This is a genomic window from Photobacterium galatheae, from assembly GCF_000695255.1.
Lineage (GTDB): Bacteria > Pseudomonadota > Gammaproteobacteria > Enterobacterales > Vibrionaceae > Photobacterium > Photobacterium galatheae.
The window spans coordinates 57,672-115,342 of sequence record NZ_JMIB01000038.1; the positions used below are offsets into that span (position 1 = coordinate 57,672).

At 47.2% G+C, this 57,671-nt stretch carries 38 protein-coding genes and 1 pseudogene (2 of these 39 cut by a window edge); 14 read left to right on the plus strand and 25 right to left on the minus strand.

Annotation, left to right across the window (positions count from 1 at the left end; all coding sequences use genetic code 11):
* Window positions 1-458: the 5' end (the start) of an alkene reductase gene (locus EA58_RS18110; RefSeq protein ID WP_036756147.1), read on the minus strand. The gene continues 616 nt to the left of window position 1, outside the view; the window shows 458 of its 1,074 coding nt (coding positions 1-458); the start codon lies at window positions 456-458; the stop codon falls past the left edge of the window.
* Window positions 459-842: 384 nt separating this feature from the next.
* Between EA58_RS18110 and EA58_RS18115 the strand changes: the two genes are divergently transcribed.
* The 5 genes and pseudogenes from EA58_RS18115 (at window position 843) to EA58_RS18130 (ending at window position 7,831) form a co-directional block, all read left to right on the plus strand.
* On the plus strand, window positions 843-1,361 hold the full coding sequence (locus EA58_RS18115) for an Hcp family type VI secretion system effector (RefSeq protein WP_036756151.1): 519 nt from the start codon (window positions 843-845) through the stop codon (window positions 1,359-1,361).
* Between the two features lie 78 nt (window positions 1,362-1,439).
* Window positions 1,440-3,539, plus strand: a pseudogene (locus EA58_RS22165) (type VI secretion system Vgr family protein); the annotation flags it as partial.
* Window positions 3,540-4,034: 495 nt separating this feature from the next.
* Window positions 4,035-6,302, plus strand: a complete 2,268-nt coding sequence (locus EA58_RS22170; RefSeq protein WP_327078561.1) for an HET-C-related protein — start codon at window positions 4,035-4,037, stop codon at window positions 6,300-6,302.
* Window positions 6,299-7,039, plus strand: a complete 741-nt coding sequence (locus EA58_RS18125) for a DUF7738 domain-containing protein (RefSeq protein WP_036756153.1) — start codon at window positions 6,299-6,301, stop codon at window positions 7,037-7,039. Before EA58_RS22170 ends, EA58_RS18125 begins: the two co-directional genes overlap by 4 nt.
* Before the next feature lie 30 nt (window positions 7,040-7,069).
* Window positions 7,070-7,831 (plus strand): hypothetical protein, encoded by a 762-nt coding sequence (locus EA58_RS18130; RefSeq protein WP_152548104.1) that lies wholly within the window; start codon window positions 7,070-7,072, stop codon window positions 7,829-7,831.
* On the opposite strand, the gene EA58_RS22175 is transcribed toward EA58_RS18130, so the two are convergent.
* Together EA58_RS22175 and EA58_RS18135 are read right to left on the minus strand one after the other, a co-directional pair.
* Entirely contained in the window at window positions 7,752-8,147 is a 396-nt protein-coding gene (locus tag EA58_RS22175; protein WP_327078560.1) for a hypothetical protein, read from the minus strand. The two genes, EA58_RS18130 and EA58_RS22175, sit on opposite strands and share 80 nt — an antisense overlap.
* A 155-nt stretch (window positions 8,148-8,302) precedes the next feature.
* A complete protein-coding gene (locus tag EA58_RS18135; RefSeq protein ID WP_036756158.1) occupies window positions 8,303-9,367 on the minus strand; it encodes a formylglycine-generating enzyme family protein in 1,065 nt (354 codons plus the stop codon).
* A 218-nt stretch (window positions 9,368-9,585) separates the two neighbouring features.
* Between EA58_RS18135 and EA58_RS18140 the strand changes: the two genes are divergently transcribed.
* Together EA58_RS18140 and EA58_RS18145 are read left to right on the plus strand one after the other, a co-directional pair.
* Window positions 9,586-10,464 (plus strand): LysR family transcriptional regulator, encoded by an 879-nt coding sequence (locus tag EA58_RS18140; protein ID WP_036756357.1) that lies wholly within the window; start codon window positions 9,586-9,588, stop codon window positions 10,462-10,464.
* 126 nt (window positions 10,465-10,590) lie between these two features.
* Window positions 10,591-11,019, plus strand: coding sequence for a hypothetical protein (locus EA58_RS18145; protein ID WP_036756162.1), 429 nt, complete (start codon window positions 10,591-10,593; stop codon window positions 11,017-11,019).
* Between the two features lie 847 nt (window positions 11,020-11,866).
* Here EA58_RS18145 and EA58_RS18155 read toward each other — a convergent pair.
* The 6 genes from EA58_RS18155 to EA58_RS22070 all read right to left on the minus strand — a co-directional run bounded on the left by EA58_RS18155 (window position 11,867) and on the right by EA58_RS22070 (window position 19,544).
* Window positions 11,867-15,112, minus strand: coding sequence for an ATP-binding protein (locus EA58_RS18155; RefSeq protein WP_152548105.1), 3,246 nt, complete (start codon window positions 15,110-15,112; stop codon window positions 11,867-11,869).
* 254 nt (window positions 15,113-15,366) lie between these two features.
* Window positions 15,367-15,660 carry a hypothetical protein gene (locus tag EA58_RS21135; protein WP_051642201.1) on the minus strand — a complete coding sequence of 98 codons (294 nt, stop codon included), beginning with the start codon at window positions 15,658-15,660 and terminating at the stop codon, window positions 15,367-15,369.
* Window positions 15,661-15,668: 8 nt separating this feature from the next.
* Window positions 15,669-16,106: a hypothetical protein gene (locus EA58_RS18160; protein ID WP_036756166.1), complete on the minus strand. Its 438-nt coding sequence runs from the start codon at window positions 16,104-16,106 to the stop codon at window positions 15,669-15,671.
* 726 nt (window positions 16,107-16,832) lie between these two features.
* A complete protein-coding gene (locus EA58_RS18165; RefSeq protein ID WP_200872203.1) occupies window positions 16,833-18,371 on the minus strand; it encodes a methyl-accepting chemotaxis protein in 1,539 nt (512 codons plus the stop codon).
* A 461-nt stretch (window positions 18,372-18,832) separates the two neighbouring features.
* Entirely contained in the window at window positions 18,833-19,375 is a 543-nt protein-coding gene (locus tag EA58_RS18170; RefSeq protein ID WP_036756168.1) for a disulfide bond formation protein B, read from the minus strand.
* Between the two features lie 13 nt (window positions 19,376-19,388).
* On the minus strand, window positions 19,389-19,544 hold the full coding sequence (locus EA58_RS22070; RefSeq protein WP_036756364.1) for a DUF5993 family protein: 156 nt from the start codon (window positions 19,542-19,544) through the stop codon (window positions 19,389-19,391).
* 372 nt (window positions 19,545-19,916) lie between these two features.
* Between EA58_RS22070 and EA58_RS18180 the strand changes: the two genes are divergently transcribed.
* The gene (locus EA58_RS18180) at window positions 19,917-20,867 is read left to right on the plus strand and encodes a LysR family transcriptional regulator (RefSeq protein ID WP_051642203.1); all 951 of its coding nucleotides are present in this window, start codon (window positions 19,917-19,919) and stop codon (window positions 20,865-20,867) included.
* On the opposite strand, the gene EA58_RS18185 is transcribed toward EA58_RS18180, so the two are convergent.
* The 9 genes from EA58_RS18185 to EA58_RS18225 form a co-directional block, all read right to left on the minus strand.
* Entirely contained in the window at window positions 20,849-22,387 is a 1,539-nt protein-coding gene (locus tag EA58_RS18185) for an MFS transporter (protein WP_036756171.1), read from the minus strand. The genes EA58_RS18180 and EA58_RS18185 overlap by 19 nt on opposite strands.
* A gap of 30 nt (window positions 22,388-22,417) precedes the next feature.
* Window positions 22,418-23,425 carry an HlyD family secretion protein gene (locus tag EA58_RS18190; RefSeq protein WP_036756370.1) on the minus strand — a complete coding sequence of 336 codons (1,008 nt, stop codon included), beginning with the start codon at window positions 23,423-23,425 and terminating at the stop codon, window positions 22,418-22,420.
* Between the two features lie 281 nt (window positions 23,426-23,706).
* Complete coding sequence (locus tag EA58_RS18195) at window positions 23,707-24,147, minus strand: hypothetical protein (RefSeq protein ID WP_036756174.1); 441 nt, start codon at window positions 24,145-24,147, stop codon at window positions 23,707-23,709.
* A 39-nt stretch (window positions 24,148-24,186) separates the two neighbouring features.
* On the minus strand, window positions 24,187-24,765 hold the full coding sequence (locus EA58_RS18200; protein ID WP_036756176.1) for a TerD family protein: 579 nt from the start codon (window positions 24,763-24,765) through the stop codon (window positions 24,187-24,189).
* Between the two features lie 25 nt (window positions 24,766-24,790).
* Window positions 24,791-25,366, minus strand: coding sequence for a TerD family protein (locus EA58_RS18205; protein WP_036756179.1), 576 nt, complete (start codon window positions 25,364-25,366; stop codon window positions 24,791-24,793).
* A gap of 22 nt (window positions 25,367-25,388) precedes the next feature.
* Window positions 25,389-26,558, minus strand: coding sequence for a toxic anion resistance protein (locus EA58_RS18210; RefSeq protein ID WP_081819742.1), 1,170 nt, complete (start codon window positions 26,556-26,558; stop codon window positions 25,389-25,391).
* Complete coding sequence (locus tag EA58_RS18215) at window positions 26,548-27,624, minus strand: toxic anion resistance protein (protein ID WP_036756182.1); 1,077 nt, start codon at window positions 27,622-27,624, stop codon at window positions 26,548-26,550. Before EA58_RS18215 ends, EA58_RS18210 begins: the two co-directional genes overlap by 11 nt.
* A 222-nt stretch (window positions 27,625-27,846) precedes the next feature.
* Window positions 27,847-28,194: a hypothetical protein gene (locus tag EA58_RS18220; protein ID WP_152548106.1), complete on the minus strand. Its 348-nt coding sequence runs from the start codon at window positions 28,192-28,194 to the stop codon at window positions 27,847-27,849.
* Between the two features lie 225 nt (window positions 28,195-28,419).
* The gene (locus tag EA58_RS18225; protein WP_152548107.1) at window positions 28,420-32,568 is read right to left on the minus strand and encodes a hypothetical protein; all 4,149 of its coding nucleotides are present in this window, start codon (window positions 32,566-32,568) and stop codon (window positions 28,420-28,422) included.
* A gap of 487 nt (window positions 32,569-33,055) precedes the next feature.
* Here EA58_RS18225 and EA58_RS18230 point away from each other — a divergent pair, with 487 nt between their 5' ends.
* Entirely contained in the window at window positions 33,056-34,705 is a 1,650-nt protein-coding gene (locus EA58_RS18230; RefSeq protein WP_161781078.1) for a methyl-accepting chemotaxis protein, read from the plus strand.
* A gap of 423 nt (window positions 34,706-35,128) precedes the next feature.
* Complete coding sequence (locus EA58_RS18235) at window positions 35,129-36,592, plus strand: BCCT family transporter (protein WP_051642205.1); 1,464 nt, start codon at window positions 35,129-35,131, stop codon at window positions 36,590-36,592.
* Between the two features lie 56 nt (window positions 36,593-36,648).
* Here EA58_RS18235 and EA58_RS18240 read toward each other — a convergent pair whose 3' ends face one another.
* Window positions 36,649-37,782: a right-handed parallel beta-helix repeat-containing protein gene (locus EA58_RS18240; protein WP_152548108.1), complete on the minus strand. Its 1,134-nt coding sequence runs from the start codon at window positions 37,780-37,782 to the stop codon at window positions 36,649-36,651.
* A 324-nt stretch (window positions 37,783-38,106) separates the two neighbouring features.
* Here EA58_RS18240 and EA58_RS18245 point away from each other — a divergent pair, with 324 nt between their 5' ends.
* The gene (locus EA58_RS18245) at window positions 38,107-39,726 is read left to right on the plus strand and encodes a methyl-accepting chemotaxis protein (RefSeq protein ID WP_036756191.1); all 1,620 of its coding nucleotides are present in this window, start codon (window positions 38,107-38,109) and stop codon (window positions 39,724-39,726) included.
* Between the two features lie 152 nt (window positions 39,727-39,878).
* Here EA58_RS18245 and EA58_RS18250 read toward each other — a convergent pair whose 3' ends face one another.
* Both EA58_RS18250 and EA58_RS18255 read right to left on the minus strand, forming a co-directional pair.
* Complete coding sequence (locus tag EA58_RS18250; protein ID WP_036756194.1) at window positions 39,879-40,547, minus strand: alanyl-tRNA editing protein; 669 nt, start codon at window positions 40,545-40,547, stop codon at window positions 39,879-39,881.
* 137 nt (window positions 40,548-40,684) lie between these two features.
* Entirely contained in the window at window positions 40,685-41,146 is a 462-nt protein-coding gene (locus EA58_RS18255) for a DoxX family protein (RefSeq protein ID WP_036756196.1), read from the minus strand.
* Window positions 41,147-41,800: 654 nt separating this feature from the next.
* On the opposite strand from EA58_RS18255, the gene EA58_RS18265 reads away from it, so the two are divergent.
* The 3 genes from EA58_RS18265 (at window position 41,801) to EA58_RS18275 (ending at window position 43,644) form a co-directional block, all read left to right on the plus strand.
* Entirely contained in the window at window positions 41,801-42,262 is a 462-nt protein-coding gene (locus tag EA58_RS18265) for a hypothetical protein (protein ID WP_036756202.1), read from the plus strand.
* 129 nt (window positions 42,263-42,391) lie between these two features.
* The gene (locus tag EA58_RS18270) at window positions 42,392-42,820 is read left to right on the plus strand and encodes a DUF6174 domain-containing protein (protein ID WP_152548109.1); all 429 of its coding nucleotides are present in this window, start codon (window positions 42,392-42,394) and stop codon (window positions 42,818-42,820) included.
* Between the two features lie 131 nt (window positions 42,821-42,951).
* Complete coding sequence (locus tag EA58_RS18275; protein ID WP_036756207.1) at window positions 42,952-43,644, plus strand: hypothetical protein; 693 nt, start codon at window positions 42,952-42,954, stop codon at window positions 43,642-43,644.
* A gap of 580 nt (window positions 43,645-44,224) precedes the next feature.
* On the opposite strand, the gene EA58_RS18280 is transcribed toward EA58_RS18275, so the two are convergent.
* The 4 genes from EA58_RS18280 to EA58_RS18295 form a co-directional block, all read right to left on the minus strand.
* On the minus strand, window positions 44,225-44,809 hold the full coding sequence (locus EA58_RS18280) for a hypothetical protein (RefSeq protein ID WP_036756209.1): 585 nt from the start codon (window positions 44,807-44,809) through the stop codon (window positions 44,225-44,227).
* Complete coding sequence (locus tag EA58_RS18285) at window positions 44,806-53,127, minus strand: two-partner secretion domain-containing protein (protein WP_051642208.1); 8,322 nt, start codon at window positions 53,125-53,127, stop codon at window positions 44,806-44,808. The genes EA58_RS18280 and EA58_RS18285 overlap by 4 nt, the downstream gene beginning before the upstream one ends.
* Window positions 53,128-53,146: 19 nt before the next feature.
* Window positions 53,147-54,805, minus strand: a complete 1,659-nt coding sequence (locus EA58_RS18290; RefSeq protein ID WP_036756211.1) for a ShlB/FhaC/HecB family hemolysin secretion/activation protein — start codon at window positions 54,803-54,805, stop codon at window positions 53,147-53,149.
* A 548-nt stretch (window positions 54,806-55,353) separates the two neighbouring features.
* Window positions 55,354-57,671 carry the 3' portion of an efflux RND transporter permease subunit gene (locus tag EA58_RS18295; protein ID WP_036756213.1) on the minus strand. It continues 811 nt past the right edge of the window, so 2,318 of the gene's 3,129 nt are visible here — the last part of the coding sequence; its start codon lies off the right edge, out of view; the stop codon is at window positions 55,354-55,356.

The following is a 57,671-nucleotide window of genomic DNA, read 5'->3' on the forward strand; positions in this document are numbered from 1 at the left end:
ACGGTCTGACGAATTTCTTCTGTCGTCAGGGCGCGGGGAACCGGAATATCCTGCATACCCGAGACCGTAAACATTTTAGTCTGCGGCGAAATCGCCGATGGTGCGACACCCGGACCATGATGCAGCGTATTGTCCGGATGTGACATCCGGCCCGCATGCATCAGTTGAAAAAACACATGACCGCCCTTTTCATGAATCGCAGAAGTGACCTGTTTCCAGCCCGCCACCTGCGCATCGGTATAAATCCCGGGGGTGGCGAGGTAGCCCTGCCCGTCATCAGAAGGCTGCACACCTTCGGTCACAATCAGGCCGATACTGGCACGCTGGGCATAATACTCAGCGGTCAGCGCTCCGGGCGTTCCATCAAGGTTGGCCCGGGAACGGGTCATCGGTGCCATCACAAGGCGGTTCGACAAGGTCATTCGGCCTACACGGACCGGTGCAAATAACTGGCTCATAGCTCACTCCCGCAGCGGATGCTGCTCACTCATTTCGGACACCATCATCATTGACCAATTCACATGTGGAATAAATGGCATTAAATGGAAATCATTGCCCCATTATTGGATTAATTGGAGCCGGATGACTGAATGATCTGACGCCTCAAAAAGCACCAAATCTCTCATTCAGGGATAATTCAGAGATGAACTCGGTTTTCTAAAAAATGAGAAAATTTTCTAAGAAATTGGATGCTTAGTCGGTTTACAGAGAATGTAATTATTATAATTGATTGATTTTAAATGAATTAAAAGTTGGCATGGCTGTTGCATTATCGTTGTCATCACAACGTTTAGCGATATGCTCAAACTCATCAAAATCATTGAACTTGAAAGGAAAGCAATATGCCAACTCCAGCTTATATGTCGATTCACGGTGAAACTCAGGGCCACATCACGAAAGATGCTTACACAGCAGATTCTGTTGGGAACACCTGGCAGGAAGCACACGTTGACGAGTTCCTGGTTCAGGAATTGGATCACGTTCTGACGGTGCCACGTGACCCACAAAGCGGTCAACCGACAGGTCAGCGTGTTCACCGTCCGATTATCGTGACCAAACAGCAAGACCGTACTTCACCACTGCTGTTCAACGCACTGGTCAGCGGCGAGAAGCTGCCAGAAGCTTACATTAACTTCTACCGCACTTCGACTCAGGGTAAACAAGAGCATTACTACACCATCAAACTGATCGATGCACTGCTGGTTGACGTGCAAACTCGCATGGCGCACTGCCAGGATGCCGCAACCTCTGACCGTGTCGTTGAAGAAGTGCTGAAATTGACTTATCGCGCAATCGAAGTCACCCACGAAGTGTGTGGTACGGCAGGTAACGACGACTGGCGTACACCACGCGAAGCGTAATCATGCGGATTAGAAGAAGGGGCCATTTGGGCCCCTTTGTTTTAGGTCAGCTGGCCCTAGTTGCATCAGGTAAAAGTCATGAGTCATCCGGTCCAATTTTCGTTTTCAATCGAAAAATCAGAACACGAATTTCGTGTTGAAAGTTTTGAAATCAAAGAGCGTCTGTTTCAGCCTTTTGAAATGAAGGTCTCATTGCTTTCACGTGATGCAGATAATTCGCTCGATGATCTGGTTCGTCAAGCAGGTGTCCTGAAGCTCTTTGGTCAGGGGCGCGATGTTTCCCGACTCTTCCACGGGGTGATCCGTGAAGTGCGTTTTCTCGGCACCGGGCGTCAGTTCAGTCGGTATGAGCTGATTCTGGTACCGGATTTATGGTTCTTGGAACAGCGTTCCGATTGCCGGATCTTTCAGGATCTGACCATCAACGAGATCATTGAATCTGTGCTGGAAGAAGCCGGTGTGACGTCATACCGGATGCTGGCTGAAGTGGGTGAAAAGCAGGAATACATTCTGCAATACCGTGAGACGGACCTGGATTTTATCCATCGCCTGATGTCACAACACGGCTTGTGGTACTTCTTTGACCATACGGAAACCGGTCATGAACTGGTGATTCTTGACAAAAATGAACTGGTCAGTGAGTTACCCAGTACGCCTGAGAACGCCACCCTGGTTCCAAATGCTGAACTGCATACCATTTTGTTTCACGGCGATGCGGGGGGTGTGCCGGATCGTGAACATATCTTTGAAGCCGATTTTGCCGCGCGTACTCACTCGGGCGCGGTGTCGCAAACCGACTATCACTACCTCACACCCAACACCTGCCTGATGGCCAGTGCCGCTGATTTTGAAGCTGAAAATACCTATATTGATTTAGCGATATACCACCATCCAGGCCGTTATCAACAGCAACCGCAGGGTAAATTGCAGTCGGACTATCGTTTATCTGCGCTCAAAATTACCGGGACTGAACTGAAAGCGACGAGCTGTGTGATGCGCCTGATTCCCGGCTACAGCTTCGTGATGGAAGGTCATCCGCGTCAGTCATTGAACCGGGACTTCATCCTGCTGGCAGTGGAACATAAAGGCCACGATCCTCAGGCTCATGCCGAAGAAAACAACGGCGAACCAACGACCTATCACAATCAGATCATTGCATTCCCTGTCGAATTAACCTATCGCGCAGCAGCGCTGCCTGCCCCCAGAGTTGAAGGGCCGCAAACGGCCGTGGTGGTTGGGCCGGCGAACGAAGAGATTTACACCGATAATTTGGGCCGGGTCAAAGTACAGTTCCACTGGGATCGACTGGGTGGCATGGATGAACATTCGACCTGCTGGGTGCGTGTCAGTCAGACACTGGCCGGGCCAAGCTGGGGAGCTGTGATCCTGCCGCGTATCGGCCATGAAGTGGTGGTGACCTTTCTGGAAGGCGACCCGGACCGACCGCTCGTGACAGGAGCTGTATATCATGCGCTGCATCAGCCGCCTTACCCACTGCCCGAGCATAAAACGAAAACCGTTCTTCGGACGCAGACTCATCAGGGCACCGGATTTAACGAAATCTCGTTTGAAGATGAAGCCAATCAAGAGGAAATGTACTTCCACGCGCAAAAGAATATGCGTACCACTGTGCTCAACGATCGGTTTACTGCCATCGGGCAAGATGAAGAAAGGATTGTTGGTCATCAACAGACCAATGAAATTCTGGGGAACCAAAGGGAAGTGATTGGCGGGAATAAAACTTCGTTGGCTCAGCAGACGTTTGTCGAAGATGTAGCAAAAGATGTTGTCACCACTTACAACGCGAATGAATCTGTCAATATTGCTCAGGATCAGACAAGAAAAGTCCTTGGTCATCAGACTAGCAAAGTCGGTAAAGACGATCGGTTAGAGATTAGTGAAAATCAAATGACCACGGTTCATGCATCCCGCAACCTCAATATTGGGGGGAATCATGGGTTCAATGTGGATAGTCAATTTGCACTCAGTGTCGGGAAAAATGTAACAGTTACTTCCGATGGTCAGACAACCATTATCAGTGCGGATGAAATTCAACTGCTCACAGGAGCATCGGGTATTGTTTTAAAAAGTGACGGGAAAATTCTGCTCTCTGGCCTCAATATGACTCTGGACGGGGCGGATAAACTGAATATTCAGGGTGGAAATGTAAAGATAAATCCGGGCCAGGAAACACCACTGCACACGGATATTCCAGTCGCAGCAGCTGTACTTGCTCAGTTTAATGATGAAACCCATCTTCTGGAGTCAACTTATGCGATTGAGCATCTTCAAGGGCTCACAACAGTTTTTGATCGTGAAAAATTTGCTATGTGGCTCAGTGGCGTGTTTGGGTACAATATTCCACCTGAAGCTTATCTTGGCTTATTTGAAGACCTGCAAAATGGAGCATTCGAGAATCCGCCAATTGAAGTGACTTTAGGCAACATTGCTTTTTATGACAATCGTCAGCAAACGATTTTTGTCGGAAAGGGACTGATTCAGGATGCGATAGAGAGTCAGGATCAACAAAGTAAAGGAAAGCTGCTGGCCATTCTCGTTCATGAATTCGGGCATCACATCGATTATTCTCTGAGAAATGTTTACAGCACAGTGGGCGGTGATGCGATGCTTGATGAGGGAGCAGCATTCGCAGCGATTCTTGGCAACCTGAATATGCGGAAGCAATCATCAACCCTCATTGCGCAATACACGGGCTCACTGGGATCACAATCAATTTCGTTGGAATATCCAGCACTTCATGCGGCGCTCAAAGAGCAGAGAAATTATATTGAAAACGATCAGAAGAGCCAGAATGGCGATCGTGAATATTTCTCGGCCGGTGGCACAGCAGAGCAAGCACTGAAAGGTAAATATGGCCACCAGTCTGTCGAGTTGGTTTTACTGGAATATTTTACTGAACACGAAATTAAGGCGATTTACTATGGAAACTGGCTGCGTGATTACTCACAGGTCGTCGATCCCAAGGTATTAGACCTGAATCTTAACTTACTCATACAACCGGCAGTAGAAACAGATCTGGGTCTGGATAAACTTCGCAATGAACTGTCATCGTATTTAAAATCAATAGCAGAGACGACAGAATCACTGAAAAAAAGTGCAATTCAAGGACTCAATACCGCTCGGGTATATACGCAGCGATTCAGTGACGATCTTTCTGATTTTGCAGATGATGTATCCGGCAGATTGTTTGGATACTCAGAAACATTGAAACAGCAAAATGAAATCCTTGAGAAAAAGCGGTCAGATTTAGAAAAAACAAAGGATAATTTGTCTGCTGATGGTGTGAAAAGCCGTATGAACATTGAGCATGCGATTGAAAGCAATCGACAACACCAGGAATTAATGGAGTCTCTGCAGGCTAAAGTTAAGGCTGGCAATACTCAGCAAAAATCTGCGAGCCAAAGTACTCAGGCAGGGCTGGACAAATCTTCACAGGAAATCTCTCAGCTCGAAACAGAAAAGTTTTTTGCAGAGCAAGAAAAGCATATTCCTGAGGCTCAGCAGAAGATTCAGGCATTGGAAGATCATATCGATTCCGCATTCAATGCGACGAAGGAAATTGCAGCCAAAGAGGTCGATGATCCATCAGGCCTTACCGGTGGTGGTAAAACGATCGGAAGTAAAGGCATCTCTCATGAGGCACTGACCCAAATTGTTGAAATTTTGGCAAGAAAAGAGTTTCCAATGCTCTTTGCTCAAGAGGATAATTCTCCTTATCGATTAACCCCGGAGAAACTGGGTGCTTATTTGCCTAAAGAACACTTGGATAACCCACGAGGCGTTACAGCGCCGGAAAATCCTGAGTATGCGAATATTTTCAGAGGGGATTATCAAGCGATCGAAGGCGAGATTGATTCTGAGAAGTGGTATAAAAACTACTTTAAACAGTCAATTGAATATGCCAAAAGTCAACTTAGACTTGCTGTTTCATTGGGAAAAACAGCGGAAGGTTTGATTCATTTTGGTCAGGCGCTTCATGTGATGGAAGATATCTTCGCGCATTCTAACTTCGTTGAACTGGCGCTCAACCGGATTTTGAAAGAACTTCCCGGTTTATCCGAAGATGAGCGGCGGCATGTGAATGATTGGGTTCAGGCTGTACCAGTCCAGAGCGCCGATCAGACGACTCAGAACATTCGTCCTCTGACAACCGGTGTGTTTGGTGCCTCCGATACTTTAGTAAGTTTGCTGTCGGTGATTGAAAAGACTAAGGATCACAGTCCGGAAGTGAAAGAGGCACATTTTCAAACTCAATTAAGTATTGCATTAATTTTAATGCAAGATTATGCGCCAAATACCGTTGAAATGATTTATGATGCCTTCGGCTTGGATTATTCCAGCGAGGATGAAAGAAAAACGGCTGAACAAGCCCTTGAAAATGCCAAAAAGCTCGATGAGTTATCTTATGATTTCAGAGGAACTTATCATGCGGTGATGGAGGCAATGTTTGGCTTTATTAATCGATTGACTGCTTTGCTGGCTCGTCAGGCGATGGAAGCAATGAAGAATGCACAGGATGATAGTCCCACGACTGACCCCACTCACACACAATTGGCAAAAGATCCGGACGATCATCCATTGCATACGATTGCCGCTGAAGCAGCACGTGAAATGGTGCGGACTTTTGGGGAGACCATGAGTGAAGTTTGGGATGGTGAAGAAAATAGTAATATGCTCCTGTCATTAGTCGATGATTTCTTTGTTCACCCTGAGCATATTTCGCCGAAGAGCCCGGGGCATATACAAAATGTATATCATGTGATTGCCGAATGGGCTGCATCAAGCCCCGTTCAGCTGAATCAGGCGAGAAGCTATCAGGGCCATCTAAAGCATGAATATCTTAAATTGAAACAGCTTGCTGAATTAAATGATTATCAACTGAAATTTACGACGGATCTGATGAAAAAGGTGAACCTATGATATCAACATATCCTTGTTCTTTTTTTGCAAAAATATTGGCGGCTGTGGCTGTTTTTTTCTCAGCAACATCTTATTGCCAAACAGGGATCACGAACACCAGCGATCAACCCGTTCGCTTGGTGATTACTCCAGAATCCATCACCTTTGATGGTAAGCCATTGCGTTTTGAAGAGCCCCTGAAAGATTGGATTCAGGTACTGGGGGATAATTATATCCAAGGCGAGAGCGATTCGGTTGCTGCATTTAAATCTAAGAGGTTTATCTACCCTAAGTTGGGGATTGATCTTGAAGTGCAAAGAAATACAAAATCGCCTAGTTCTGACTGGGTAAATGGACAAGTAGGTACGCTGAATGATCCCATGAATCGATATATTGTTGATGTGAGGATCAGACTCAATCCAAAGAACCAAATTGATCCTCCTCGCATTAGCGAGGAGAAATTTAAAAACCATCCATATAATACGATGTTTGCAGATTATGCAATCAATTTTTATGGTGCAATTGTTGATCGAAATATTCAGAAAGAACAAGTGCTTAAGTATGGTTCAGGAACTCAAATGGATCAGCACTTTAATTTAGTTGGAGCCAGTGCTTCTGAGACGCATGATGCATCTATCGCGTTTCATCATTTCTGGGGACAAAAGCCTGAATTAGCCGTTATGTTAACTGTTTATCCATCTTTGACGTTAAAACATGAAAATGAAGTGAAGTACTTTGGTCAGGTTGTTTCCCGGTAGTTTATTTTGCGGTATGGGGGGAAGGTGATCATGAGCATGATATCTGACACAGGCTTTCATGTTCATCTAAAAGTATTATCTCCCACATTATTGGCTGTAATGTCTATGTTGCTCTCTGCAATCTCTGTTTGCAGAGCAGAGAGCGCGAACACCTGCGACCAACCTGTTCGAATGGTGATTACTTCAGAATCCATCAGCTTTGATGGTAAGCCACTTCGTTTTGAAGCACCCCTGAAAGATTGGATCCTCGTTCTTGGAGACAACTATATTCAAGGCGAGCGTGATTCAGTTGGTGCATTTGATGCTTGGCGTTTTATCTATCCTGAATTAGGGATCGATCTGGAAGTACAGGGAAATAATAAAGCACCCAAATTTGACTGGGTGAATGGACAAGTTGGAACTGTTCAGGATCCAATGAACCGATATCTTGTTGATGTGAGAATCAGACTCAATCCAAAGAACCAAATTGATCCTCCTCGCATTAGCGAGGAGAAATATAAAAACCATCCATATAATACGATGTTTGCAGATTATGCAATCAATTTTTATGGTGCAATTGTTGATCGAAATATTCAGAAAGAACAAGTGCTTAAGTATGGTTCAGGAACCCAAATGGATCAACACTTTAATTTAGTTGGAGCCAGTGCTTCTGAGACACATGATGCATCGATCGCGTTTCACCATTTCTGGGGACAAAAGCCTGAATTAGCCGTTATGTTAACTGTTTATCCAACTTTGACGTTAAAACATGAAAATGAAGTGAAGTACTTTGGCCAGATTGTTTCCCGGTAGTGATTAGGTTTGTTCGGGTACAAAGAAGGAAACGTGATATCACAGTAATCACTGTAACGAGGCCAAAGTATCGGTACAGATCAAAACTACCGCCTTCAACAAACACCAGATTTTCGATGGCACGAACCACCACTTCGGCGGCGTTTTGCTTTTGTTCTTGGGTTGCCTCGGGATAACGCTTTTCGATATTGACAACAATGGTATCAAGCTGTTGTTGCGAGACGGTTTCACTGGTGATTTTGATGGGGGAATTGTTGGCATTGCAGGCCGCGAATAATGGCAGCGTACATGCAAGTCCTAGCCTGTAAATATTCATGCTGGAATCCTTTTCTTTTAGTGCCTTAGTGTAACGAAATGCCTAAAACAAAAACACTGAAAAGCAGGGTCAATCATAAATACAACCTGTCTTTCTTGAACCGAGTGCACAATGGAATGAATGAGGTGATTTAAATTGAAAATTAATCATCAATCTCAGGACGATTTATGTGCTGGGGTTGTCGTCTGAAGAGCGCAGCGAAAGCTGGTACTGTAAAAATATGCTTTTTTTACTGGTACAGAATAAATCCTTGAGAAAGTCATGGTTGTTCCTCCCGCATCTCGGAGTACTTTTTCCGTCCCTTCCTTTGGTCCTTTCGGATTTAGCTCAGGAGAGTGCTCATAATAGTCTGGGGAGTACCAGTCCTCCACCCATTCACTGACTGGATTGGACATACCATAGATCCCCAGAGGATTCGGTGGGTATCGGTCTACTTCTTCGGTATTCGTTGATGCATTGGCATCACTTTCAGTGTATTCAATGTAACGATCAGTCTCGGGATCGAAATAGATAGCATCCTGTACCTGACTGTAACCGTTATTGGTCGCAAAATAGTATTTTTGTCCTCGACTGCGGGCAGCATATTCCCACTGTGCTTCGGTGGGTAAGTCGAAGGGCATTGCACTGACCTGACCTAACCATTGACAATAATCTTTGGCTTCCTGCCACGCTTTAGCACTGGCTGGGTAATCCTTCATATCAGTTATCAGCCATTGATATGCTTTCGAATCACGTTGGATAATCGACTGGTCTTTTGCATCATCTTTTGCCACAGGCAGCCCGTTGATCAGGCGCATCCACTCCATGTCAATAAAGCGTGTTTCAAACTTAGCGATTGAGTAGGAATCGAGTGTGACTTTATGCAAATGATCAGCCCCTGTCATCTGACTACCCGGTGAACTCAAACATTCTGCATCCGGAGACCAGTCCATCCGGTTGACCGTACCGCTGGGAATTTCACAAGGGGCACCAAAGTCCCCCATCTCAAAGCTACCGCCTTCGACAAACACCAGATTTTCTATGGCACGAACCACCACCTCGGCGGCGTTTTGTTTTTGTTCTTGGGTTGCCTCGGGATAACGCTTTTCGATATTGGCGACAATGGTATCAAGTCGCTGCTGCGATACCGTCTCGCTGGTGATTTTGATGGAGGAATTGGTGGCATTGCAGGCCGCGAATAATGGCAGCGTACATGCCAGTCCTAGCCTGTAAATCTTCATGCTGGAGTCCTTTGTTTTGAGTGCCTTAGTGTAACGAAATGCCAGAAACAAAAACACATGATTGGCTGATGACTCAGGAAATAGACAGATATTTTTTGGACGAAGCGCACAGTGTGTGAGCGAAGGAGAAAGCATTGCGAACAGACGGAGAAACACATGAACGTCATCCGGAATAAATATGATTAAATAAAAACAATAAACTCATGATTGGAACAAACATGACGGGATTACTGAACGATATGGCGCTGTTTGTGGAAGTCGCCCATGTCATGAGCTTTCGCAAAGCCGCTGAGATCACAGGCGTGCCGAATTCGACGCTGTCCAGACGCATCAGCACCCTGGAAAAAGAAATCGGCTTACGTTTGCTGCACCGGACGACACGCAAACTGGAACTGACTGAAGCCGGCAAGCTCTATTACGAACGCTGCAAACGCATTGTGGCGGAAGCCAAGCTGGCCCACGAACAGTTAGGCGACCTGCTGGAACACCCCAGTGGTTTGATTCGGGCTTCGCTTCCGGTCGATTTTGCGGTGACGGTTCTGGCACCGCTGATGCCTGAATTTATCCGCCGCTACCCGGACATCACCTTTGATTTCGACCTCACGTCCCGCAAGGTAGATATGATCACCGAACACTTTGATGTGGCGATCCGAATTGGGGAGCAGGAAAGTTCCACCCTGATCGCGCGGAAACTAGCGAGCCTGAAGACGCAACTTTATGCATCACCCGGTTATCTGGCGCGCTTCGGGGAGCCCGCAACACCCGCAGCACTCTCGCAGCATGAATGTCTTCACATTCTGAAGACAGGCGCATGGCAAATCAGTGACGGCGCAGACACAGTCGACATTTCAGTCCGCAGTAAATTCACCCTGAATAACATCGGGATAATCCGAAAGCTGGCAACACTGGATCTGGGGATTATCTTAATGCCGGAAGAAATTGTGGCAGAAGACCTGAACGCAGGCCGGCTGCGCCGGTTATTACCTGACTGGCAGGGTGCCCCCACCCCAATTTACGCGATGACCGAAACCCGGTTGCTGCCGGCAAAAACCCGCTGTTTCATTGAATACGTCCGGGAATGTCTGGCGCAAACGTAACAACCAAACCAAGCAACTAAACCAAGCAACTAAACCAAGCAACCAAACCGAGCAACGGGAAAGGCGATAAACAAGTGAGCCATCTATACTTCTCACTGTTCAGAAGCAGAGCGATGAGGTGCAGTTATGCTGAGATTCATCGGAAAATCATATCGTTACCTTGTGCTGATGTTCATTGTCACTTTTTCCGCATTCAGCCTGGGTGCAACGGCTCAGTTACTCGACGGAAAAACCTTTACAGGGCCAACCGGCATTGTGGGTGAGTCGGCTGAAGAACAGGAAGTGCTCACCTTTAACAATGGCGAACTTTACTCCGAAAGTTGTGCGCCCTGGGGCTTCAAAAGCGGTATCTATACCCTCAAGCAACAAGGTGAGACGCTCTACTTTACCGCCACTACACTCAGCCCGGACAACGGTAAAATCGTCTGGCAGGGTAAAATCAAAGGTGATGTCATTGAAGCCACCTACATCTGGACGAAAGAGCGTTGGTGGTGGAAAGACGCCCGGCAGGAGAAATGGTTTAAAGGGACACTCAAAACAGATGGGGTGAACTGAATGATCGTGAACCTGAACTGAGAACATGGCAGGGACAGTGGCACTAAAATATCCATTGTCCCTGCCATTTTATTGCTAATTGTCATTTTTACCGCGGGCAACATAGCCCACAGCGTAAACCTCGTCCGCCTGATGATCCATGATTTCTGAGTGAATCCGCCATGAAACACTCACCGCTTCCCATGAGGAAAAATTGATGCCCTGTACATCTGAACGGATTTCCGAACGGATTCCCAGACGGATTCCCGCACTTTGACTCCCTTGAAGATGCATGCAGGCAAACGAAAGGATTACCAGAAATGGGGGAGATTGGCATTCAGGTTCATCGTGCCCAAGACACAGGTAACAAGGTTCAGGAAAGGCTGGCTGATTTAATCACCAGGACGATTCAGAAAAATTATGTTTGATTTCAAATCATGAGATGGATAAATACGTTTCATTGTTGTTCGTGTCTATGGCGCGTTTTGCGGGCACAAAACGTTTCCGGAAAATGCCTTGGGTTCTTTGGTGTTGGTCAGGCTGATTGGCTTGTGATGTGGTTTCTAGCTCATTATTGGACAGGAACCTGTTAGAGTGATTGCTCTGTTTGGCAACGTTCGGATAAGTTGAGGTAAGGAAAAGACGACTTGCTTGCTAGAAAACGCTTAGTTACTGAAGAAGTGACCAGTATAACGGATCAAGTCCAGCGGTCGGACTGGATTGGCTTGATACTCATTGGCCTTACCCCTCAGCTTACTGCCTCGAAAAGCAGTAAGCTGAGGGAAAAGGCCCATATTTGTTAAGTTTAAATTGCGCTAAGTCATACGCAGTCTGACAGACTGCCCTCTTAGGAAAAATAACCAATTCATTATGTTACTTTTGTATTGATTGAACCGTCAACGTTATTTTCTTCATCCAAGTAATAAGCTCCACGTATTTCTAATCTACCTTGGTACTCACCGCTATAGGAATGGCCACCGATAATATTTTTCTCGCCTAAAACAGTCCAAATTATCTTTAACTTTTGCTTTTGAAGAAATTCAATAAATGCTTTCTTCTTAACTAAAAGATAAGGCTTTGAGTCGTTGTAAACAGATGGTGAATAGCATACTACTTGGTGATTTTGATCGGTAAATTCAGCTACATTTTCGGAAGGGGTTAAGTTCATATTGTCATAAACAAATTTTGATGGTTTTAATATGCTAAATGACCCTTCAATTGAATTGTCAGTTCCTTTTTCCCAAGAATATTTACTTGATGTTAATGCTATATCACAAATGAAATTACCGTTATTTCTATCAGTAATTTTATAATGTTCAAGCCCACCATAATAGTAGTTATTAAAATACTTAAAAGCTGGTGACCAGTAATACTCGCGATCAAATACCTGATACCTATCAGACGTTTCAGGCATCCATCTCCCCATAAAGTCTTGTACAGTTGCCCAATCTATAAACTTTTGACTATCATCTTCCGCAACTAAATAGCTTTTGATGTGATACCACATCCTCTTATGTGGTTGCTTCCATTTGTCTTGCCCTAGTAATTTTGGTTCAGCCCATTCAGGATAGCTTTCAAGAACTAACCACTCGTTATTTTCTTCATCAATAACGTTGATTAAGCTTGATGTATTAGGTAAATCATCCGAGTTATTTACCCAATCTTTGTCGCTTAAACTCCAATTGTTATGTATTTCTTTTAACCACCAGTGTTTGGCTTGACTATCTTCATCTACCTCTTTGGTTTTCCGCAAAGGCATCGATGGGTCAATATCCCTAACGTAAGGTTGCCATGTACCCTCATATGGCTCATTCTCATTATCTTGCCAACCTCTATCTGACTTCATGACACAATTATCTGAGACTCTGGCTAAAATTTCATGTAACGCAATCCACTGGTATTTTTTACCTATTCGTTCATGTTTTGAGGTTCTTCCTCTTCCTGTACCAATATTTCTATCAAATCTTCCATGTATCTCTGAGTTATATCCGTACTTTGTAAAAATCCAATCTACTGCGATGTTACTCATTTCATCAGGATTAACTTGCCAAGAACTCAATGCGGATTGAAATGTATATCGCCCAAAATCACCATAACGACAAGTGCCTCGCCCGTACTCTGTTGTCATGGAGCTTAATATACTATTTTGAGAATATAAATAGTCTTTTTCTTTATCAAATTCCCCACCATATTTTGCGTCAAGCTCTTCATTTGATGGTGCTTCCGTAGGTAACTTACTTCTATAAGGTGGACGTACTTTTTCGATCTCTATACCAAAATCGCCAAATGTATAATACGTATATTCGATGACTCCACGCGCATAATCTCGCAGCAAAATATGTGGATATATTTCATCGTCTTCCGTATCAAAAATAGTTTTAAAAATATAATTTGATAATTCTTTAAGTTTACCTTTGTCCTTTGTTGTGAGAGCACAACCATAAGCTACAGCAAATAATCGCTCATAGACATACGGATCATTCACACTTTCAAATTCCTTAAGCAGCTCAATTAAAACATCAATATTGTCTTTTAATAAGCAGACCAATGCTTTGGTTGCTTCATCACGCAAAAGCCTGTTAGTGCTTGTGAACAGCCAAGTGATAGCTATCGATGATAGTTTTTTAGATTCATTTGAAATATGAGATTTATCACAATTGCTCCACGCCCAATCAATTAGACGTTTAATCGCGTTACTATCGAAATATTGATCCTTTAAATAAATCGTCCACCATCCATCTCTTTCAGCTAACGTTTTTCCAAATAAGTTTTTGTGTAAAAAATAACCATTAAAATAGTGTTCAGGGCTTGAACAAACAGAAATTATTGTTTCCCAAAATAGCTCTTCAGTTTCTTGATAAGCATGAACCTCGGAATTGATGTATTCGATCAGTTCTTCATTAACAGCTTCGATTTTTCTCCATAGCAAACTCTGTACAAAACTTTCTACTACTGGATATTCACTTTTTACATATGGAGCAAAATCAAAAAATTCTTTTCCCGTTAACTCTGGCAGTTGAATAGATAAAGCTTCAAGTAGGCCCTTATTTTGGTAGCACAACCTTTCATCTTTAAAAAGCTCATAAAAAACACCATTTTCTTGGAATTGACTTTCTATATCATTATGAGTATCAAGCAGATATTTTGCTGTCACGTGGTCTTCAAACCTTTCATACGAAAGATATATACCTTCTTGATATTCACCTTTATCAGCAATCCAAAATGCGTTTTTGGAAAATACACCTTCAGAAATTAAGCTGTCCAACAAGCCTGCTTTAATGCCAAATTTTTGGGATAGTTTGTTTAACTCAACAAAAGCATTTTCATATGAAACAAATCCAGTATTATTATTGGCTTTGTTTGAAATTATTACGTTTATTGCCTTTTCAACAATGTTGATATTTCTTGGGTAGTCAAATTTGTTCGGCTTAGATAGCCGCTGATTAACACTATTTACGAAGAATCCTATTATATCGCTGATCCCCTGTAGTCCCTCTGGAATTCGAGAGTAGCCTGCTTTACTTAAACCTTCGCAAAATAACAATAAGAAGAGCGGGTTTTGAAATTCTGGATGTAATAATGGTATTGAAGGTAACTCTATTCCAAAATTATTAAAAAATAACTTTGAAGCTTCATATTCATTACCTGAGAAACCATAGTGGGTACATCTATTAATAATATCCTTGGGTAACAATTCCTTTGGTACTAGTAACTCAGAATACGAAGAACGCACCGAAATAACTAGCCCAATCCACTGATATTTTTTAAGCTTTTGGATGAATCCTCTTATATGCTCAGGCCAAAAATACCTGCCTTTACCTTCATTGATAGCATCAATAAATATAACCAATCTCTGCCTACTTGCTTCTGCTTTTGCGTTTAAAGCACCGAAAAACTCTTTGAATGAACACCTTATATCTAGCTTTTTCTTTAGTTGCGTCCAAGGGTCTTCTTCTGTAACAAAATGCTGGCCTAATAAAAAAAGGCTATCTGCGCCTGATTCATTTCTTTTGGTTATGACATCAGCGAGCAAATGAGATTTACCCATCCCAGCATCGCCATCCAAAATTAAATAAGGGTTACTAGCTAACGCTACTGCTTTACTGTCTAACACACGCTTAGCATCATACAAAGCATGTTGTAATTCGTTTATAGTGTTTATATCTGAGCCGTATTTTTGGTATCGACTATGCAACTTAGATGGAGCATCTTTTAATTTTTCTTCTTCAGCTAAGTAAAAATCACATATTTCACTAGCAATGATATTAATTTCATCAATTAATGAAATTAACGGTTCAACCGATATTAGCTCAACACCCCCAAACTCAATGTCGTTGAACCGCTTTTCAATACTATCTAAGGCTACTACTAACCTTTTTTTTCACCGTTTGAAGTAGGTGCATTTGGTAGTAGTTTTTTCCCATTTATAAGTAGTAAATCGAGTGGTCGTTGTATTTTCGCTTTAAGCTCTTGACCTCTAGATATGCCGTTAAATACCTGAGCTATTCCTACGTCAACGTTTAAATTATCGTAAAAGTTAGGCGTGTATCTTTTTCCGAGATCTGATATAGATTGAAAAGTATTTTCCAAAAACCATTCATCGGTAAACTCCTCTTTGTTAAACCAAAAATAAGTTAAACCTTGGTTTTCTGTTTGACTCAATCTAGCTATTAAATCGGAACTCCACCAAGCAACTCTACCTTTAAGCCTTTATCTGACGCCCAGCCCTCCCACTTTTTAACTCGTTCATCCCATTTTTCGAGCATTGATTTCTGACCTGCAATTCTAGCGTCTGGTGGATCATTTGGGATTGCGATATAGAATTTATTAAGGTTTTGGTGCTTATCCAATACAGTTTTTACTGACTTATCCAATTGCGCCCATTGAGTCTCGTCAAGGCTTGACGTGAAAAATTTTGCCTGCCATGCCCACTCAGCACCATTATCCAAGATCCAAAAGCACTCTACACCAGCATCAGGCTTCCCCTTTCGAATAAACTTTTTTTTATTGGGAATGCTCTCATTTCGTGCCAGCTGGCACACAAGCTCTTCAAATCCTTCATTTTGCGAGTTATCTAATGCTCGAATGTTGTTCCAATTTATTGTCATTATTTTTATTCCATTTTTCGGCGATAGTAATGATCAATGGGAGTGGATTAAATTGTTAACTTAATAATAATCACGTAGCATTTTAAATAGTGACAAGATTGACAATTTAATAATGATCGTTAATCTACATTTCGTTTCTATATATTGACAAATTGATAGTTGAATCAATAACTCTAAATCACTGGAATTATACTAATCACGATATGGTAGTATATTGATAATGTAGAACTGTTTTACTTATTTCTTCTACACTTTGATATATGATACAAATCACAAGTTTCTGCAAGTGGAAGGCTCATTTCAGTTAGTAACATTCATTGAGGTAATAGCTACCGCACGCAGATTTCTTCCAAATCCACGTTTTTTTACCAGCCTTAGCGCTATCGACAACCACTAAATCACGGCTTAGCTTCCCAATTTATCGTCATTACAATAAGTATGTCAAAGTTGGAGTGAGAACATGTGATAGAGCAACAACTCTATCTGTGTTTGGGGCAAAAATGAGTTTCATCTTTACGCCGCCCCTCAAAGAACCCTGAAGTGCCGCGTCTACTCCAAGCAAAACCGCAACTTACACCACACTCAAACAGGAAAATGCCCCCCCAACGCCGAAACATGGGAAATGGACAAGATTAAAATCTCAGTACATCCAGAGACAGGACAAAGAAAGAAGATGATCAGAAAGGAAACGCCGCGGAGCAGGACGCATCCGCGGCTGGAGCCGGGTTATCGGGTGAGTTTAAACGCACCCACCAGACGATCAAGCGTCTGAGCCAATGCAGCCAGTTCCTGGCTGCTTTTCTCCAGTTCGGTGCTGGCGTCCAGTCCGGCCTGAACGGCTTGGTTGACGGTATCCATGTTGACGTTGATTTCATTCGCTACGCTGGACTGCTGCTCGGTTGCGGTGGCGACCTGCGTGTTCATGTCCAGAATGGCGACTACCTGACGGGAAATCTCTTCCAGAGCGGTCAGGGCGTTTTCAGTGGCCTTGGTGCCGTCTTCCGTCAGGGACTTGCTGCTTTCCATCGCATCTACGGCATTTTTGGCTTCATGCTGAAGCTGGTCAATCATGCGTTGAATTTCATCTGTGGATTGCGACGTTTTGGTAGCCAGATTTCGGACTTCATCTGCAACCACCGCAAAACCACGACCGGCTTCACCGGCGCGGGCTGCTTCAATGGCCGCATTCAGGGCCAGCAGGTTGGTCTGCTCTGAAATACCGCGGATGACTTCCAGAATGGAGCCAATCGACTGTGTTTTGTCGGCCAGTGTGGCAATCACCACCGACATGTTATTCATTTCTTCCGCCAGATGATTGATGGTATTGGTTGCTGTTTGCAGCGTCTGACGGCCAGCCTGAGTCTGGCTGTTTGCCGAACCGGCCGATTCTGCCGCGCCGGCAGCATTATTGGAGATCTCGTTGATGGTCGCGATCATTTCATTCATCGAGGTGACCACCAGCAGGGTTTGCTCACTCTGCTCCTGACCGCGGGACAACGCATGCACCGATTGTTCGCGCAGAGACGATGCCGTGCTTCCCAGCCCAACACCGGTATTGACCACCTGCACCATAATGCTGTTAATTTTGCCAACAAAGGTATTAAAGGCGGCAGAGATATTGGCGATTTCATCATTGCCTTTCACAGGCAGGCGAACTGTCAGGTTACCATCGCCTTGAGAAATATCTTCCAGCGCCTGCTGTAAGCCGGTCAGCGGCTGGAACAGTCGACCAAGCACCCACATCAGTACCGCAGTACACACAACAAAAATCAGCACAATGGCAGATAACTGAGCATAGGTAATTTCTTTGGCGGCGTTATCCACTTCTGTGATTGGAATCCCCACATCAAATGCGCCGTATAATTTTCCGTTTACATAAACCGGCGTCATGAGGTCGTACACCCAGACTTTCTGCACATCCGCATACCATTTCGAGTGCTTCGGCTTTCCCTGAGTGGCTCCCTCAAGAGTGTATGTGTCCCTTTTCTCATACACCTTATTCAACTTCTCGAGATCACTGTGCACCACAGCCGTCATATTGGTATCAATCACCACAGCATAGGTAATATCTGTGCGCAGTGTCAGTGACGAAACAAGAGACTGTAGGTCGACTAAGGGTTGATCAGACGAATGCAGCACATACTCCACCTGCTTCGCCAGCAATTCGGCCTGAGCCTGCGACCGCTTCAGAATGATACTGTCTATTTCCTGATGGGAGATATAGGAAGTTGCTGTGATACTTGCTATCGCCGCGATAGCAAACATCGCGCAGACAACCATGACGATGATTTTTTTCATTTTGATAAACCCTGACGCCAAAAAGACTCAAATTAGAATTTCATTAAAGTGGCCTGCATCATCACTACTGCCTGCGAGCCGATACATCAGAAAAGCGGCGGTCTGGGCAGCAACGATAAACCAATAAGTTACTCAATTTGAGCAAAAAGCTTATGCATCGATCCACTTATTTAATTGTCAGCTTGCATTATTTGAAGTGATTGCACAGTTTCACCACAAATTATTCCAATAAGGAATCAATCTGTATCAAAAAGTCATCACCGCACTGGGGTTCTATTCGCTGAGAAATCGCAATCTGTTTTCAACACAAAGGTGAAAAATGACCGGGAAGTCACCTCTTTCAGTCGCGATCTGCTGAAAGTGAGAAGCCATAAAGGAAAAACAGACAGAAAAGACAAACAGGCTCCTGGTGTCGCAGCCCGATGCCATTATGCACCCAATAACCAATAGCTCACCGGATTGTCCGGACATTGATAAGGGCCACATTCAACAAAAGTACCCAGCGCATTCAGCGCCACCGTCACGATCGCCAACAGACAGACCCAGCGTCCAAACGGGCTCATACGGTCGTTTCTCTGCCGCCACTCTTCGTTCCACATCATCAGCAGGACTGCAACAGCAACGATGGTGGCAACAAAAATCACAAATGCCCAGGTGTAATAATGCATGCCCAGAAACGGACTCCCGTATCCCGGCGTCCCCGGAATCACATGAAGAGAGACCTGACGTAGTGATGTCGCCGCACCAAACAGGGCACCAACCAGCACAATGCCGTAGTGACGCTGTGTGGTGCCATAGATCACATTCAGCATGAAGCCGAACATCACCATGACAAAGCCAATCCGCTGTAATAAACATAACGGACACGGCAATTCATTCAACGCCAACTGAAATACAAATCCCATCAGTAATACTGCGGTAATCCCGAGCAAACCGAGTGTATTGATCAGTGTGATTTGCTTTGTATTCATCACGCCCCCTTAATTACAGCAGAATACTGAGCGTATCTGTTGCATGATGGTGAAACCAGTAAAGCCCAAGAACAACAGAGGCAGCAAAAAATGTATAACTCAGCATTTTTTTGTTTCTGTATGCCCCTATCATCGCAATCAGCAGGAGCAGAAAAAGTAAACTCATCATCGGCACGGCCCTTTCATCAATCACACAATTCATCAAATGGATTCATTCAATCATTTTCTTTCATGGTCTTCGTGAATATGAGCATAGCATGCACCCCAGTGACTATTGGCGACCTCACCGCGATTCAAAGCCATTGCTACCTTTCGAACAAGACGGAAGGTGTCACAAGCCAGGAAAATGAACGTTCAATATTGATGGGTACACAACGATGCTCCAGCTGCTGTATTCCCTTTCAGCATCAGACGCAACATCATTGCAATACCATATCTTCGAGCAGCAAAGAAACTTATACTCTTCAATGTGTACTCATAAGTACCATTTTGATATGACAAAAATAACAAAACTGCTGGTATAGGCATATCGAGGGGAAACATGTCATCCATAAAACTGGATTCGTTACAGCTATTTCAACATGTTGTGGAACAGGGCGGCATCACCCAGACTGCGGATTTTCTGGCGATGCCAAAATCCAGCGTCAGCCGGAAAGTAAAGGCACTGGAAGAGCAATTCAACGTTCAGCTCATCAGCCGAAGTGCCCGATATTTTACCCTCACTGAAGCCGGCGAAATTTTTTATGAACATAGCCGGGAAATCCTCACACAGCTCAAGGTGCTGGAACAGGAAATGGCGGACCATCGTCAGGAGATAGCTGGTAAAATCAGCATACTTTGTGTCTCCCCGCTGCTCAAATGCTTTGGTGAAATTCTGCGGGATTTTTGCCGTCAGTATCCCGACGTTGAACTGGCATTTCATGCTCAGGAAGTGGTGCAACGCAATATTCCCAAACGCCGGTTTGACCTGCTGATCCAATTGGATAAACCTGTCACCAGCAACCTGATCGGCAAAACGATTGGTCAAATGTACGCCGACTACTATGCAAGCCCGGAATATCTTGCCGAACATGGTACGCCGACTGATCCGGAAACGCTGATCAACCATCGACTGATTTTCCGTGAACTGTCGCAGGATCAACCAAAGCAATGGTGGTTCCAAAACCCTTTACGTTCTGTGGATCTTGGCAGTGCCAACATCACGGTCGTCGATTCGTCAGACATGGCGCTGACCCTCGCCAGACAAGGTTTTGGGGTCGCAATACTTCCGGATATTCAGGCCATGTCTGCCCTGGACACCCAGGAACTGGTTTCCTTATTTGAACAACAGCACCGGCACTGTTTGCCCGTAAATCTGATTTATCATAACCGTGAACATATTCCGCGCCGGGTCCGGTTACTGATTGACTTCCTGGCTAAGCATTTCGCTGAAGCCGCTGCAAAATACCAGCTGCAGCCAGAGTCATTGGCTGATCAGCAAGACGTTGATTGATGCCTCGCAACCAGTTTTTTCCCGATGATCATGACCGGTGCCAGCAACAGAATCGCAATCACGAAAGACAGAAATGTGTTGCTGAGCGCCAGCGTTGAAGCTTCCAGTTTCAGCGTCTGGCTGAGCTGTCCCGCACTCAGCGGTCCGGAAGGCAGGTATCCCTGAGTCAGTGCCAGATGCTGCACCGCCAGCGTATATTGCTCAACCGCCTGTCCGCCGTTATCCAGAGTCCGGGTAAGCTCAGTCATCGACTCGTAACGGGTGACCTGCATGATACGGGCAAAAATTGCAGACCCCGCCAGTCCACCCAGTGTCCGGAAGATATAAAACACACTGATCCCTTCCGGACGATGCTCAGGCTTAAAATGAGCCAGCATCGCAATGGTCACCGACACATTAAGCAAACCGACGCCCAGCCCCCGTAAACAAAGCGGAAACAGCAGTTCATCCGGGCCAGCATAGCTTGGTAAATGACTGAACATGACGACCGAGCCGATAATCATCAGGACGCCAATCGGCGTGATCACATCGCGCGGGAACCGATGCTGGTTTGCGGCCACAACACTGAGCAGCATCCCGGCAAGCATGGCCAGGAACGACGGCAGCTGGATCAGTCCCGCATTTTCATGACTGTAATGCATCACATGAGAAAGAAAGTTTGCCACCAGAGCCCCGCTGGCCATCACGCCAAATCCGGCCAAAAAACCGTTATACATAAAGACGTTATTGTGCAGATTCGTCAGTAACTTCCGGTTCAGGGTATGACCAGAGCGCTGCCCGGCCTGCATCAGAACCAGTGCTCCCAGAGCCAGCATGGCCGTCACCCCGGTCATCCACCGGAAACGCGGATGATCAAACCAGTTGTAATAACTGCCCCGCATCAGTAAATAGGCAATCAGTACCAGACAACCGGTCATCAGCAGGTAAGGCAGCATATTCGACTTCCGATCACGCTGCGGCTGTCTGATATCCGTCACCCACTCGGCCATCAACTGCGCGGTCAGCAGCATGCCCGCGAGAAGATAAGACAGAAACTGCCAGGCAGTTTCCTCCGCCAGCCAGGACAGCAGCCATGGATAGACCCCCATCGGTAACAAAGTCGAACACAATAGGACCAAAGCCGTTAGCACTGTCATCGTCCGGTAATGACATCTGGCCAGTATCAGCAGATTCAGACTAATCAAAATCAGGCTGGCACTGGCGCCCAGTACCAGCCAGGCGCCTGCATGTAAAAGTGGGGCATGATCAGTCACCGCAATCACCAGATGGGAAGCTGCACCTATCATCAGTGCCCTGCGCAGCGCCACATTGATTCTGCACCTGCGCAAGATCAGAGGCGCCAGCAACAGCATCACCAGTTGCGTCATCATGAACCCGATATCGAGGTGGCTCATCTCATCCGGTGAAAGGCCATTGGTGACGGCCATATGCGTTGACATCGCCCTGAACATCGCTGAAGTCAGACCCACCGGTAACATGGTGATGACCGCCAGTAAGGCCAGAGAAAACGAACGATTCATACTCGAGCTCCTTCCGTAAATCTGTCTGGATTACCGGATGATCCGGACACTGGCAATGGCTGAAAGACCCGGGTATATCCGGCCCTGCAGGTGATCTGGCAAATTCAGTCTGATTTTCACCGGCACCCGCTGAACAACCTTCACAAAGTTTCCGGTGGCATTCTGTGGCGGCAGCAGACTGAACTGCGCCCCTGTCGCCGGTGTCACGGAATCGACAACCCCCTGAAGCGGCTTGTCCGGGAACATATCCAGCACAACATTGACGGTCTGACCAACAACAACATGCGCTAACTGCGTTTCTTTGAAATTAGCCTCCAGCCATACCTCACTCGGTACCAGCGTCACGACACCCATTCCCGGCTGAACAAATTTTCCGGTTTGAACCTGGCGATTGGCGATATATCCGTCTACGGGGGCTTTCACAATGGTGCGATTCAGAGCAATGGTATTCAGCGCCAGCTTGGACTCTGCCTGCAGACGCTGCGCCTTCAGTTGCTCACGCTCCGCCGACAGGGTATCCAATTGTTTCTTAGTGGCTTCTAAAACAAGGTATGCATTTTTCAGTTTCACCTCGGCTTCAATTGCTTTGGTGTTCTGATTATCAAACGCAGTCTGACTGATTGATGATGAGCGTAGTAGTTTACTGAACCGCTCCCTTTCAGATTGCTGCAACGCTGCATTAGCCTTCGCCCCTTGAATCGCAGCAGTTGCCTGCTCAATACTGACCTGTTGTAACCTGATCCGTGACGCATTATTGTTCAGCGCAGATTTGGCAACGTCGATAGCAGCTTTGGCGATATTCACATTGGCCTGGTAATCCTGGCTATCGATTGCAAATAATGGATCACCGGCCTGAACCCATTGATTATCTTCAATGAACAATTCAACCACACTCCCGCTCACTTCCGGAGAGACGACAGTAATATCTGCCTTCACATAGGCATTATCTGTGGTGACATAATCCTGCTCTTCCCAGTATTTCCATCCGCCCAGTAATAGCATTGTGACCGCGGTCAGGACAATTAAGGTTTTTTTCATCATCGTAGATACTTCTTCTGACTGACAGATATAGAAAATGTACAGAGTCGTACGATCATGAGCGAGTAAATAAACTGGAATCTTACTGGCCGGAAAATGGAACAACCGACGTTCATTCACCCTGTATGAATACAATAGGAATCGCTAGTCACTCAATTCATCGTTTCATGCACGTGAAAGTTCAGATGACCTGAAAGGTATGCAAAGCGTGGTATTTCAGCAGGAGTGAATCCTTGGAAGGCTTCCATTTCCTTCCAACGGATTCGTTTTATCGGACAGGATTAAAGATTCAGAAGACCGAATGAATCGTAGAGCGCCACAACAAAGAAGATTAAAGCGCAATGAATCACTAACATGCCGATGGAGATACCAAAGACCCCCCAGCCAGATTGAAGCTGATAGGTTTCTGATGCCTGGATATCTTCTTTCGATGGAAAGTTATCTTTCGTGTACTGATAAGCCGCAATCGTAAAGAGAATCGGTATAATACCGCCCGGAAAATTTTCGGGCAGCAGCACGACGACAAACGTGCTTAAAACCACCAGTAAACAACCGATGCTGGCAATTTTTTTGGCTTTTTTCTGGTCATCTGCCCCCTCGAAATTCTTTTTCAGAAGATAGATTGCGGCCAGCGGTCCCCCCAAAAAAGTACCCGCAGCAACTTGACCCGGTGAATATAAACTTCGCATTTCAGTCCTCACAAATCTTAAGAAAAAAGCCATGAATACATTCATGGCTTTTGAATCAGAAACGTCAGTTTCTTACAAAGACCCGCAAATGGTCGGGAGCATGTCGTTCACATGGGTGCCCTGAACCGGCACACCTTTCGCAGAGAAATGCCATTCCCCGCCCTGACGAGACAGCAGTGCAATATAAATCCCTGTGTGCTTACCCTGCTCCGACAGCGTGAAACGACAGACTTCCGTTTGGGTCTGATCCATCACGCGGCAATAAGCATTCTCGACTTTGCTGAAAGGCTGACCACGGAAGCTGTTCACCGTCAGCGCCATGTAGGTGACATTATTCGGCAGTTTTTCCAGATTGATTTTAATCTGCTCATCATCGCCGTCCCCTTCACCAGTTCGGTTATCGCCCTGATGCAGCACGCTTTTACACTTCGATTTCAGCTTCTGGTAACTGACGACATCCAGCACTTCACCGGTGTCATCCAGCAGCACGCAGGATGCATCCAGATCGATATCACCATCACCAAAAATTGCACTGAGAAAACCCGTCGATTTCACCGGGCTCCAGCCCAGTCCCAGAGTTAGTTTTTTCAGCTCGACGGTCGCTGACTTGGTCAGGGAAATCGTGCTGTTTTTCTCTAAGTTAATTGCCATAACGCGGTATGTCCTGGTCGGTGAATTATTGGTAACCGTTCACAAAATCAACCAGACCCAGCTGGTAACCTGCACCCACAGCTTTAAAGTTCCACTGACCGTTTTCTTTAAACAGTGAGCCGAACTGAACAGACGTTTCGCTGCCGAAGTCATTGCCCAGGTTAAACTGTGCGATCAGCTGACCGGAGTCTTCGTTGTACAGTTTGATGTAGCTGTTACGAACCATACCGAAGTTATGGTTACGCGCAGGTGCATCATGAATGGTCACAATCAGAGAAATTTCATCGGCTTCCGGCGACATGCTGGTCAGGTTAATTTTGATGATTTCATCATCACCATCGCCATTACCGGTACGGTTATCACCGGTGTGAACAACAGCACCTTGCGGGCACTTCAGATTGTTATAAAACACGAAGTGGCCGTCAGAAATCAGTTTTGGCTCACCCTGTGCGTTATGGCGACAGATGAAAGCAGAAGAATCGATATCGAACGGTGATGCATTGGTCACCGGATCCCAGCCTAAGCCCAGACGAAGATTCACCAGACCTGGTTCTGCTTTCTGCAGGTTAATGGTGTTCCCTTTCTCTAAATTAATAGCCATAGTTTTAATTCTCTATTGATGATTATTGGGACAGAACAGACAGTAATTCTGTTTTCATGGATTCCATTTTCTGGCTGGCAGCCTGACGCTGTCTTGCGCCTTCCTGCTCAATCGTGACCACATCCTGCAGCGTGCTGATCAGGGTGGTTTGAACATGCTCAAGGGTTTCGATATCCACTACAGAGCGCTGGTTGCTTCGTGCGACATCCAGCGTGTTCTGGCGAAGCATATCGGCGTTCTTCCGGATCAGATCATTGGTGGTGTCATCGATCTTGTTACTGAGCTGAACCGCTTTCTTCTGCTCCAGCATGGTGATCGCCAGGGTAAATTGCTTCTTCCAGGCCGGAATGGTGAGCGTTTTGATGTTGTCGAATTTCTCAACCAGCGTCAGGTTATTGGTCTGCACCATGCGGATCATCGGCGCCGTTTGCAGCGCGAGCATTTGCAGTGATTTCAGATCGTGTACGCGTTTCTCGACCCGGGCAGCAATATCTTTCAGATCACTCACCTGCTGGGCCAGGAACGGAGACGTCGCCGCTTCTTCAGCCAGTCCTTCAATTTTCTGCTGAATCAGATACAACTTGGCTTCGCCGAACACGATACTGGAAGACAGTTCTTTGTATTCATTCATATTGTGGATAAAGACATTATCCAGCTGATGTGCGCGCTCACGCAGGTTGGACTGCTGTTTATCAATTTCTTTTACCAGCCGCTCAAGCTGTGTATTCACAGAGTTAAACTGCGCCAGAATTTTTTCTTTGGTGTTTTTCACCTTCGCAACCAGCTTCGAGAAGAAACTGTTCTCGCCCATCAGGGCTTCAATATTCACGCCCTTCGCCAGACCAATCACCTCATTCAGGTTCCCGGCCATGTGCTCCAGATCTTTACACTTCACGTGTTTGAGCATGTCATCGGAATAACTGCTGATCTTCTGGGCAGAAGCTTCCCCCAGTGTCGCAACACCATTGGGGCTATAGACATCCATTTGAGACAACTGGCTGACTAAAGTGGTACTTAACGCTCGGGTATCAATCTGACATTGTTCCAGTTCAGACTGATAGTGTCCCATCGCCTGCTCGACAGCAGCCTGAATAACGGCCTGCTCCAGCGCAACAGGGGCTTGTTGGACTTCCGCAGGTTGAACTACGGGTGCAGGGGTTGCAGTTTTTACAAAAACAGGTTTAAACGTCATTTTTACTCAGCTCCATGATACTGGCGAATAACTTTTCCTGAACATCGTTGAGTTCGTAATACAGAGAGACTTCACTTTTCTCATGAAGCGCAATGGCAGTTAAAAACTGCTGTTTCCACACCTGAATAATGTTGGTGCGAATTTCTTCTATCCGGCTGAAACCATTCACCAGATTAGAGGAATAAAGCTTGAGCTGAGGTAAAGTCATCAGCAAAGACTGACGCAGTACCTGCAGGTTTGAAACTTTCCGTTCCCAACGGGCAATCGCCTCTTTTTGGGTTGAAAGCTTATCGGCGGCAAAAGGATCAGACGACCGGTTTCCAGATGCTTCTGCATTCAGCTCAGCGGTAAAAGCTGTCAGCTTCACCCGGGCTGCCAGAATTCTCAGCTCCAGTTCCTGATAGATGGACTGTACTTCTGACATTCGCGCTTCAAATTCAGATAACGTCGATTTCATGGACGTCAGATCCTGAAAAACAGTGTCAATTTTTGCGTCTATCTGATCACAGGCAAAATCAAACTCATGTTTCACGAATTCGATCTTTCCTTTTTTCGTTCGCATCAGGGTGGCGATCCGACTGGTCACCTTTTTGGGATTGAATATGGAAATATCAATACTTTTCGCAATATCAATCACGGATGAACCTAAATCGGTTAATTGGTCCACTTTTCCCAGTTTGGCGTAATCCGACAGTTCACCCTGAACATTCTGAAAACGCTTCGAAAGATGGTTGCAAAATTCGATCTGATCGGTCGTGCTTTCAATATTGATTTCATCTGAGTAAGTACGCACTTTCAGATAATCATTATTTGAAATCTCAGTTTCTGCACTTCGCTCAGCATCGACGGTTTGTTTCCATGCTGAAGGAATATCAATATCGCCGTTCACAGACTTCACCTGATGAGAGAAAAGAACGCCCGGTGAACGATTCACTTTCGTCTCTTGATGAACAGCAGCCGGAGTGGTTTCCCCCTCAGGTTTCGCCCGCTCAACAGAAGAGAAATCTTTGATCTTCGACTTATTTTCTTGATTGGCTTGTGCAGCACTATGAAACGTTTTTACCATTCGATCACTCTGCTCTAACATGGCCCGAAAGCCTGCGACGATAAAGCACTAACATTGTTGAATCGATCGTATTACTCATTGTTTTTCAAGACAACTTTGATTGTGCAAGTTCAGCCTGTCATTTTCACTATTTCGCCTGTGAAAATGACAGGTGATTCATCAATGATTCATTTTTAGAGGTTGATTCAACATTTCCGAATTTCATTTAATATTTGAAAACACTCATGAATCATATTGTTCAGAAGACGATGCATCCTGTTGAAATGAATTTTCTTTTACGAAAGCCAAATAAATAAACAGAATCAATCCTGGTGCACCCTTCAAGACCACATCTAAAATCATACTGCCGAACGCAACGATAAAAAATGTCACAGCGGTATGCCCAATATTTTTCCAGCGGGCCAGATGAATTGAGAGGTGCAAATACAATGAAACCAGAATAACCGCCAGATGAGCATCCATCATAAAATGGCCCATTCCAAACAGGTTCAACATGATAGGTAAATCGACAATTCCAGCCATGATCACAAAGCCAAATCGCCGAAGCTGATGACTTTTGAACAGCAGCATATCCACCAGACTAAAGGCTTTATTACTTTGGATCTTTTCCAGATATAACAATGTTGCTTCCTCTTCATGGCTGGCCTGAATTTCAATATCAGCACGAAAACTAGATTTTCAAATGCAAATAAAAATACACAAGTACAGGTCACTGCTGTGACAGTGACCTGAATAACATCGCTCCGCTGTAACTTCGATAATGCAACTTCAAGATAGCTTTCATTTGAAGCGTGTTTATGGGGTCGCGTTTTGTTTCCGGCTCGCAAAGCGACGATGGCCTTCCTTACGAAATACCCAGCTGATCAGGCGATCCCACCAGTTCAATCGACGACTCATGATGAAGTAACAACACACGTCTTCCTGTTGATTAAAACCGAAAAAGATTTGATGCCCCTGATATTTATCATGCACTGCAATCAGTGCAGATTCAGAATGATCTTCAGATTGATAGACGCGGAATGGCGTATCTTTCGACACCTGTTGCCAACTTTGGTCGGGCTCAGCCAAAACTTTATCCATGGTGGCTTTATCACCAACAAGTACCGTCTGAGATTTCAGATAACGTTCAAGCCACAAATAAGAGGCATTACAGCCATGTCGCCATTGTTTCACCGAGTCCAGTTGCCCGACAGCCAAACCAACCACCTGATCCTGTTCTCGATAAACAGAAACAGGGACAGGCGCATCACCCAGTAAATAAGGCAGAACCACAGCCTCGTTTTCACGGGCCGGATCAACAACCGTCATTTCTCCCTTACCCATCGGCATTGGCGGAAGCGTTTCCCGCAAGACATCATCGTTGTTCAGGAATGCTTCCAGCTCAGGCAGCCGGGTGCGTCTCGCTTGTACAGACTCGACGACATGGAAGGTTTTACGCAGCAAGACCTGCTGATTCTCAGCCATAATCTCAATGTCATAACGGCCGGGGCGGCAGAGCTGTTTCGTCGCCAGATACCACCCGAAGAAACATTCGGTATTCGCCTTGATTTGATGCACTCCGAGCACGGGTTTCCCATGATCTTCCGGGTGACTCACTTTCAGTATCACTTGAATTTTATCCGGGTAGGCCAGACCGTCCATTTCCGGTCGGTAAGCAAGTTTCATCCCGAAAATCTGTCCCATGGCCAGTTCAACCATTCGGGACTTACTTTCCAACACCAGATAATCAGCAATATTGGGAACGCCTTTCGCGTCTGGATTTTCCCGTTGAAATAATTCAAGTTGCTCATTTTCAGGGAAGTAAATGCCTTCATCGACCAAGTCCAGCAGCGTGCCATAAATCCGGTTACGGTACTGCCCCTCACGAATCCGGCTGACTAAATCACGAACCTGCGCGGCGTCATCCTCCGAGAATCGTTCCACCAGTGGCATCTGACCATCCAATACCGACAGCGATTTCAGTAACTTCAGCTTATGGTGCTCGCTGAGTCCTCGAATCGAGCTGAATAAGTCATGCTGTTCCGTCAGATAACGAATCGCAGTATATAAATCATGTTCGATAAAATACGCCAGCAGTCTTTCCAGTGTCATTCCAGCCTCACACAGCAGCTGCGCAAAGCCGGTTTCGCTGACTTGGCTGGGGTCATAGCAATCATGCAACGCTTGATCAGACAGTGCTGCGCACAAGGTCAGAACATGTTCACGCAATGCCGGACTCGTATGCCACAATAAAGAACTCAGATCCACTTCCGTGAACCTTTCTTGGAATGACTCAACCTGATACAAACGAAGTTTGTCCAGCGCTTCTTCCAGGCTTGTTTGTCCGGTAAAAAAAGCCAGAATTTCATCTTCCAATGGTTTCAGAACGGCAGCTTCGTCGTCCGGTAGTTCCACCTCTTGCTCAACCAGATATAAAAAAATCTTCTCACTAATCTGCTTGCGAATCTCATCCATTAGTGCGGTATCAAAATATTCATACCACCGAAGTGATGGGTATTGTTCGACCAGCATCTTAAAGAACTTCTGCTTGTCCTCTTTTGTCAGATAACTGACGACTGAATGGATCTTCTGAGATTGATCCGGAGCCTGTTTTTCTGAGGCATAGCGCTCGCCATACTTTTCCAGAAGGGGTTTCGCGTCTTCTTCTTCCGACTGAATCAGGGTCGTCATCAGGATCACAGTTTCCTGAATTTCACCAATCTCTTCTCCAACGAGTGCCCGTAAATGATGAATGATTGCAGCCACATCCGCACCGACAGGGAACTGCTCTGCAATCACATTCGCCACCTGCGCCGGTGCGATTTCAATCCAAAGTGATAAAAACCTGCGGCTGCTCTCCCCGATTTTTGTTTGCGTTTTCGCCAGTTGATGTGCCGCACTCAGCCAAAATTCAGCCCCATTACTCCTTTCTAAATAACCGTGGCAAAACGTCTCTTCATCCGCATCCTGGATCTGCTCCAAAATGGTCTGCAGCGCTTTGACAGATTCCTCTCTGCTGACATTGTTTCGGACCTGAAGATAGTCTTCAAGCACGACAAACGCCTGTTCCTGGGTCTCTGTTATCGGTTGTTCAAAATGCTCCAGGTCTGCTTCGTCATCACTTCCGTAGAGCGTGCATTCAATGTGATCCAGCGCCACTTCGTTTGTGCACCAAGCACGCAAGTGAGCCAACATCCCCTTCCCAAGTTCTTGCTCCAGAAGCGTTTTACTCAGAGAAAAAAGGAGATGGTGTTTGTCGAGATCGTCATGAATGTGGTAAAGCCCGGCGAGCAATGCCATCCCAGCTGACTGATGTTTCGGGTCTTGAATAATTTGCGTCAGAAAGGATTTTGCCTGCTCCAGATGGGCCTCGAGCAACTGATGGCAGAAATGAAACGAGGAACCAAGCTTGCCACTGTCAGATTTAAATTCTTGAAATCCCCCCAAAAAGAAAGACGTCCAATCACACCCGTATCGTGAATAGAAATCTTCAGCAGGCATCAGCCCAATTTTTCCAAGCACAGTAAACACCATATCATCGGAAAAAGGGGCCTGATTTTTCAGCCTGTAAATCACATCCAGCAATCGAATGCACTTGTGCCGGTTACATTCGACTTCATCAGCCGTCACGACACCTTTCATAAACCAGTCACTGCTTAACCCAAGTAAGAAATTCACAGGTAAACAATGATCTAACTCTTCCTGTCGTATTGAAAACCGAACTAATTGCCGATGCAGCCTGTACTTTCCTGCAAGCGCCAGACTGAGGATATCGCAAGGTTCGACCTGCTCAAGAACAGACGCGTTTTCTCCTGATTCAACGTAACGCCACAATGCATTCCCCTGAGGCAACGCACCTGTGATGAAATCCTGCCAGGCAGCAACACACCGTCCGATTTCGAAATCGTCTTCGTCATCTTCGTCATCATCGTCTGCTTCGTCTCCGTCTGCTTCGTCATCAGCATCGTCGACTTCAGTGTCTGTGAATAACGCATCAGACCCGAGCGATGCTGGAATCACCGCTTTGATCTCAGTTGCAAGCTGCTCGGCAGACATATGCTCAAGGAATGGCAAATCCAACGACTCTACCTCTGACATGTCATTGAAAATGGCCTGATCATCAGGATGAATGATCGTCAGTGCGAACTGTCGGGCAAGATCGAACACACACGGCTCACTGGCGGCAGGAAAAACATAAGCTTGCGCCTGAAAGCGCTGCGCTAGCTGGCTCAGAAACAGGGCAATCATCTCCGGCTCTTTCCGGAACACGTCAACCAGATTGACATGCTGTCGAAAATCAACCTGAATCAGATTGTGATTCGGCCCTTTCAGGTCACATTGTGAGAACATGCGCCCGCGGGCGATATCATTGTCACAGTAACAAAACGCTTTCATCAGATGTTCGCTGTAACCATGATGAGCCACCAGCAATGCTGGTAAGTTCAGCGCATAAGCGGCAAACGTTTCATCCCAGTCAGCAACCAGAGATCCTGCCAATAAATACGCATATTCCGGATAGGTAAAGCCAATCTGATACAAAGGCACAACGCCGAAAACTTCAGTCTCATTGAGACGCATCGATTCCGGATGATTCAGCTTCCGCGAAGTGAGGCGAATCATATCGCCAGCTTTGTATAACGCTTCTTTCAGGTCTGCATTCAAACAGGCAAATAAAAAGAAGATATCTTCTGAATTCAGTAAATTCGCCAGATGATCTCTGTGTTGCCAGGCATCAATCGACTTCAGTGCCAGAGTCGCTTTCGTCAGCGGCTGATAAAGACTATCTTTCAGCGCTTCATTAATATCCACTTCAGGTTGAAAACAGACAGAACGAAACGAATCTTCACAGACATCGTCACGGATAAGTAATTCACAATACTGGCTCAGTGCCTGCTGCATAGAAGCGGATTGGTACGGGTGGTACTGAATAATATATCGGTTATCGGATTGTTTTTTATTTGGCATGATTGTGTGATCAGACAATGAACGGATGAAATCTTCTGGCGACCAATTCAGTCTGCGTATTTAAACCAGGTGCTATGGATAAAAGTAAAAATATACAACCTGTCATTTCGACAGAAATACCAGTCACTCTGAAAGATCAGCCTGTAACCTTCACAGCACAGGATTTAAAAATCACAAAAAATGAACAATGAAAGCGGGGTGGATTTTATAAACAGGAAAAATAATTCATTCTATTGATACCGATAATTTAATTTTTTAATCTCACCCTCATTTGTTCTGATTTGAAAACTCATGTTGTATGCATCTTTGTCCCTTACAGGACTTATCCCTGAAATCTCAGACAAAAAATGGACAACAATGGCACACCTGACCGTTTGTGTTCAAGCGAGCTGTGAGCCGTCTACGTTTTTACCAACAATGATCATGGACAAAAGACGAAAATTGATACCCTATGTTCACTGTATTTGTGCCGGCACTCAGATCCCATATGAAAAATAACATTTTTACCAAACTACTCTTTGTTCCTTTTACACTGTGTCTATTGATGCTGGCCCTTTTCTGGAATCAAATGTCAGGGAATCAAGAAACACTCAAAGCGATGAATTCAATTTATCTTGATCGCGTGATTCCGCTTGAACAACTCAAAACTATTTCAGATGCGTTTGCCATTGACATTGTGGATGCATTCAATAAATGGAATATCGGTCAGCTTTCTCAGGCAGAACTGGAATCTTCTGTCACGAAAGCAAAAGACACGGTGACAAAGACCTGGGCACAATATCGTTCTGCATCATTAACACCAGAAGAACAAACCATCAGTGCCTCACTTTCCGACGAATTCGAAGATGTCAGCCAAGCGCTGGACGTCTTCATTGAAATTGCCGGACACCAGCCCGGTAATGGCGATCCCATTGTTGAGGAAATTTACAGCCGCATTGATCCACTGGCCTCATATATTGATCAATTAATTCGTATCCAGCTGACAACATCTGAGACCGTGTACCGTGACCGCCAAACACAATACGACACCGACATTCTGGAATCCATTGCCTTACTGATTGCAGCCTGTGTCATCGGTTTCGTGTTCTCATTTTGGATTATTCGCAAAGAATTACGAGTGTTGCCTGACATTACCCGGACCATTCAGAACATGTCCGCCGGTGACTTTTCTCCCTTTCAGCTCGCCAAAGCCAATAACGAGCTTGATCATATTTCCGGTGCTTTACAGACACTTCAGAAAAGCATTGTCGCCATCATTCAGTCTTCGGAAAACATCATGAACCAGCTTTCTGTCAACCAGACCCAGATTTCGACTGTCATTCACCAGAACTCAGAGAACGCTGAACGTGAATTAGCCGAAGTAGAACAAGTCGCGGCCGCAGCTTCCGAGCTATCTGTCACGGCTTCAGAAGTGGCTCAAAATGCACAGGCCGCAGAATCTGCTGCAACAGTCGCCAATCAGGTGATTGAGGCCAGTCACGGCACACTGCAACGGTCCGATATCATCGCCACACAGGTGGGTGAATCCATGAGCGAAGCTGTCGTCATGATCAACGAACTCAGAATGCACTCAGAAAAAATCAGCTCTGTTGTTGATGTCATTAATCTTATTTCCGAACAGACAAACCTGCTGGCACTGAATGCCGCTATCGAAGCGGCCCGTGCAGGGAATGTGGGACGAGGCTTTGCCGTTGTGGCCGATGAAGTGCGTGCACTGGCCGCGAAGACACAGCAATCAACCGTCGATATTCAGCAGATTGTCAGCCAGCTTCAGGAACAGTCCAAACGGACCGATGATCACATGCAACAAAATACGGCGCTGATTGCTGAATCTCAGCATATCACGCACGATTTATCCGCAGCGTTCAAAAATATAACGGATCAGGTCACGCAGATTTCTGACATCAACACCCTGGTCTCCACAGCTTCTGAAGAACAGTCGTCGGTCACAAAAGACATTTCAGAACGTCTGGAAGCCATCAATCAGATTGTTCAGAAAAACACGGACAATGCGAATCAGACAACACACGCCAGTCATGATATTTCGACCCTCACTCAAAGCCTGAAAGAAGAAATGATGTTCTTTCAGGTAGCACCTCAGTCCAAACCGACGCTTCAGGCCAAAACGATCATTTGATTTTTCTGTCGGTGAGCCGAAGAAGCCGTCTGTTTAAACGATCAAATCAAGCAATCCAATCAAGCAATCCAATCAAACAGGCAAAACTGATATGCGACCATCAAATGCGCTTTCAGGTCTGGCACTGATTTGTGCCAGACCTGTTTTTCATAACACCTTCGAAATTCCATGAAAGCGCCATTTCCACCCGTCTGATTCAAAAGCGAACACAGCCACAGTCTACGCCCGCGATGACCGGCGTACGGAACCGATCCTTAAGATGGTTCAAATCAGAATATCCCCATCTTTTTTTTGAAAATGAGGGCTATTTAAAAACTTTTCCGCTCATCCAATCCTTGTCCTTGCAATGCCGATCACCATGGTTTCTCATGGCCCGTAAACGAAAGCAAACCGAAGCTAACCCGTGCTGCAACAGAGCAAATTATGCGATTAATAACCACCCACTCCCAGCGCCTCATGCTGGTGTCAGCGTTCATTGCTGGCTTATTCATCCTCTTTCCTGCCGTCAGTGTTTATCAGCTTGCTGCATTGACACAGTTCGTGATTGAACAATCGGGAAATCAAGTGATCCAGTTCTCTACACTGGCCTTGCTGATTTGCGTCGGCATTTCATTCAGCCCTATCGGTAAGAAGCGATTAGGGAATGAGCCTCCTGAATTCAGCTTTCTTTCCTGGCTCGTCATGTTGTTTACAACAGGCATGGGTTCTGGATTGATCTTTTGGGGCATTGCTGAGCCGGTCTTTCATTTGTCCAACCCACCGCTTTCCGTCCCGGGAATCAATGAGAAAGATACCGCACTGGCTTTGACCTATTTTCACTGGGGCGTACATGCCTGGAGCCTGTATGCGCTGGCTGGTTTAGTCATGGCCTGGGTCGCCTATGAAAAGCAGCGGCCGATGCGAGTCAGTGCGTCATTCACTGGTGCGCATCAACCCAAATGGCTGACGCTTGTTGATCTGATTGCAGTTCTCGCCATTCTGTTTGGCATCGCAGGCGTGCTGGCCAATACCATGGCCTTAGTTGAACAAGGCGTTCGTCAGGTATTTCAGCTGGAAGGGGATCTCACCGGATTTCGCCTCGTCATGACGGCCGTCATTGGCGTGCTATTTACTGCATCCAGTGTTTTGGGCCTCAAAAAAGGGATTCAGCGTTTAAGCAGCCTGAATGTCTGGCTCATGCTGGCGCTGTTTGCTTTTGTGTTTCTCAATATCGATCAAACCGCTGTGTTGACCCGCATGTTCAGCTCAGTGACGGCTTACGTCCAACTCCTGCCGGATGTGTCTTGGGGCATGATTCAGGGCAGTGAGCCATGGAGCCAGGGCTGGACGGTGATTTATCTGGTCTGGTGGATTGCCTGGACACCCTTTGTCGGCCCGTTTATTGCGAGAATCAGCCGCGGCAGAACTATCCGACAGTTCCTGCTTTGCACCATCATGATTCCAACGCTGGCTTCTATCCTCTGGTTTTCCGGTTTTGCCGGGGCCGTGTTCGATAGCCCCAACCTGCCAGACGTCATTCAGGCCGTGAATCAGGACTATACTGCAGGACTGTTTCTCTTCTTCGCTCAATTGCCCTGGAGCAATGTGTTATCCATCGGTGCTTTGCTGCTTCTGCTGACCTTTGTCATTTCCAGTTCAGACTCGGCCATTTTCGCAGCCGGCATGATGACAGACGATACAAGAACCAGCAGTAAAGTAAGCTGGTCTTTGATCGTGGTGACCATGAGCATGGCACTGGTGATTTTCAACGATGTCGATCTCAATAAACAGGTGGCGATCGCCGGAGCGATCCCCTTTACTTTTGTGCTGATCGCACAGGGCATTGCGGTCATTGCCGGTCATTGCAAACGCGCATCCCGCCCGGCAGCGACAATCAATGAAAACTGAATGTTTCGATGCAAAGCTAACCCTTCGGGGTTAGCTTTAGGTTGCGTTCATCCGGCTTAAAAAGTCAGACCGACGCCCTGGCACAACACGGGCACGGTTTGTCCAGCCACAGACATCACGCACACATGCTCACTTTCACGCTTAAATGAGAATGCCTGAGAAAACTGATTCTTTTTTCTCAGCGTTTCTGCATCCGGTATCGACCCCGCGACACCATCGACGGTTGGCTGGCCATTTTGGATTACAAAATCAGACTGAAAGATATTCCCGGAGACCTCAATCGGCCCTTCGCTCGGAATGGCACGAATCATAACGGAAGAACGGTTTGACGTCCCAAAATCACCGTAGTTAAACCAGTTGTTGTAAACCTTCACATAGCTTCCGCCATAGCCATCTTTCTCATGCATATCGAACTGATGGTATGCGGCTTTTCCCCCGCCTTGCATCACCAGATTATAGGAAGCGGTATACCCCTCACCCAATGCACCTGATCCCGCAATCGCATGCCGGTTATGGTCGAAAATATTGCATTGAATGTCGGCGGTTGTATCCCCGTTTTGCACCACAACGCCATAGCCCAGTTCAGTTTTTATATTGTGGTGAATATAGTTATGACTGACTGTGGCTTTTGTCGAACGCTTCAAAGAAACCCCGGCCCACGGCCAGCCAAAAATTTCATTGTTATCCACCCTAATCCCGACCGAGTCATTTTGCGTCTGCATGCCAATTGTGGATTTCGTGGTCTGACTGACCCGAACCGGCCCTTCAACGATCAGACCGGATATCCGCGAATAGCTTGATAAGCGGATCACCGGGTAGCTGTCTTCCGTCGGATTCGGATTTGCCGCGACCCGTAACTTGCCCGGATCATCTGAAATGCCCCGCTCCCCAAACAACGTTTGATGCTCCCCCAGCGCAAGGGCAGCCTGCTGATTAGGGATTTCAATCGTCACGCCATTTGGCACCTTGATGTATGAATACCCGCTCTCGATGGCACTGACCAGGGCAGCATAATTTGACACTTCAATCAGGCGATTGCTGTCTGTCGGGAGCACCGGGGTCGCATTCACACCCAGAGTTCCACAATCAAAAACCGAGTGCTCGTTCTCTGAAGCCGTTTCAGATTCATCGGAACAGGCCATCACTGTCAAAAGGAGTACCGGGAGCGTGATTCGCTGGCTTACTTTCATGGAAATTTTTTCCTTTGATACTTCAGGATCGTCAATCATGGATGGATAAAACGACGGTCTTCATCCGCTTCTTAAAACCGTTAAAAAAGGTTTACAGTTTACCTTCATGTTATTTCGGTAAATCATGCCCGCGTCAACCTCTGCCAGCGGATAAGCAACTCAAGGAATAAAACAATTTCACTTTTTTGACAACTGCTGAAATAACCAACACGAGTGTGACATTCACTCGTAATCATGACGAAATGTAATACAAAAAATATGATTAGCGCCGATATCTGTACACACTCATGACTTTATACTTTCACGGTATTATTCTGATTTCATATGAAACGAAAAATTTTCACCAAGCTACTTGTGGTTCCATCAACCCTTTGTTTCTTTATGTTTCTGATTTTCTGGAATCAGATGTCTGGAAACCAAGGCACACTTCAGGCAATGAATTCGATCTATCTTGATCGCGTCATTCCATTACAACAATTGAAAAAAATATCAGATGCGTTTGCGATAGATATCGTGGATGCATTCAACAAATGGAATATTGGTGACATTTCTCAGCCCATGCTGGCGTCTTCCGTTCTGAAAGCCAAAGAGAACGTTGCAGACACTTGGATGCAGTATTCTTCCACCACATTAACCGCAGAAGAAAAAGTCATCGCCAATCAACTGTCTGGAGAAATTCAGGCCATTAAACAAGAACTGATGACCCTGTTACAGGACACTCAGAATCACCCTGACACAGCCGATCAAATCGTTCAGAAAGTTTACGCGTTAATTGATCCCATCTCGATGCATATTGACGGATTAATACGCATCCAGTTATCGACATCACAAAAGATTTATCAGGCCAGTCAAGCGCAATATGAATCAGATATTCAAATTGCAATTTTCCTTTTTATTCTCGCCTGCATTCTTGGGTTTATGATTTCGTTTTGGATTATCCGAAAAGAATTAAGAGTACTGCCTGAAATTACCAAAGCCATTCAAAAAATGTCTGATGGTGATTTTTCTCCAAATCAAATTTCGACAGCAAATAATGAGCTGGATTTTATTACAGCATCCCTTCAGACCTTACAACGCAGTATTGTCACTATTATTCAAGCCTCAGATAATATTTTAGGGCAACTGACGGCAAACCAGTCACAAATTTCCGAGGTGATTCATGGCAACTCGGTAAACGCACAGCGTGAACTCTCTGAGGTCGAACAAGTCGCGGCAGCAGCTACCGAACTGTCATCTACGGCTTCAGATGTCGCACAAAACGCGCAGTTAGCTGACAGTGCTACCGGAACCGCCATCACGATCATTGCGGATAGCACCAGCACGCTCCAGCGTTCGGATCACATTGCCGAGCGTGTCGGCAGCACCATTACGGAATCAGCCACGATCATTAATGAACTCAAGCTCCATTCGGATAACATCAGTTCAGTCGTTGAGGTCATTAACAGCATTTCGGATCAGACGAACCTGCTAGCCCTGAATGCGGCCATTGAAGCAGCCCGGGCCGGAGATCAAGGTCGCGGTTTTGCCGTTGTTGCAGAAGAAGTGCGGGCGCTGGCAGCAAAAACACAACAATCGACCATTCATATTCAACAGATTATCAGTCAGCTTCAGGAACAATCGAAGCGAGCAGACGATCACATGAAGCTGAATACAGAATTGGTTGCGGAATCTCAGGCCAATACTCAGGCGTTATCCCATGCCTTTCAGGCAATTTCAGAGCAAGTTTCACAAATTTCAGATATCAACACTCTGGTTGCAACCGCATCGGAAGAACAGTCGTCTGTCACCAAAGATATATCCCAGCGGCTGGAAGCGATTAGCCAAATCGTGCAGCAAAATACCAGCAATGCCAATCAAACCATGCTGGCCAATGATGAAATTTTAGCGCTGACACAACATCTCAAAAAAGAAATGTCCTTTTTTAAAGTCGTTCAACATCCTTAATCTCCCGGCTTTGTCCTGAACACGATCATAGGCAGGTTCAGGGCAAAGCCGTCTTCTCACCGTTGCACCGGCATACATCACACGCCGTTAGCACTTCGATTTGATCGCCTGAATGCACCCAGTGTCGGCCTGGTTGCACCCTGCTCCGCTTTTCAGCCCGGCTGACTTTCCGGTGATGACTCAAAGGTGTACTTCACAATCAATTTATTTTTTTTCACTTTCGTCGTGACCCGCACCTGACCATTCACTTCACTCAGCGATGTCAGGTGTGTGCCACCACACGGCCAGGGAGGCAATTCACCAAACCCGACCCAACGTAATCCTTTTTCGTCAGTAACGGTGTTTGCTGTCAGCCCCTGAGCAATCAGGTCAGACAACCTCACTTCAATGTCAGCCGCTTCTACATCGGAACAGCTCGCTTCCGGTGTGAACTCAATCCGGCATTCATCCGGCCAGTGATGCGCTTTCACGGGTTTCCATCCGTATTCCTGACCGAGGTTTCCAATCACATGACCGACACTATGAAGCACCGCATGTCGCTGCCGCATGGCCTGATTCACATGCATCTTGACGGCTCCGGGAGCAAGCGGCACATCCAGCCAATGCAAAATGACCCCATCGACTTCTTTCACTTGCAACACAGTTGCCCGTTTACCCTCAGCATTTTCCAGCTCACCTGAATCACTGGGCTGACCGCCCCCTTGTGGATGAAACAAGGTGGCATCCAGCACTGCGATATATCCGGTTTCATCCGCTTCGCACCGGATTAATTGCGCGACACCAGTCAGCTCAGACGTTGCCATATACAAGCGTTCTGTCATTGATAACTCCCTTATCATTCTCTGAATGATGAACCAGCTTAATACAAAGCATGTCACCATAAAATCCATCATGAATTCAAAAGACTTTTGAGTTCAATGCACAAGTGAGAAAGACATTTCTAGTCATTCCCAGTCATTCAAGGAAGCACCGGACGTTTCACACAGAAATGATATGTCCAGAAAATCAGGAGCAGTTGCAGCGGTGCCCGAATCAGCAAGTACACGGGACCCCACTGATGTCCGCCAAGTCCGACACTGTGCCATGCGGCATAAATATTGGCAGTGAAAAAGCATAGGAAAGTGGCAATGGCAATCTGACCTGCGACCTGCCGGTAAGCCGAAATAAAAATCCCGGCTGCGATCATCACTTCAAACACCCCAGTGAGATAAACAATCGCATATCGTGAAGGCAGCCAGGGCGGCAACATCTCAACCATGCCCTCAGTCGCGACAAAATGCCCGAGCGCAAAAAAGAGAAAAGCCAGGCCCAGACCATAACTGGCAAAACGATCGCGCATCTCAATGCCTCGCTTTCCAGCGAAGTAAGACAAAAGTAACGGGCTGCAAAGCAGCATTAAAATCACCAAAGGGGTCGTCATAGAAGCAATCCTCGAATTTCAACGTGAACAATTGGGTGGCGGACCTACCGTGAAGAATGATGATTCCAATTGCGCCTCAGCCTCCGCTTTACCAGACACATTAAGGCGCTGAAAAAAGGGAATAAAGGCTGAAACGTTGAGTCCGGACTAATTATCGATAGTTCTGGACGAACCATCGATCTTTTCGAATTCCAGCGCAGAGACACTGAAATTGCGCTGTCGTTTTTGGACGTTCTCTCGATATTGTTTCGGTGTCGTCTGGTGAATAAACTGTCTGAGTGGGTCGGAATATTGCATCACATCCTGTGTTCGCTGAATCATTTCAAGTTTTGCATCATAAACACTCAGTCCGTACAAAGAAAGAACGCACCTTCACAGAACTTTGAAGTCACCAATGCGGCGGCAATCCCCAGAACTTGCCCCAAAGCACAGATATGCAATCAAAATCACACCAAAAGATGAAACCAGTGTCCTATCTGATTATCATCGGCTCTACAAAAAAGACTTCCCCTTCAGTCACTTCATTGTGAAGGGCGGTAGCGTGCCTGTAACAGGCTGACTGAGCCAAACCGTGGTGCTGCCACCTATCACGTTTTAGACGTGGACATACTGTTATTGAACAACATTTCAACACGTCACAAAGGAAATTCAAGCATGAGCAACGATCGACACTCTCCATCATCAAGTACCGCGATGAATGAAAAAAAATACAAGCCTTCAGTCATCAGAATTGTAAGTTACATTCATATGTTTTTATGTATTGTATTGAATGTAATCATCGTAACATCACTTATGTCAAAGTCCTCTCCATCTGAATTAGCGTATTATGTTTATATGACTTTAGGACTATTCGCTATTTCTAGAGTGTTATCACCACATAAATCTTTTTTAAAAGTCATTAAAGGAAAAGAATATAATTTTAAAAAAGTGATCAAAAACAATATTGGAACTGCAGTTTCGATATTTCTTTTATTAGCTTACAGCTACTTTAAGCAAAAAGAGGGTGAAGACTATTATCTCGTATTGACCTTAATTTTATCTGGACCTTATCTGCTAAATGCTTATGCAGTGTACAGAATGCAGAAGTGTCTTGAGAACAGGCTGACCGAAAGTTGATTCACTGACAGAAGACGATATTTCTATTTACCGCCAGTTTTCCACTGGCGATTGTTCACGAATTGGCTGAAAAGACGCTCATACAGTTTGCGTATGATATTCATGAATCTCATGTATAAGGTGATTAATTTGAAAAAGGAATTTATTTTCTCACTCAGTCTATTACTGTCAGGATGTAATTCATCCATTTCAACTGAAGATAAAGGGGAGATTTATCAAAAAAAATGGCTCGATAAAAACATTCAATCCTATAGTTTTAACTATAAAGAAACAGGATTTACACCGATTGCAGGTGACAAATGGGAAATTCAAGTTGCTGATGGTAAGGTAATTTATGTCAATTATGTTGGTTCAGGAAACCCTGATCCTTCGCTGAATCAAGACTCAGCACCAACAATTGATCTGTTATTTAAAAGAATAATTGATTGTGAGGATAAATCTTCCTGCAAAGTCACTTTAGTGGAATTCGACCAGATTAACTTTCACCCGGTTCAATATCATGCGTCGTATGGCGTCGAAGGAGAAGGATTCCAAGTGTCTCATTTTATAGTCCAATAAACTTTGCCATTTTTTCATGCTGTACCTGTATAAATTTTGAGAGCAAGTTCACCAAATATGGCATAACCTAATGAGGACGCTCATGTCATTCGGTAGGCTTCTTCTATCAAATGATAGGTTAGTGAACGAAAATGAGAAAATTTGCACTCTTATTTTATTTAGTATTTGGAACAAGCGCTTTTGCAAATGATGCATTGAAAACAGCGAAGTCTCTTACTGAGTTGGTTCCCGCGGGCTATGTTGTTGTGAACCAAATGCAAGGGGACTTGAACAAAGACAACCAAGATGATTTTGTCTTGCTCATCAAGGGAACGGATAAAAGTTATATCATTCAGGATGAGTACCGTGGTGCATTAGATCGCAACCGTCGCGGAATTATTATCGCCAGAAAAAACAATGATCAATACGAGCTTATGCTGAAAAACCTTCATTGTTTTTCTTCCGAAAATGAAGATGGTGGCGTTTACTTTCCTCCCGAAATGAATATAAGCATCAACAAGGGAAATCTATACTTTCATTATATGCATGGAAGATATGGACATTGGACTTACACATTTCGTTCTCAAAACTCTGATTTCGAACTCATTGGCTTTGATTCGAGTGTAAACCGTGGTCCCATCGTTGAACGAGCTGTCAGCGTGAATTTCATGACAAGAAAAATGCTAGTAAAAGAAAACATGAATCGCGATGAGGAAGCTGAAGAGGACGTTTTTAAAGAAACCTGGAAAAAATTCTCTTTGGCGAAACGGATAAAACTGTCCGAGGTAGATGACTTTGATAATTTGAAAATTGATAAATTAATCAATATATCCGATTCACGATAATATTGAAGCTTAATAAAATGGCCATGTGAAAAATAGTGAATAAACACAGAGTCACCTTAATCGTTATTTAAATTGATGCTGAGCCCATTCCTCATTATTTAAAGCAATGCTGTTTTGCTGAATCAGGACAGCATTGTTGCCAATATGACGGTTGATATCTCCGTCTCTGACCGTGACCAGTCCGCTGCTGTTCTTCGTGAAATCGAGACCATTTAACAGACCCGCGCTGGACGTCAGCCCCCGGACATCTCCTGACGGTAGTCTGTGTTGTTCAAGTCGCGGAAAGTCAGGCTGCCGGTAGCCAGCGCCAGATGACCGAGGTCGTTGCCGTTTTCGTCGACGGTGGCAACCAAGGCCCCGGTGACGTCGGTGTTCCCGGCGACGTTGATGTCCGCCGTATCGCCAGAGGTTAAGGTCGTAGGCTGAGGTTAGGTGTTCTTGAGGTATGTGGAGGAATTGGCGGTCAAAAAGCCGCCACTAAAGTGCCTGTCTTTGCAACTATCATGTATCTGAATAACTTTACCCTAACATATATCGACCCAATCAGTTTCCAAGAGAATAATTACTGACATATGACATTTTATATGTTCTTAAACTTCCAAAAATCTTTCCTTTGATGAATCCAGTACTTTTGATCATCCGGGATTAATGATAAGAAATCACCACAACTCCCTGACCAACTTTCATATATCGTATCCTCATGATTTCTTCCCCAATCCATGTGCATAAATAGCTTTCTATCAAAATTAATATAAAAAAGTGGAAGTAAGCATACTATTTTTTGAGAAAGTAAAAAATCCTCTTTAGATAATTCATCTCCATAGACAAGATAGTTTTCAACCTTTTTGCAGAGAGCATAATCTAACACTACTTCATTATTGAATATATCCACAGAAAAATTTCGAACATGATCCAAGTCAACATAGTTCATGAAATTTTCAGAATTCAACTTTAAAATACCATTTCTAAAATCCCTACATGCCTTGTCATACTGTTCTTTTGTTATATATCCTTTATTTAAATATGCCTGATATTCTTTTTCCCCATCCAAGCAAATATTATATTTCTTATCTATCAGCCAATAGCACTCCCGATTATTAACAAAAAAACAAACTGCGCTTTCCCCATTCCATAAATCTTCTATTAAATCATCACTAAATATCATTTAACATACTCCTTTATAAATTCATCTTGCGTTAACACTCGTGCGTTTGATGAATTTTTCTCTAACAACTCATCCCAAATTTTTGGCAGCTCAAGAGCTGTACCTGGTTGATTAGGATCTACAATTTTAGGTGCATTCGGATCACGAGGTACACCTGGTATCGGCCTTTGAGGGATAGCGCTATCCATTATATTTTTATGCAAGCTTGCATCTACTTCAAACACAACAACTGAGCCATCAGGTCGTTTATTAGTCAAATAATAAAAAGCATGATCTGCGTTTCCAACGCTAACACAAAGTTGACCACTACATCCTTGGTTAATCTTAATACTTCCATCGTTGTTTACCATAATTCTGTGCTGACTCGTTCTTGTACCAGCACCACCACCTTCAACACGAAAGTAGGTCTCAGTAGCAATATTTTTAGCTACGCTTGTATCATCAACTGAATTGAAATCATCAACATCCTGCTTCGCCAGCACACTTTCTGGCTCAGATTCAGATGTGGGTTCAGATGGTTTCTGCTGTTTCTCCGTTGTCGTACCCAAGTGGGTCGCAGGTTTATCTGCATCAACGGGTTTCTGTCCAAACTCAAGTTTTTGCTGATGCTTCTGAGATGAAGATGGCTTCTTTACTTTTCCACTTCTCGCTTCGATAACAGTCGCCAGGGCGCCACCTGCGGCTGTTATTCCGGTAATATATGCTCCAGCTTGGTCATAAGTTAACCCAGTGATCTCCATCAAACGGACCCGAGTATCATGGTCTCGGTAATTGAGAACTAATTGCTCTGCATCCTCTAACTGATACGGCTTAGAGTCCTGAAACAGCCCTTCGGTAACAACCCATTGAACCGCTGGATAGGTACGTCCTTGCTCTAGGGATTTTTCACTGTAATTTGCCAGAACGGTCTGAGCATCCTGATAGTTCGCTCCTTCCTTTTCCAGCGATTTGTAATACTCATAATTTTCTGTGCCATAGACGAATTGCCTTGAACATTTCGTCATCGCACACGCCGCACTCAAAAGTTCATGTTGCTTGTCCGGATCATCCCCAGCCAGCTTCTTCAAAACAGATTGCTCTGTCTCATTCGGCAAACGAAAATCCATCTCGCCACTTTGCCTGTCAGACTCAAAGTGACTCTGGTTTTGTTCAATCAGCGCACTGCCTTTCGTGCCGGTTTGGGTATTCCAGCCGCCAAACTCGCCCTTGTTTGCATTGCCGTAGTTGAAGCTCAGGTAATCTTGGGTCGCTTCTCCCATCACCTCGGCATATTGTTCGCGGTTGTCATCGTAGGTTTCACCTTCTCCCTGATGGCCGCGCTGGGCATCGATGTGGTGCTGGGTTTCATGACCAACCGTGTTTACCACATCTTCAAGGCGGGTATGTTCGCGGTCGTCGATATAAAACGTCCCGTTGGCATAAGCGCCTTTCCCTCTGTCACCATCAAAGGTGTCAACCACAGCCAGCAGGGCTTGTGCCGGAGGAATGCCCAGCTCTGCCGACACATAACCCGACAGCGCAGCATAAGCGGCCTGCTTTTGTTCCGGTGTCGCATGGCTGTCATTCAGGACTGCTACCAGAGCCTCATTCTTCGGCTCCGTCACAAAATTCTTGGTCGCCGTGAAGAATTTCTGCTTGTTGTCCTGATGCGCAAAGAAATTCTCGACACCCTTGGCTGCATCACCCAGCAGACCAATACTTTCGTTCTGTACTGTATCCACGACAGCATCTGCAAAGATGCCATTCCGCTTCACATCCTCCTGAATCTCTTTCCGGCCATCTTCCGTCAGCAGACGGTGGTCAAGGGTGACATCCACGTTACCTTGCTGGCGGTCGACATCGAACAGATCCCGGCTGGTGCTTTGGGTATCGCGGTTCAGGGCAGTGAGATCGCTGTCGTCTGCAATGCTGATTTCGCCCAGCCCCAGCGTTGCGAGCGTCTTGTCTTTGCTGTAAGACGAGGTGTTTTTGTATTGCAGGCGGGTGCTGTTCTTCGTGAAATCGAGACCACCTAACAGACCCGCGCTGGACGTCAGCCCTCCGGACATGTCCTGACGGTAGTCTGTGTTGTTCAAGTCGCGGAAAGTCAGGCTGCCGGTAGCCAGCGCCAGATGACCGAGGTCGTTGCCGTTTTCATCGACGGTGGCAACCAAGGCCCCGGTGACGTCGGTGTTTCCGGCGACTTTGATATCTGCTGTGCCGCCGGAGGTTAAGGTCGTCAGCAGCGTGTCTGAGGTGACTGAACGGCCCTTACTGGCGTTCAGGCCGCCATTCGCCCCGGTCGCGTTTCCTCCCCCATTCAGGCTGACACCACCGCTGATCCCCGAGCCCTGATTGCTGGTGCTGTGGCGGTTCTGCACCGAGGCTACGTTGAGGTCGCCGCCGATATCCAGATTCAGCGCTTTTTCAGCCTCAACATGGGCGCCCTTGATGTTGGTGTCACCACGGGAATGGACCGTGATGGTGCTGCCCACAACGCCACTGTTAACGTAAGTGGTCGACTGACTGCGCTGCTCCGACAGGTTCAGGCTGGCATTGAGACTGCCGCCGGTGTTGCTGCCGTGGACCGTCATCGATGCGCCGATAGTGCCGCTTTCAGTGGAAGACTGACCGGATTGGGTTTGCTGCGCAGCAACCACATTCACGGTGCCGCCATCCAAGACCACTTCTTCTTTGGCCTTGAGCACACTGCCCTGCACCAGAACCTGCTGATCGGTCTGCGTGCCGGATTTCACAACAATATTTTGACCCGAGAGCGACGAACCGCTTGCGGTCGTGCCGGTACTTTGACTGTCGGTCTGCGCGACCGACATATCCAGATGGAGACCGGCATCAAAACCCAGCGTACTGGTACTCTGCGCAGCCGCAGCACCTTGCTTGATCAGTAAGGTGGTTTTCGAAGCAAGATCCGCCGTCGCAAGCGTGATGCTGGCGAGATAGAATGCTTCATCGTTTTTCACCTCTTTGATGATGCCTTTCAGCTCATCAACATCGGCAGCATCCACGCCCGGCTCATGGTTTGCCAGTGCCTGCGCCAGCGATGACAGGGTGTCTTCAAGGCTGTCCAGCTGCTTCTTGTATTGACGGTAATCCCGATTGGCCTGTTTGAGCTTGTCGGCAGACTCTTTCAACGCAATCGCGGCTTTGCCGGTTTCAACAGACTGATGCTGCACCACAAAGCTCAGCTCACCATTGCCTTTTGTATTCGATGACTGTGTGGTTTGTGTGTCGGTGACTTCCCGGATCAGAACATCGTTCGCAGCCGTCAGTTCGATGTTGCCGTGGCCGTCTTCATCGGCGTCGGCCAGCACATCAGAACCTTCAATCAGAATGTCCTCGGCAGCATTCATCAGCACCGTGCCTTTACCAATGATGGACGCACCGCGATGGGTGGTGGCATCGGTCTTGCTGTCCGATTTTTCGTACTCGGCTTTCGCCAGCGTCAGCCTGGCCTGACCGTCATCAAAACTCACCGACTCATACGGATTCACCACCGACTTCAGGGCATCTTTCACATCAACCGACAAAGACTCCGAAGACGACCAGGTGGTGTGCGTTTCTTCCGCCGCCAGCACGGCAACGCTGCCGGTATCGGCCGTGAAGCTGGCATCGGTTTCTGCGCTGACATCAGAGCCAATCACGGTCACACTGCCGCCTTTGACATTCACCGCTCCGCCCGACGTCAGCGCACTGCCTTTGGCGGTGTTGTGGATTTCGCCCTGACGCGCTGAATCCATCGCGAACAGATCACCGCCTCTGAAGGCACCGTACTCCTGCGCAAAAGTCTCGTGCTGTCGGCTTTCCTGCCCGGCGGCGATGATCACCTCATCCACCGCGGTGGCATTGAGATTGCCGCCCGCCTCAACCTCACTGGCGATCAGTTCAATGGTTTTACCCGAGGTGATGTCGATATTGTCGCTGCTCATCATGCCGCTGACATTGAGCAGCATTGCGGAATCCAAGTCGGATTTGTGTGAGCCAGAGAAACCGCCGAAGCCTTTTTTGATTTTCTCGTCACGACTGAAGGTGCGGTATTGCTGGGCGTACACGCCAACGCTGCCGTCGGCTGAAGCTTCAATGCCTTCACCGGCTTTGAAATTGGCACCAATCAGCGTGATATCGCTGTCGCCACCGGCCATCTGCACATCATCGTACTGCTGAGCCTTTACGATGATTTTGCCGCCAGCGGTCACATCAGCGCCGACAACCGTTTCAGTCAGCGACTCCTGAATCTTGGTCTCTTTGCGGCCAAAAGATTTCTTTCGGGTGGTCTCGTCATAGTGATATTCACTGTCATTCACCGCCTGGAAGGTCACATCACCTTTTGCCAGCGCGACCACATCGCCTTGCGTGGTGATCTGGCTGCCGGTGGCTGTGATGTCGTTGCCCGACTGAATGAAAACACCGTCGTTCGCCGCCATCTGTGTTCGCTGATGCTGTTTCAGATGACTGACTGATTTGCTGTTACCAGAGGTCTCGCTGCTGAAGCTTTCGTTGACCAGGGTATTCAGGGCAACGTCCCAGCCCGCGACCATCGCCAGTTTGCCCTTGGTTTCCATGTCGGATGCGGTGACCGAAATATTCTCACCGGCATCCACACTCAGATCGCCGCCGGAAGACATGCGGGATCCCAGCACGGCCACGTTCAGTTGTTCCTGATCGCGCGTTTTCATGTATTCGCGATCGGTTTCAGCGGTCAGAATGATGTCTTTTTCGGCTTTGAGGCTGAGGTCGCTTCCGGCAGAGACCTCCGCGGCTGTATTCAGAATCGAGCCGCCAGCATTCATCGTCACCTTGCCACGACCGCTGATCGTGGCGGTATCGCCGACACGGGTTCCGGTGTGCACCACACCGCTGGCATTCTCTGCCGTGGTCACAGTGCCGTCCTGCGTGATACTGATGTGCTCAACCTCAGTCCGGTTGATGATGTCGCCTTTTTGGGTGGTCAGGGCGATATTCTCTCCGGCAATCGAACCACTGACATTCTGGATATCATTCACGGCATCCAGCGCAATCTCACCGCCAGCCGTCATACTGCCGCCCAGATTACTGATGCTGTCGTCACTGACCAGATGCAGTTTGCCCTGACTGTCCATCTGGCCGCTGTTGACGATATTCCCGGCCTTGGCATACACCTCAGCACCGCTGATCAGCGCACCGCCATCCAGGTTGTCCTGCGTGACTTTCGACAGATACAGCTTGGGTGCCAGCACCTGCTGGCCTTTGACCTCAACCGGTTCCCACCAGACAATATCCTGCGTCAGTCCGGCGACCTGCTCTGGTGTAAGCGCCACTCCGGCTTGCAGATTCAGGCTGTGTTTCTGCTGACCTGCGTGATCCAGCAATTGCTGCATCTGCGCGAGATCCGTCCCGATATCGTCATGGAGATAACGCTTGCCCGTTTGTTCGAAAATGGCCGTGGTGATCGTGCGGGTATCGTAGAAGGCATCACCCAGCACCTTGAGATCTTTTTCCGGATTAAAACCGATACTGTCGAAGAAATAATCAGAACCCAGGAACTGATCCAGATTCGTCAGTGCCGGATTGGTCTCGATCAGGTAGTGGCTGTCGGGGCCATGGTTATACACGAACAGGCCATTCGGGCTGGTTGGCAATCTGAAATCTGGAAAAGCGACGCGACTACCAAGATCCAACGGACTGCCCGAAGCGGTTGTGTCAGTCAGTTGCTTCGACGGACGACCCGCATTGGATGAGCCGGTATTCGACTGAATATCAGAGTTGTTCAGCTTCTTTTTGACATTGAGAACGGTTTTACCACCGGATGAGATGGTGGACGAGACAGTGCCGACATTCGATGACGTGGTATTTTTACCGGTTAAACCATAGGTAAAACTTTTAATGCCATTGTGAGATTTTAATCTGTAAGTCGCTCTGGTGGTGTAAACACCGGTTTGATAGCCTTTGTTATCCAGCGTATCGGTCGTGAGGTTCAGGTTTTGATTCACCTGAATCAGACTGGCATCATTCTTTAACGTATTGGATGTCAGTGAAGCATGCCCACCAGCAACAATCTGTGAGGCTGCGGATTGATTACCAATAACAAGCTTCTCATTTTCAACAACGAAACTGTGCGAGTTGTAATTAACATATAAACTCGTCGAACAAGACTCACGATCACCATTCCGTCCTTCACGACATTCCGTTTCATATTTATAAGAAGGCGCATATTTAGAGTTCTTTCCGACCGTAAATTCATTCCGGTTATAGTGAGGGTCGAGCTGGACGCCTTCCCCGGACGCTCGCTGGATCTCCAGCACCTTCCTTTTATTGACGATATTCTCCGCCCTCATCTCCAGATCATCACCGGACTGAATCACGCCCGACAGATTCTGCACCGATTTCGATAAAGCACCGCTGGCATCGGCGGCCATCACCATTTTGCCCCCGGTCAGCACATTTCCTTCGGTATTGATCAGATCGCCTTTCACATAGAAATATCCGGTACCACCGGCATACAGCAGACCTGTGTTCGAGAGATTTCCGGCGACATTCAGCGTGGTGTCCTGCATGCCGAGTACCGCGCCCTGATTGGTGAACTGCGTCAGGGTCACCATCAGGTTCGTCAGGGCCTGCACCGTCCCCTGATTGTTCATTCCATTGGCATTGAGCGTGGTGGTATTGCCGGAAATCAGGCCGGAAGCGAAATTGGTAAAATTCCCGCCCGCAGACACCTCGGTATGGCCCTGTGCCACCAGCTTGCCCTTGTTGATGAGCTGATCACTGGCCGTGATCCGGATATCCTGAAGTGATGTCAGAACACCATCATTTGTCAGTGCATCCGCCTGGACCGTCATCGCTGCCTGCGCGGTCAGCTGGCTCTGATTGGTGATCTGACTCGCCTGAAGGGACAGTGAGTCCGCACTGACTTTGCCTGTCCCCGCAAGGGTCATTGACTGATCTGAAGCGATCTGCAAGCCTTGCTTCACCATAATCTGACCGCCATTGTTCAACTGTTCGGTGCCTGTGAATCCCGCCTGTTCGGCTGCAATCATGCTGCCGGCATCCAGCGTCATCTGACTAACACCGCTCTTGAACTGACCGGAGACCTGCACCGCGCTGTCCGACAGGGTGGCTTCAGTCGCCTGAATGCTGACCGTACCAGTGTTTGTCTCACTGCCGTCAGACGTCACGCCCGCGGTCAGGGTGCTTTGATTCAATGCCAGCGTATCGGCCTGAATCTCAATGTGCTGCGCGGTCGTTTCAGCCTGCGTCAGCGTCACCGCTTTCGCTTTGAACAAGGCACTTTCTCCGGCATTCACCAAGCCGTTCTGATGGAGCTGCTGACCGGCGGACGCCTGAAAACGAATTGCAGAATTTTCACTGTTGAGGTGCAGGCTGTCTGCGGCAGTGTATTCAATCTGCTCCCCGGCCTGTTGTGTCCCTGTGGTCGTGACCGACTGATTCGAGGTCACCTTGAGCGATTGCTGGCTGCGGACATCGCCTAAGGTGATCTGCCCGTCCGCAGAAAGCTGAATATCACCGACCGAACTGAACAGCTTGCCGGTATTGACGCCGACCCCCTGTTCCGTGGCCACCAGCGAAATCCGTCCGGCATACATACCGCCGAGCGCTGAAGAATCAATCGCCAGTGCAGGCTGATCCGGGCTGGTATGCGTGGCTGTGACTGAATTGGTCTGATATTCGATCTGGTTGGGTCCGGTGACGACAGCCAGATTGTTCGCATGAATTTCCGCATTGATTTTTGCGGTGCGGGACAGAATATCGAAATAGTCCTGACCCGTGGCATCCAGCCCCTGGCCGAGAATCGTCACATCCCCCTGCCGGATATCAAAACCGCTCAGCAGGCCGTTCTGAAATTGCGGCACCCCGGTGGTTAACGTCGCGCGTGATGTATTGATAAAACCACAGCCGTCACAGGTAATCCCGTATGGGTTGGCAACAATCACATTCGCCTGCTGCCCCAACACTTCGGTATAGCCATTGAGCTGGCTTCGGTTTGCGCCTGTCACTTCATTGAGAATCACCGACGCGGCCTGACCGTTCAGCTGGGGGTTACCGTGCAGATAACCGGCCAACTGAGACTGAGCAAGTTTTTCAGTCGCGTTATTGAGGATCAGCCCGGCCTTACCCACGTCGTACTGATCGAACTGGTTATGCGACAGGCCCTTCGCATTCGGGGCGGCAATATTCAGCACCGGCACACCATTCGCCGCTGAAGTCAGGGTGGCATTATTTGTGCGATTTGGATCCACCTTGATACCGGCCCACACCGGCTGTGTTGCCAGTAACCAGCATAAAACGTAAGTGAAGACTCGCTTAAATCCTTGATGATGCATGCAGACCTCAGACACGGGTTCAGAACTTCAGTGAAAAACGGTAATTCAGGCTGTAATCGTCCGCCTGCAACCAGGATGGATGTTCAATCGGCCAGCCAACGGCAACGGAACTCTGATAAAACGCCGACTGGCTGCGAACCGCCAGTGCGCCCCCCGTGAGGTGGCCGCGCTCAAATAAATCGGGGTTGTCCGGGGTGCTGTCCGGATGAATCGCACCCGTATCCAGCGACAGGCCCAGATTGATCTGGCCAAGCCAGGGGAGCGCCCCCACGGCATAATTCAGATCATTGCGCCAGTAATAACCCGCATCGCCCGACAGGGACTGGCCTTTGAATCCGCGCACCGAATATTCACCGCCCACACTCAGCCGCTCACTTCCGGGCAGGGAATTGGTTGCAATTTGAGCAAATGCAGTCGTGGACAGAGACCATTCAGGCGACAGCGGATAAGAAAAATTCAGCGTCAACGTGCCTTTATTGAATTCGTCATCCGGCTGGCCGGTATCTGCCGATACTTTTCCCGGCACAGCCAGCCCCCGTTCATATATCGGCGAGACCGTCAGAAACCCGCCCGCCAGACGGGTGCTGTATGCCACCGCAAGACTGGCAGACATGCGTTTGTGGCTGCTGCCTTTCAGTTGGGTATCATCAATAAAGTTTTTCACGCCGTCATAGTTCAGCGCGAAACGAAGTGAAGACTGACTGATGCTGTCACGGAAAAACAGCCACTGGGTATCCAGCCCGTGGCTCTGGGTCTCACCGCTGGAAGCAAAAGAGAAGCCCTTACTTTCGACCGTCGTCAGGTAATCGCTGTAGGCATACCGGTAACCAAGGGTCCAGTATCCGGCAGGGATCCCAACACTGAATTGCAGACTTTGGCTATCCCGGCCATTGGCAAACGCTGCACTTTTCGAACCCGAGAGGCTCCAGTTGTCATAAACCCCGAGAATGTCTTCGGCCACAAAAGTAAGGGACAACTGCTGCTCGCCCGTACTTGCCTGACCGCCATTGTTCAGCCCCAGCTCTCCCTGCCACCACGGGCCAGGCTGAGACTGAATGTTCACGATGCTGTCACCCGGCTCGCTGCCCGGCAGTAACTGAACCGTTGCGTTATATCGCGACAACCGGTTGATCTGATCCAGGGTCTGTTCGATATCCCTTAAATTCAGAATTTCATTGGCGTCGGCAGGATACAGCCGCTGTAAACGGGCCGAAGGCTGGCCGTTACGCTGAAGCGCTTGCATCCGGCCTTCCAGAATTTCAATGGTCAGATCCCCATCCGACAAATCCTGTGGAAGCAATACGGCCCGGGACGTCACATAGGCATGTTCGACATAGGTATTGGTGATCACTTTGAGCATGTTGTTGATGGCCTGAATGCCGACGCAATCACCCGGACGAAACGGCAGCGCCTGCAATAACGCTTCCGTGGTCATTACCCGATTCCCGTTCAGGATCACGGTATTCACCACAAAGCACTGTGCCTCCGTTCCCTCCGACACAGACAAAAGCGGCGGCAACGGCTGTAAGTGTTCTAACCCTGCCTGCGAAGCCTGAATGGATTGCAGGCGCTCAGCCTGTTCCGATTCAATGTCGCTTTTCACGGCAGGCGAAAGCACCGCCGCCTGTGCTGGCACACTGGCAGAAATCAACAATAAAAACGCGAAGCGATAATGCATAACACCCAAATCGACAGCAATGTCCGGGGCTCACAGATGCAGTCATGCATCCATTCAATGGCGGCGGGAGAACACGCAACGCAAGCGTGTCTTCATTGTGGCGGGCTTTCAGATCCGGTCAGCCCTTCCCCAAAACATATTCGTTAAAACAACAAAAGACGCATGGCAGGCGTGTTGGCTCATACCATGCGTCTGGTAACATCGAATAACCTGTATTGAAAGAAATCATCACCCGCTGCTCACATTGATTACATTTCATTCAAATACCTGAATGCGGCAGGCGACCATGATGGCAGAAAAGTGTAATTAAAAATGGATAAAATCTGACCGGAGCAAACCCGCTGGTCGAAGTGCTGAAAATGCTTGATTGACAAATTCAGGCATGGAATGACCATCTCCCACGCCTGATATCGACTTTCTCTGTTCCTCCGTTGGGTTGAGCAAATGCCGCATGCCTTCGCCATCGGCGAGGACAAAACATCCTGTCTGCGGCATGTATCAAAAGACGTCAACCGGCAACAGCGCGAACGATTGCAGGTTGGTCTCCCTCATCCCAGCCGTTTTTTCTTAAGCAAGACCGTATTGTCTTCGGCCAGCTCTTTTTCAAGCTGCCGTGTGACAAATTCCGGACTATTGGTATGACGGGCCAGTAAATGATAAACCACGGGAATCACCAGCAGGGTAAAACAGGTGGCCACCAGAATCCCGCACAGCACCACGATCCCGATAACAAGGCGCGTTTCAGCGCCGGCGCCGGTTGCCAGAATCAGCGGCACTGAACCGGCGGCTGTGGTAATTGCCGTCATCAGAATCGGACGAAGCCGGGTGCAGGCGGCATCAATCACCGCCGCTTCGTAGGCAATCCCCTGATCCCGAAGCTGATTGGCAAATTCCACAATCAGAATCCCGTTTTTTGCCGCCAGCCCGACCAGCATGATGATGCCAATTTCGGAGTAAATATTGAGTGTCTGTCCGGTAAAGTACAGCCCCAGCAAGGCACCAAAGGTTGCCAGCGGCACGGTCAGCATAATCACGAAGGGATGAATATAACTTTCAAACTGAGCGGCCAGCACCAGAAACACCACGGCAAGCGCCAGTGCAAAGACAAAAAGAATGGAATGGCTGGCCGTCTGGAAATCCTGCGACGGGCCTTTGTAATTGACTACGGCATCGACCGGCAGATATTGTCGCACCAGCCCGTTCAGGTAAGTCAACGCTTCGCCCAGCGTATAGTTATCGGCGAGATTGGCCTCAATCGTCACCGCCCGGATCCGGTTAAACCGGTTCAGAGTCGGCGCATCAGCATATTCGGTCACGGCGACCAGATTCGACAAGGGGATCAACTCCCCATGATGACTGGAACGGACATAGAGATTGCTGAGATCCTGCGGGGTATTCTGTCGTTCAGGCTGGCCTTCAATCAGGACATCATATTCTTCACCCCGCCATTCATACCGGGTCACCACACGAGATCCCAGCATGGATTCCAGCGTCTGACCGATGTCGGTCACAGAAACGCCCAGATCGCCGGCCCGTTCAATGTGAATATCCACTCCCAGCAGCGGCTTGGTTTCCTTGTAATCATGATCCAGCCCTTCCAGCCCCGGATTCTGCGCAGCCTGTTCCATGATGATATCCCGCCATTCCGCCAGCTGCGCGTAAGTACCGCCACCAATCACAAACTGGACCGGTTTATTGACCCCGCGACCGAAAGGCTGACGCATCACCGCAAAAGCAGTGACCCCGGCCAGATCGCTGAGCCGTTGCTGAATGTCCCGGATAATCACAAAGGCATTACGCCGCTCAGCCCAGTCTTCCAGCACCACAATGGCAAACCCATTGGAAAAATCTTCCAGTTGCCCCCAGCCCCGCGGTGCGCGGACCAGCAGACGCATGATTTCACCGTCTTCGACCAGTGGCATCAGCCGGTGCTCAATTTCATTCATGTAAGGCTGCATGTATTCATAACTGGCACCCTGCGGGCCGTTAATCAGAATGAACATTGCCCCCCGATCCTCCCGCGGCGCAAATTCAGTCGGGATACGCGTGGCCAGCCACACGCTGCCGCATAACATCACAATCAGCATGCCGACAATGAGATAAGGCCGCCGTAACCAGTTGGCTAAAGACCGACGATAAAACCCGGTGATGCTTTCCAGCACTGCGCTGACCTGACGCACCAGCCAGGGCTCCCGCTCAACCGGCTGCATGATTTTCGACCCCATCATGGGCGTCAGGGTCAGCGCAACCAGCGAAGACAGCAACACTGCGGTACTCATCGCCACTGAGAATTCCCGAAACAGTTTCCCCAGGTCACCTTCCAGAAAACCAATCGGCAAAAACACGGAAATCAGCACCACTGTGGTCGCAACAATCGCAAAGCCGACCTGCCGTGCCCCGAGAAAGGCCGCCTTCAGCGGAGACTCACCCAGTTCAATCCGGCGGTGAATGTTCTCCAGCATGACGATGGCATCATCGACCACAATCCCGATCGCCAGAATCAACGCCAGCAGCGTCAGCAAGTTGATGGTATAGCCCAGTGCATACAGGATGATAAACGTCCCGATCAGCGAGACAGGCACAGTCAATGCCGGAATCAACATCGCCCGGACGCTGCCCAGAAACAGATAAATGGTGATGATCACCAGCAGCAGAGCAATGAAAAGCGTTTTGTAAACTTCATCAATCGACGCCTGAATAAACACCGAGGAATCATAGGATTCTTTGATTTCCATGCCTTCAGGCAAAGTGGGGTTGAGCTGTGTCACCAGCGCATTCACGGCACGCGCCACAGCCAGCGTATTGGCCGTGGACTGCCGGTTAATCCCCAGCCCAATCATGTCCTGCGTGTTGCCCCGGAACATGA

What these genes read in the sequence shown, in the direction of transcription:
- EA58_RS18115 (WP_036756151.1), top strand. Translation starts at nt 843, where the DNA reads ATGCCAACTCCAGCTTATATGTCGATTCACGGTGAAACTCAGGGCCAC.
- EA58_RS22170 (WP_327078561.1), top strand. Translation starts at nt 4,035, where the DNA reads ATGCGGAAGCAATCATCAACCCTCATTGCGCAATACACGGGCTCACTG.
- EA58_RS18125 (WP_036756153.1), top strand. Translation starts at nt 6,299, where the DNA reads ATGATATCAACATATCCTTGTTCTTTTTTTGCAAAAATATTGGCGGCT.
- EA58_RS18130 (WP_152548104.1), top strand. Translation starts at nt 7,070, where the DNA reads ATGAGCATGATATCTGACACAGGCTTTCATGTTCATCTAAAAGTATTA.
- EA58_RS22175 (WP_327078560.1), bottom strand. Translation starts at nt 8,147, where the DNA reads ATGAATATTTACAGGCTAGGACTTGCATGTACGCTGCCATTATTCGCG.
- EA58_RS18135 (WP_036756158.1), bottom strand. Translation starts at nt 9,367, where the DNA reads ATGAAGATTTACAGGCTAGGACTGGCATGTACGCTGCCATTATTCGCG.
- EA58_RS18140 (WP_036756357.1), top strand. Translation starts at nt 9,586, where the DNA reads ATGACGGGATTACTGAACGATATGGCGCTGTTTGTGGAAGTCGCCCAT.
- EA58_RS18145 (WP_036756162.1), top strand. Translation starts at nt 10,591, where the DNA reads ATGCTGAGATTCATCGGAAAATCATATCGTTACCTTGTGCTGATGTTC.
- EA58_RS18160 (WP_036756166.1), bottom strand. Translation starts at nt 16,106, where the DNA reads ATGACAATAAATTGGAACAACATTCGAGCATTAGATAACTCGCAAAAT.
- EA58_RS18165 (WP_200872203.1), bottom strand. Translation starts at nt 18,371, where the DNA reads ATGTTTGCTATCGCGGCGATAGCAAGTATCACAGCAACTTCCTATATC.
- EA58_RS18170 (WP_036756168.1), bottom strand. Translation starts at nt 19,375, where the DNA reads ATGAATACAAAGCAAATCACACTGATCAATACACTCGGTTTGCTCGGG.
- EA58_RS22070 (WP_036756364.1), bottom strand. Translation starts at nt 19,544, where the DNA reads ATGATGAGTTTACTTTTTCTGCTCCTGCTGATTGCGATGATAGGGGCA.
- EA58_RS18180 (WP_051642203.1), top strand. Translation starts at nt 19,917, where the DNA reads ATGTCATCCATAAAACTGGATTCGTTACAGCTATTTCAACATGTTGTG.
- EA58_RS18185 (WP_036756171.1), bottom strand. Translation starts at nt 22,387, where the DNA reads ATGAATCGTTCGTTTTCTCTGGCCTTACTGGCGGTCATCACCATGTTA.
- EA58_RS18190 (WP_036756370.1), bottom strand. Translation starts at nt 23,425, where the DNA reads ATGAAAAAAACCTTAATTGTCCTGACCGCGGTCACAATGCTATTACTG.
- EA58_RS18195 (WP_036756174.1), bottom strand. Translation starts at nt 24,147, where the DNA reads ATGGCTTTTTTCTTAAGATTTGTGAGGACTGAAATGCGAAGTTTATAT.
- EA58_RS18200 (WP_036756176.1), bottom strand. Translation starts at nt 24,765, where the DNA reads ATGGCAATTAACTTAGAGAAAAACAGCACGATTTCCCTGACCAAGTCA.
- EA58_RS18205 (WP_036756179.1), bottom strand. Translation starts at nt 25,366, where the DNA reads ATGGCTATTAATTTAGAGAAAGGGAACACCATTAACCTGCAGAAAGCA.
- EA58_RS18210 (WP_081819742.1), bottom strand. Translation starts at nt 26,558, where the DNA reads ATGACGTTTAAACCTGTTTTTGTAAAAACTGCAACCCCTGCACCCGTA.
- EA58_RS18215 (WP_036756182.1), bottom strand. Translation starts at nt 27,624, where the DNA reads ATGGTAAAAACGTTTCATAGTGCTGCACAAGCCAATCAAGAAAATAAG.
- EA58_RS18220 (WP_152548106.1), bottom strand. Translation starts at nt 28,194, where the DNA reads ATGCTGCTGTTCAAAAGTCATCAGCTTCGGCGATTTGGCTTTGTGATC.
- EA58_RS18225 (WP_152548107.1), bottom strand. Translation starts at nt 32,568, where the DNA reads ATGCCAAATAAAAAACAATCCGATAACCGATATATTATTCAGTACCAC.
- EA58_RS18230 (WP_161781078.1), top strand. Translation starts at nt 33,056, where the DNA reads ATGAAAAATAACATTTTTACCAAACTACTCTTTGTTCCTTTTACACTG.
- EA58_RS18235 (WP_051642205.1), top strand. Translation starts at nt 35,129, where the DNA reads ATGCGATTAATAACCACCCACTCCCAGCGCCTCATGCTGGTGTCAGCG.
- EA58_RS18240 (WP_152548108.1), bottom strand. Translation starts at nt 37,782, where the DNA reads ATGAAAGTAAGCCAGCGAATCACGCTCCCGGTACTCCTTTTGACAGTG.
- EA58_RS18245 (WP_036756191.1), top strand. Translation starts at nt 38,107, where the DNA reads ATGAAACGAAAAATTTTCACCAAGCTACTTGTGGTTCCATCAACCCTT.
- EA58_RS18250 (WP_036756194.1), bottom strand. Translation starts at nt 40,547, where the DNA reads ATGACAGAACGCTTGTATATGGCAACGTCTGAGCTGACTGGTGTCGCG.
- EA58_RS18255 (WP_036756196.1), bottom strand. Translation starts at nt 41,146, where the DNA reads ATGACGACCCCTTTGGTGATTTTAATGCTGCTTTGCAGCCCGTTACTT.
- EA58_RS18265 (WP_036756202.1), top strand. Translation starts at nt 41,801, where the DNA reads ATGAGCAACGATCGACACTCTCCATCATCAAGTACCGCGATGAATGAA.
- EA58_RS18275 (WP_036756207.1), top strand. Translation starts at nt 42,952, where the DNA reads ATGAGAAAATTTGCACTCTTATTTTATTTAGTATTTGGAACAAGCGCT.
- EA58_RS18280 (WP_036756209.1), bottom strand. Translation starts at nt 44,809, where the DNA reads ATGATATTTAGTGATGATTTAATAGAAGATTTATGGAATGGGGAAAGC.
- EA58_RS18285 (WP_051642208.1), bottom strand. Translation starts at nt 53,127, where the DNA reads ATGCATCATCAAGGATTTAAGCGAGTCTTCACTTACGTTTTATGCTGG.
- EA58_RS18290 (WP_036756211.1), bottom strand. Translation starts at nt 54,805, where the DNA reads ATGCATTATCGCTTCGCGTTTTTATTGTTGATTTCTGCCAGTGTGCCA.